Below are 57,671 nucleotides of genomic sequence, written 5' to 3' on the forward strand. Positions count from 1 at the left end.
AAAAGTTTCAAAAAACACTTGAAATATTCTTCTAATTTAGTATAATAATTTTTGTCACAAATGTCTGGTGATGAAGGCGAAGAGGTCACACCCGTTCCCATGCCGAACACGGAAGTTAAGCTCTTCAGCGCCGATGGTAGTTGGGGGTTTCCCCCTGTGAGAGTAGGACGTTGCCAGGCTTTGATTATTCCGCAGTAGCTCAGTGGTAGAGCTATCGGCTGTTAACCGATCGGTCGCAGGTTCGAGTCCTGCCTGCGGAGCCATTGCTTCCATAGCTCAGTTGGTAGAGCACTTCCATGGTAAGGAAGAGGTCACCGGTTCGAGCCCGGTTGGAAGCTTAAGGAAACAATTGCACGGCCCATTGGTCAAGCGGTTAAGACACCGCCCTTTCACGGCGGTAACACGGGTTCGAATCCCGTATGGGTCACCATTTAAATTGGAGGATTAGCTCAGCTGGGAGAGCACCTGCCTTACAAGCAGGGGGTCGGCGGTTCGATCCCGTCATCCTCCACCATGACATTTTAATACTTAATAATAAATACTCTTTTTACGCCGGTGTAGCTCAATTGGTAGAGCAACTGACTTGTAATCAGTAGGTTGGGGGTTCAAGTCCTCTCGCCGGCACTCTTTCTTCTTAATTTGGAGGGGTAGCGAAGTGGCTAAACGCGGCGGACTGTAAATCCGCTCCTTAGGGTTCGGCAGTTCGAATCTGCCCCCCTCCACCATTTAAAATAAATTATTAAATTCATCTAATGAATTGTGAATACTTTCACTATTAAAGGGAAAAGTATTAATATCATAATTAATGGGCTATAGCCAAGCGGTAAGGCATCGCACTTTGACTGCGACATGCGTTGGTTCGAATCCAGCTAGCCCAGCCATTAGAGCCATTAGCTCAGTTGGTAGAGCATCTGACTTTTAATCAGAGGGTCGAAGGTTCGAGTCCTTCATGGCTCATATTGCGGAAGTAGTTCAGTGGTAGAACACCACCTTGCCAAGGTGGGGGTCGCGGGTTCGAATCCCGTCTTCCGCTCCAACGGCACCATGGGGCCTTAGCTCAGCTGGGAGAGCGCCTGCTTTGCACGCAGGAGGTCAGCGGTTCGATCCCGCTAGGCTCCACCAAAATTTTATATAATGATTTTACATATAAAAGCGATAAACAATGTTTATCGCTTTTTTGATGCACTATAATTTAACACAATTAAAATTCAGTAAAAAGAAATAAAAGTTTTCTCCATACATCAACCAAAATTTGTTAAAATAATTTATGTGAAAAAAAATGAAACTTAGCAGCATCCTATTACGTATAAAAGATAGCCGCAGAGTGCGGGGGTATGATAAATATGGAGACACTGATAAAAAAGAGAATTAAACAAGTGAAAAAGGGCGATCAAAATGCATTTGCTGAAATTGTTGATATTTATAAGGACAAAATTTATCAACTATGCTATCGGATGCTTGGGAATGCTCATGAAGCAGAAGACATTGCACAAGAAGCGTTTATAAGAGCATATGTTAATATTCATACGTATGATATGAATAAAAAGTTTTCGACCTGGTTATACCGTATTGCAACGAATCTTTCTATCGACAGAATTAGAAAAAAGAAACCGGATTTCTATTTAGATGCAGAGGTTTCCGGTACGGACGGTTTAAACATGTATTCCCAAGTAGCAGCGGATGTTTCTTTACCAGAAGATGAACTTGAGACGTTAGAGTTACAGCAAACGATTCAAGGTGAGATTTTAAAATTACCGGATAAGTATAGAACTGTTATTGTTCTAAAGTATATTGATGAATTATCACTAAATGAGATTAGTGAGATTTTAACAATACCTGTTGGGACTGTTAAAACTCGTATACATCGGGGCAGGGAAGCATTGAGAAAGCAATTAAGGCATTTATAAAGAGGTGAAAAAAGATGAGCTGTTCTTCAGAATATGTACAACTTTTGCATAAATATTTAGATCATGAACTAACATCTGATGAAGAAAAAATTATAAAAGAACATCTTCACAGCTGTGAAGCTTGCTATCAGCATTTTCATGAACTTGAGAAAGCAGTAGCGTTTGTTCAGAGTACGTCACATATAGAAGCTCCAATAAACTTTACTGAAGGAGTTATGAACAGCCTTCCTAAAGAAAAAAGAACTGTATCATGGAATCGCTGGTTTAAAGGGCATCCGCTTTTAACAGCTGCATCCCTATTTATCCTTCTGATGGTGGGTAGCTTATTCTCTGCATGGAATGAGGATCAACACTTCAGTGTTTCAACACAGAAAAATCTCGTTGTTGAAAATAGTAAAGTCATCGTCCCAAAAGATGAAGTTGTTAAAGGTGATGTTATTGTCAAAAATGGAACCTTGGAAATAGAAGGTACAATTGAAGGTAATGTAACTGTTATTAATGGTGAGGTAACTGCCGTTAATGGAGAGCAATATATGGCATCTGCAGGAAATGTAACCGGAGATATTGAAGAAGTTGATGAATTATTTGAATGGTTATGGTATCACGTTAAAAGGATATCCAAGGACGTAGTAAGTTAACGGAAGGGTCATCGTTATGGTGGCCTTTTTACATACATCTATATAAAATGATATAATGGGATAGTTGTCAAAAAGTAATAAAGAATAAAGCTAACTCATGGAGGACAAGTGAATGGGGTATGAGGTTTTACCAATATTGAATGACATACCAATATTGCATTACCTCGGTATAGCTATTGATATTCTCCTTGTATGGTACGTTATATATAAATTAATTATGGTTGTAAGGGGAACAAAAGCTGTTCAGTTGTTAAAAGGAATAACGGTTATTATTGTCGTCCGTATGTTAAGTCAGTATCTTGGTTTAAGTACTTTACAATGGTTAATGGACCAAGCTTTAACATGGGGATTCTTAGCAATTATTATCATATTCCAACCAGAGCTACGAAGAGCTTTGGAGCAGCTGGGAAGAGGTCGATTGTTTTCAAGAAGCGGCTTGCCGGGAGAAGAAGATCCTGAAGTCACTGTAGAAGCAATTGTAAAAGCAACAGATTATATGGCGAAAAGGCGTATTGGTGCACTAATGTCAATTGAAAAAGAAACAGGTATGAGCGACTATATCGAAACAGGAATTTCATTAAATTCAAGAATATCCTCTGAGCTCTTAATAAACCTGTTTATTCCTAATACACCACTACATGATGGTGCGGTTATCATACAGAAAAACCAAGTAGCGGCTGCTGCATGTTATCTACCCTTATCAGAGAGTCCTTTTATTTCAAAAGAACTCGGAACAAGACATAGAGCAGCATTAGGAATAAGTGAAGTAACAGATAGTTTAACAATTATTGTCTCGGAAGAAACAGGCAATGTGTCTGTTGCCAGAAATGGTGAATTACATCGTAACTTATCTCAAGATGAGCTGAGGGATATTCTCCAAAAAGAACTTTATACGCAAACGAAGGCTGTTTCCTCAAACCGTTGGCACTGGAGGGGGAAAAAAGATGGATAAGCTGATGAATAATCACTGGGTTATGAGAGTGATCGCCCTGTTTTTAGCTTTAATGCTTTATGCATCTGTAAATATTGAATCAGGTACTCAGGCAAATAAATCAACATCACCATTAAATACTTCAACTTCTTCTTCACTAGAGACAGCAGTAGTTACAGATATACCGGTTGTTACATACTTTGATGAAGAAGATCTAGTGGTAACCGGGGTACCGGAAACCGTAAATGTTACTTTAGAAGGTCCAACAGGTTCGTTGCTAAAGGCGAGACAACAAAAAGACTTTGAAGTTTATGCAGAGTTAACTAATTTATCAATTGGATCACATCGGGTGAATTTAAAAATTAAAAATTTATCCAGTGATTTAAAAGCAACGATAAGTCCTTCAGTCATTACAGTTTCAATTGAAGAAAAGATATCAAAGGATTTTCCGGTTGAAGTGGAATATATAAATGAAGATAAATTAGAAGAGGGTTATTCACCTGATCAACCAATTGTTAGTCCAAATAGTGTCCGTGTTACTGCATCAAAAGAAATTATTGACCGCATATCAAAGGTCCAAGCGACCATTAATTTAGAAGGTGCAAAAGAGACAATAAATAAAGAATCCAGAATTACCATCTATGATAGTGACGGCAATATATTGCCTGTCGAGGTAGAACCGTCTGTAGTCGACGTTACAGTTCCTATAAAGAGTCCAAGTAAAGTTTTACCTTTTAAAGTGGTACGGGAAGGAGAACTTAAAAAGGGATTCAGTATTTTAAGTATGGAAACTGATCCGAAGGAAATTACAGCATATGGACCACTAGATGTGCTGGAAAATTATGATTTTATAGACGGGGTAAAGGTGGATTTATCCGAAATTGAAAAAGATACTGTGCTAGAAGTTGATGTTCCTCTACCAGAAGGAATAGAAAAGATTAGTCCAGAAACGGTGAAAATTGAAATAGATGTAGATGAACAACAAGAGAAATCATTCTCTGATAAGAAAATTGAAGAAGTCGGAATGGCAGAAGGAAAGGTGTTTGACTTTCTAGATCCTGATATTGGAGAATTGGATATTAAAATCTATGGTGCTCCAAGTGTAATAAACGAAATTAATTCTGCGGATATCGAGTTATATATAAACCTTTCCAACTTAAGTGATGGAGAACATGAAGTACAAGTTCAAGTTAATAGTCCACAAAATATTACTTGGTCATTAGAGCAAGAAAAAGTAAAAGTGAGAATTTCATCTGCCTCCTAGGCAGATAAAATAAAGGAGCGAAACCAATGGGAAAGTATTTTGGTACAGATGGAGTACGAGGAGTTGCAAATAGTGAATTAACACCGGAGTTGGCCTTTAAAATCGGGCGATTCGGCGGGTATGTTTTAACTAAGGATAAAGAAAGACCAAAAGTCCTAATAGGTCGTGATACTCGTATTTCTGGTCATATGCTTGAAGGTGCTTTAGTGGCGGGGTTATTATCAATTGGGGCAGAAGTCATGCGTTTGGGTGTAATTTCAACGCCGGGTGTTGCCTTTCTAACGAAAGCACTGGGAGCTGAGGCCGGTGTGATGATCTCTGCGTCTCATAATCCGGTCGAAGACAATGGAATTAAATATTTCGGTCCAGATGGATTCAAATTATCTGATGAGCAGGAGCTTGAAATTGAGCGTCTAATGGACGAAGAAGAAGATACATTACCAAGACCGGTAGGAAAAGATTTAGGACAAGTTAATGACTACTTTGAAGGTGGTCAAAAGTACTTGCAATTCCTAAAACAAACAGTGGATGAAGACTTTACTGGTATCCATGTTGCATTAGACTGTGCCCATGGTGCAACGTCATCACTTGCTACACATCTATTTGCTGACTTAGACGCAGATGTTTCAACAATGGGAACTTCTCCTAATGGTTTAAATATAAATGAAGGCGTGGGATCGACACATCCGGAAGCGTTAGCTGCCTTCTTAAAAGAGAAAAATGCAGATATTGGACTAGCATTTGATGGAGATGGTGACCGTCTTATCGCAGTTGATGAAAATGGAGATATCGTTGACGGAGATCAAATCATGTACATATGTGCAAAGCATTTGAATAGCGAAGGACGATTAAAGAAAAGCACAGTTGTTTCAACTGTAATGAGTAATTTGGGTTTCTATAAAGCACTTGAAGAGCAGGATATTAAAAGTATTCCAACAGCAGTCGGTGACCGTTATGTAGTGGAAGAAATGAAAAAAAATGACTATAATTTAGGTGGAGAGCAATCAGGTCATATTATCTTTTTAGATTATAATACTACAGGTGATGGTCTATTAAGCGGTTTACAATTGGTTAATATTATGAAGTTAACTGGTAAGAAATTGTCAGAACTTGCAAATGAAATGAAAAAATATCCACAATTACTTATTAATGTAAAAGTAACAGATAAGTACAAAGTAACAGAAAATGAAAAAGTAAGTAAAATAATCTCTGCGGTTGAACAAGAGATGGATGGAAACGGACGTATTTTAGTCCGCCCTTCCGGTACAGAGCCGCTGGTACGTGTTATGGCTGAAGCACCGACAGAGGAGCAATGCCGTGATTATGTGGAACGAATTGTAGCCGTTGTTAAGGAAGAAATGGGATTAGAATAAGAGGCGGGTTAACCCCGTCTTTTTTCATTTTATTAAGGATGGTCGTTGTTAACATAATAGCTTAAAATACATATAAATAAGGTATATCGATCAATTTTAATCATTAAGGATGGTAAAAATTGATTGACGACTTATTTTCTTCTGTTGTATCATTAATTTTGTTGTTTTACTTATACTAACAGGAAGGAGTAATAGGAGATTTATTTGTATTCACCTAAAGCGCCTGAACTAAGCGTGAACGTATAACAGCTTAGTTGACGAGGATGGAGGTTATCGAAATTTCGGCGGATGCCTCCCGGCTGGTATGGTTACAGCCGTAAGCTTTTCTTTAAAACAAAGAGGTAACTTTTTGAACAAAGGGAAAAGTATAGCCTTCCAAAAAATAAAAACATGTGTGAGGGGACAGTGATGTCTCCATTTAAAGAATATTGGCTCCTGTCCCTGGTTTCACACTATGGGAGGAAAAAAACATGTGCGGAATCGTAGGTTATATTGGAAACAATGACTCAAAGGAAATTTTATTAAAGGGTCTTGAAAAATTAGAGTATCGTGGATATGACTCTGCAGGAATCGCTGCAATGAATCAAGAAGGGGTTCACATTTTTAAAGAAAAAGGACGTATTGCAAAGCTTCGTGAAATCGTAGACGAAAAGGTTGAAGCTTCGACTGGGATTGGGCACACAAGATGGGCAACTCATGGTGTACCTAGCCAAATAAATGCACACCCACATCAAAGTACTACTTCAAGATTTACACTTGTACACAATGGTGTAATTGAGAACTATTCAATTTTAAAACGTGAGCATTTGCAAGATGTTCAATTAAAAAGTGATACAGATACTGAAATTATTGTTCAAGTAATCGAAAAGTTCGTAAAAGAAGGATTAGAGGTTGAGGAAGCGTTCCGTCAAACGTTATTAATCTTAAAAGGCTCGTATGCAATAGCATTATTGGATGAGCAAAATCCTGACATGATTTATGTTGCGAAAAATAAAAGTCCACTTCTAGTTGGTTTAGGCGATGGAAGCTTTAATGTAATTGCATCAGATGCAATGGCAATGCTCCAAGTGACAGACCAGTACGTGGAAATTATGGATAAAGAAATGGTATTCGTTGAACGCGAAACTGTTACAATAAAAGATTTAAAAGGTAATGTAATTGAACGTGCTCCTTACAAAGCTGAGCTTGATGCAAGTGACATTGAAAAGGGCACATATCCTCACTACATGTTAAAAGAGATTGATGAACAACCATTAGTAACAAGAAAAATCATAGCAAAATACCGCAATGAGGATGGTGGCATTACAGTTGATGCCGATATCGTTGAGGCAGTTAACGGCGCCGACAGAATTTATATCATTGCAGCAGGTACCAGCTACCATGCAGGATTAATCGGTAAACAATTTATTGAAAATTGGGCGAAGATCCCTGTAGAAGTGCATATTGCAAGTGAGTTCTCATATAATATGCCACTCTTATCGCCAAATCCACTCTTTATCTTCATCTCACAAAGTGGAGAAACAGCGGATAGCCGTTCAGTATTAGTTCAAATAAAAGAACTTGGTCATAAAGCATTAACAATTACGAATGTTCCGGGATCTACGCTATCTCGTGAAGCGGATTATACACTATTATTACATGCCGGTCCTGAAATTGCTGTTGCATCTACAAAAGCATATACAGCACAATTAGCTGTCTTATCGATCCTGGCAGCTGTTGCAGCAGAAGCAAAAGGTCAATCTTTAGAATTCGATTTAACAAAAGAACTTGGTATTGTAGCAAATGCAATGGAAGTTTTATGTGACCAAAAAGAAGAAATGGAAGCAATCGCGAAAGAATTCTTTGCAACAACACGTAATGCATTCTTTATCGGTCGCTCTGTTGACTACTATGTTGGTCTTGAAGGTGCATTAAAACTAAAAGAAATTTCCTACATCCAAGCGGAAGGATTTGCAGGTGGAGAGTTGAAGCACGGTACAATCGCTCTTATCGAGAACGGTACACCAATTATTGCTTTAGCAACACAAGAACATGTAAACCTAAGCATTCGTGGTAATGTGAAGGAAGTAGTGGCTCGTGGAGCTAACCCATGTATTATCTCAATGAAGGGTCTTGAAGAAGAAGACGATCGTTTTGTACTTCCAAGCATTCATGAGGAATTAGCGCCTTTAGCTGCAGTTGTACCACTACAACTGATCTCTTACTATGCAGCACTACACCGTGGTTGTGACGTAGATAAACCTCGTAACTTAGCTAAGAGTGTGACAGTTGAATAATTATTTTAAAGCATAAGTTTTATAATTAACAAAAAACGTTAAAAGCCAAACCTAGTATAAAGGTTTGGCTTTTTTGTTTTGTCATATTTTTAGAATAAGGTATTTGCAACTGGAATATTATGTTAATATTTTGGAGGGGACAGTTAGAAATGGCTTTGATGATAAATTAAGAAAGTGGCTATCATTTGAATGAACTTAAAAGTTTTATTTATAAATCATAATTGGTGTAGCTTTATATATAGTAGAGAAAGAGATGTTTTTCATACTGATCTTGCTGATGAGGTGATCTGATGAATGGAAATAAAATAGTTTCTCAACTGATAAAGAAACGTAAATTTTGGGGGTATAGTACTGTTATAGCAATAACTCCTTATCTATTAATAAAAATCGGGCTGGACTTTCGGGGTCTTCATGCCGACAGAACAAATGGGCGATCCAAGTTGGCGTACCGCGAATGTCATAACAATAATTCTTGCCGCGGTAGGCATTTTAGTAGCATTTGCGTTCAGTATGCCGTGGGGAGAGAAGTTGCCTGCCTGGTTGGTTACCTTTCCAGTTTGGGTAGGCACTGGTTTGCTTATTCCTATGTTATTGTTGGCTCCGGTGCTTGGGCCTGCTGCTATGATACGCGATCAGCAGGCTGGGGTTGCAGATATTTGGGTATATGAGCAAATTTTCGTAATAGTCTCTTTGGTTGGAGCTGGCATCTGTCTACCTTTTGCTTTAATAGGATACACCAAAACGCGTTGGCCGGAGGTATTTACTGGTCCAATTGATATCGAATTACTTCCAGGCAACAGTGAAAAATTGTATATAACCTTAGCTAGACTTATCTCTGCCGGCTGTATACTTCTTGGATTAGTTAAGGTTTTCTGGGCTGTAGGAGGAACAGTTGGCATCAATCCGGCTATGTTGGAGAACCGGGATATATGGTGGCACCTCTTGTCTTTGAGTACCGGTTTATGGGCATTTGTAGGAACATGGGGTTTGTTGGTATTGACAACCCGTCGCGGGTCGAAGAACTTCTTTATTCCTATGGCCGCAGCATGGATATCGTCGGGAATGCTGTTCTCTTATAACCTCTTCAATCGTTTGTCTGCTACTCGTCCAGATACACGGCCTGCACTGGAGTACCCGCTTGTATATGAGCTGACCACGGAGTTAGGGAGTGTCTTGGGAGTTATGATGGGAATGGTCCTTCTGATGGTACTACATGATAGACGGAGAGCAATGAGAATGGCGTTTTGAAATAAAGAAGTTGCAATATGAATAAATTACTATGCAAATATAAAATAGAAGACCAAACATTTAGTATGGTACCTATAGATAGAACTCTTTATAAGAGAGTTACATCTATAGGTATTTTTCATAAAATGAATTTCACACTAAATAGTTAAAAAACTGTATACAATTGTTTGACTCCATTCGTTGTATAAGTATAGGGAGGAAAAAAGATGAAAAAGGAAGATGTATTAGCCTCCTATCTTATCAATGTAGGGGAGGAAGTGTTCAAGCTATTATCAGCGAGGGGAGCAAAAAAAGAGGACGCGGAAGATATCATACAAAATACATTCTACAAAGTTTACACACTGTTGGATGACCTGACAGAGAGTAGTATACGTCCTTGGTTTTTAGGGTGGCATTGAATCAGTATATTGATTTAAAAAGAAAAAAGGAGCAGCAGAACATTTATTTATCTGAAGAAATTTATTCAAAGCTAATGCAGGTAGAAGATGAATTTGATGCCGTTTTAAACAAAGATGAGATTGTGTATTTATTAAAGGATGTTAAAAAAGAATACAAAGAAATTTTCCTCCTAAAGTATTATTATGACTTTTCATATGAAGAAATTGCTTCTATTTTGGGCATTCAAGTTGATAGTGTAAAGCAAAAACTATATCGGGCACGAAAACTAATACATTCGAAAATAGGAGGGAAATGTTAATGGACTCATCGTTGAATAATGCGTTAAAAATGGCGAAACGAAAACAAATGATTAAAATGATTATGACTACAATCATTGTCGTACTCATTCTATTACCAATACTCTACAAAACAGGAAACTACTTTGCAGCGAAAAGTTCTACAAGACTTCATGAACGACTCTTTTTACATAACGAAATTGCTGAACCAAATATCCAAATTGATTCCCAAGTTACAAGTAATTCGTCCATGTTTGGTGGTAATATCATTACGAATCGTTCCAAGAATATTAATGGCTATTTAGTTCAATGGAGCACACTAACCAGTTCGTATGATTGGATTCGCATCAACATTGATCATAATGAATTAACACCGGGATTTTATTGGACTGACAAAGAATTCTATGAATATGATAAACAAACTAAGAATAAAGTTGCGACATTCTATCATCCGTCTATTCAAGAATACTATGATGGAGTTAAAAATGAACTTGGTGAAATCTCACAAATGGATAATTATGTTGCTGAGGTAGCTATATCGCTTGATAAGCCATATTCTTTACAGGAAATACAGGCAAAAATCCCAGATAACTTAAACATCGTATGGTTGTACATGACATCACCAATCTCAGATGAAAGTAATGGACCTGCCGGCATGCCTGTATATGGTTTTGATCCATCGGGTTCACCGAAAGAGGCATACGATCGTTTTATTGATGCGCTTGAAGAGTATGATGATGGTAGTAACGAAACAATTAGGGAGTACTTGAAGGTAAATAAAAACAAAGAAATGACTGAAGTGAAAATATTGGGAGTAATGCTTACTGGCCAAACTGAAAACTTCAAAGCTCTGGAAAATCAAGACTTTATTCGAGGCGCCTCAGTAGGTACTACTGCTGAAATAGTTCCTTACATTAAACCGGACAAATGAGACCAAAATTTGGTCTCTATTTTTGTACTAGCGGAAAGGGTTTTTCCTAACAACAAAGAAGTATGTATATGCATACCCATAGTGATGAATGGAGGACTTAGTTGTGACAAAGAAATATATTCTTGCTTTAGATCAAGGAACAACAAGCTCAAGGGCTATTCTGTTTAATAAAAAAGGAGAAATTATTGAAGTCGCTCAACGGGAATTTCCTCAATATTTCCCTCACCCGGGTTGGGTAGAACATAATGCACTGGAAATTTGGAGTTCTGTACTAGCGGTGATAGCTGAATTATTAGCAAAAACAGCTATCTCACCTAAAGAAATTGCCGGCATTGGTATTACCAACCAACGTGAGACTGCCGTTGTTTGGGAGAAAGATTCAGGAAAGCCTGTTTACAATGCGATTGTGTGGCAATCAAGACAAACAGCTGAAATTTGTGAAAGGTTAAAAGAAAGCGGTTATCAAGATGTATTTCGAAAGAAAACAGGATTATTAATAGACCCTTATTTTTCAGGAACAAAAGTAAAATGGATTCTTGACCATGTCGAGGGAGCTAGACAAAAAGCAAATGAAGGTAAACTGCTTTTTGGGACGATTGATTCTTGGTTGATCTGGAAGCTTTCTGGTGGAGCAAAGCATGTCACCGATTATACAAATGCATCTAGAACTCTTATGTATAATATTTATGATTTGCAATGGGATGATGAGTTACTAACTATTTTAGATGTTCCAAAATCCATGCTACCGGAAGTTTGCTCTTCTTCAGAGGTGTATGCAGAAACAGTTGATTATCATTTCTTTGGAGAAGCCGTCCCGATTGCAGGTGTTGCTGGTGATCAACAGGCCGCATTGTTTGGACAGGCATGTTATGAGAAAGGAATGGCAAAAAACACCTACGGAACAGGCTGCTTTATGTTAATGAACACAGGTGAGAAGGCAGTACCTTCAGATCATGGATTATTAACAACCATTGCTTGGGGTATTGATGGCAAAGTTGAATATGGACTGGAGGGTAGTATTTTTGTGGCAGGTTCAGCAATTCAATGGCTGCGTGATGGATTAAGAATGATCGATAATGCCCCTATATCGGAAAAATATGCTGAACGGGTTGAATCAACAGATGGGGTCTATGTCGTACCTGCATTCGTAGGATTAGGGACCCCATATTGGGACAGTGATGCAAGAGGTGCCATTTTTGGTTTAACACGAGGAACGACGAAAGAGCACTTTATTAGAGCTACGCTTGAATCACTAGCTTATCAGACGAAGGATGTTTTAAAGGCAATGGAAGCAGACTCACGCATCGAGCTAAAGAAACTTCGTGTTGACGGTGGAGCTGTAAAAAATAATATGCTTATGCATTTTCAGAGTGATATTTTAAATGTTTCTGTGGAGCGCCCGATTGTCAATGAAACAACTGCTTTAGGAGCGGCTTATTTAGCAGGACTTGCCGTTGGATTTTGGCAGGATCGTGAAGAGATCGCTTCACTCTGGAAGGTGGATCAATCGTTCGAACCAGGTATGGATGAACAACGACGCAATGAACTTTATGATGGCTGGCAAAAAGCAGTGAAGGCTACAATGGGGTTTAAACCAGGTGAAAATAAAAGTAATGGAAGTTGAATCTGCGCTTAATAAAACTTCCGAGGGTAAACACCAAGTGGGTTTATCCTCGGGAATTTCCATGTTTTTCTACCTTATTTAACGGATTCTGATAAAAACTCAATCACTTGATCAGGAGTTTTAGCGTAAGCACTATGTAAATGGGCTAGTTTTTCACCATTTTTAAACACCAATAAGCTTGGAATTCCCATAACACTATGTTTCTCTGCAATTTCTGGTAGTTCGTCTTTGTTAATTTCATACATCGTCACATTACCAACCTCTTCAAAAACAGTTGGCAAAAACATATCCATACGTTTGCAATCAGGACACCAGTCTGTAACGAATTTAACTACTACAGGCTCCTCACTTGTAATCAGATCTTGAAATTGTTTGTCTGTTTTTATATGTTCCATCATGATCACCTCTACTATTTATTTTACCCTTTTCTCGATGAAAAAAAAGTATTTTGTCTATAACTTAAATATGGAAGAAAAAATCAGAAAAGTTGACGTTATTTATCTCCAAAACGTATACTTACTTACAATAAGTAAGTTAATGTTAAGGGGAGAAAAATGTATGATTGAAGCAATAAAGGAGATGCCTCTAAAAACCTTAGAAGATAAAATAACGGTAGTACCCTATGAAGAGGGAATGACATATATAGTTGGCCCAATTAATCTGCCAATTCAATTAGATGATGAAACATTATTTTTCAAATGGTATTGCTGGCTGAATTTAGAGGGGGAACAAGATTCTTCGTTGGAAGGGTTAATAGATAGATTACCTACTCTTGAATTAGCTGGTCAGCAGCAATCAAGTGTATTGGTGTACGGTGATTTTGAAACAGAAGAATCTGCACTTATCCGGATGCACAGCATATGCCATACAGGTGATATATTTGGAAGTAAAAGATGTGATTGTGGTTATCAATTAAAACAATCGTTAAGAATGATAAAAGAACATGGTGTCGGAGCATTATTCTACCTAGCAAATCATGAGGGCAGAGGAATAGGTTTATTTAGCAAGGCTTTTGCGTACCTTCTTCAGGAGGATGGGTTAGACACTGTTGAGGCAAATGAGCAATTAGGGTTTGCCGATGATATGAGAAGCTATGAAGAAGCTATACGAGTGTTAGCATCCCTTAGACAATTACCTGTTACATTAATTACAAATAACCCTCTTAAGCTTGAGGCACTTCAAAAATCCGGTGCAAATGTAGATGGACGAATACCATTATGGGGAGATGTATCACACTATAATCAGCGATATTTAGAAACAAAAATGGAGAAGGCTGGCCATTTTAGAGGAGGCTTTACGATTGAGTGAACATGAGGTTTATATGAAATTAGCCATAAATAATGCTGCTGCGATGCAAGGACAGACTGTACCAAACCCATTAGTAGGAGCTGTAATTGTCAATCAAAACCGTATTGTAGGCGTAGGAGCACATTTAAAAGCAGGTGGTCCGCATGCAGAAATACATGCACTCAATATGGCGGGTGATCTAGCAAAGGGAGGTACAATGTATGTTACCCTTGAACCTTGTTCACATCACGGTCGAACAGGTCCATGTGCAGTTGCAATTGTAGAAGCCGGTATCAAAAAGGTAGTTGTTGCAACTCTTGATCCAAATCCACTTGTTGCAGGGAATGGAATAAAGATCTTAAAAGATGCCAATATAGATGTGACTGTTGGTGTTTGTGAAGAAGAATCCATAATGATGAACGAAGTATTTAATAAATATATTACAACAAAGATCCCGTTTATCACGATGAAATCTGCTACAACCCTAGATGGGAAAATTTCCTCTTATACATCTGATAGTAAGTGGATCACATCAGAAGAAGCAAGAAAAGATGTTCATCAATTAAGACATGAGCACGCCGGAATATTAGTAGGAGTTCAGACTGTCATGAAGGATGACCCTGAATTAACAACCAGAATTGAACATGGGCGAAATCCTGTACGCATCATTCTTGATAGTCGTTTAACTACACCTCTTCATTCTAAAATAGTGACTGACCAACAGGCTGAAACATGGATCTTCACATCCCAAAACTTTTCACAATCTGCTAAGGACCAATTAGAAGCTTTAGGAGTAAATGTATTTATTACTTCTGGTGTTGAGCAGGTTGATTTACATGATACAGTCAGGATACTTGGTGAAAGAGGTATCTCTTCTGTCTTGATTGAAGGTGGAGGAGAAGTGAATGCATCTTTTCTAGCTAAGCAATTAGTTGATAAAATCGTATTATATATAGCTCCTAAGATGATAGGAGGAAAAGGTGCCCCCGGCTTCATCGGCGGTCTCGGAATTGAAAAGATGGCAGATGCTATTACTATTAATCATCTAGATATAATGAAAATAGGAAATGACTTTAAGTTTACAGGTTATCCAGATTATAAATAAACCTGTTTTCGCAAAGATTGTTGCTTATGAATATTACTTTAACTTTATAGTGAAATGGAGCGGAAGACACTCGACCCCTGCGGGAGGTAGAGGAAAGCGAGTGTCTGGAGCGCAATGGAACGAACTAATTTTAACCTAAAAACAAAGTATGTAAAAACAGCCTAAATAAAAAAGGGGTGTTGTCAAATATTGGCATCATTCCTTTTTAACATCAATCTCTTGTTGTATAAAACCAAGGAATAGGATAAAATATAAATATAAAACCAAGTAAACTTATAAGAATAATTTAAATTAATGTATTTAAGTGAAAGTAGTAAACCTGAGGATCTTGTAAATATATAGGCGCATATTAGAAGAAATAAGGAGGCGGTCTATTATGAATAACGAATTGCATCCCGTTCTTTCAGGAGCAGAAAGTTTATTTTTCAAAGGAAGTGAAACAGGAATTGTTTTATGCCATGGTTTCAATGGTACACCACAGAGCATGGCATATATAGGAGAAAACCTTGCTAAATACGGCTATACAGTCTCTATTCCCAGATTAAAGGGACATGGTACTCATGTGAAAGATATGGAATCGAGCACGTATGAGGAATGGATTGAAAATCTTCAGAACGCTCATGAAACATTAAAGCAAACCTGTGAAAGGGTGTATATAGTAGGGCAATCAATGGGAGGAGCTTTAACACTTCAAGTAGCTTTCAGACAGTATGTAGATGGCATCTTCCTCATAAATGCCGCTGTTACAGATGTTGCATACAATGAGTATCGATATGAAAATACATTGAGCATGATTGAAGAAGGTAATCCTGATATAAAAAAACATCCTGTACATGAAATTACGTATGATCAAGTCCCGTTAAAAGCTATTCATCAATTGCTTGATTTAATGGATTATACAAAAAATAAATTGAAACATATATCAATTCCAACTATCATTTTTAAGTCGAAAATTGATCATGTTGTTTCACCAACAAATTCTGATTATATATATAACAACATCTCATCTTCTGAAAAGTGGCTAATTGAATTGAAAAATTCATACCATGTTGCTTCAATGGATTATGATGCACCATTTATTGTGGATAACATTCATGAATCTATTACAAACCTTAACAAAAACCGCCCATTTCAAATGATGGGTAGTAGTTCCGTTTAATAATAGTATGTGGATAACATAGGTACTTACCAACAAGTTATCCACATACCAACTGAATTATCAACAATTTTGTAAACACTTTCAGTAATTTAGGGATTTTATTATTGAGGTTTCCAACCTAATAGGACAATCTCTATTGGAATCGCTTGCATTTTAATTCGTTTTATGAGAAATAAATGTTATAATCTGTAATTATCTACTAAACTTATCATTAAAGAGGGATTTTATGACATTACAAATTCGTAGAATGAATGAAGGGGATATAGAGCAAGTACAACTTGTTGCGAAGTCAAGCTGGCATAGTACATATAAGGGAATTATACCTGACCATATACAGGAGAGTTTTGTTAATACCGCATATTCATATGAGATGTTAATGAAGAGATTAACGGAAACACTTTTTCTTGTTGCTGAGCAAGAAGGTAATATTATTGGTTTTGCAAATTTCACCCCTCTTAAGGATGAAAAAAAGGTTGAGCTTGGAGCCATTTATTTATATGAGGAATACCAGGGGAATGGAATTGGCACTGAACTTTTAAAGATGGGTCTAGAAGAGTTGCAGTATTTAAAAAAAATGTACGTAAACGTGGAGAAGGATAATCAAAGTGCTGTAAGCTTTTATAAATCAAAAGGATTTATGATAGAAACAGAATATGATGATGTGTTTGACGGGCATACATTAAAAACAGTCAGGATGATGCTGGAGAAATAAACGCTGAGCCTGGTGTGTGAAAGAACAAGAGAAAAGGATAAGCGTGCAATCGCTGCTTATCCTTTGAGGACCTAAACAAATGTGATTATGAAAATTGTTTGGTAGCATCATTCTTTACTGTTTGTGTTACTTTATCACTTCTGGAAATATAACTATGTAATACCATACCGATCATAACTAATACCATCCCGAAGAGGGAAAGAGAGGTTGGCAAAGCTGCTCCTAAGAATAGGATTTCACCTAATAAAACGAAAAGTACTTGAATCGACTGAGTTGCCTCGACTGCTGCAAGCTGTGCCATATTATGCTGTACCATATTCGTAGCTTGAAAGAATAGTAAAGTTGCGATTAAGCCTGAACATATGGCTACCCAAAAGGATTGGATCGTTTGTGTTCTTGTTGGCAGACCTGTTGTGGATAAAGCAAAGATGGTGAAAATAATCCATAAAGGCAAGCTGCCTAATGTCATTCCTAAAACACGCTGAAATACATCTAACCTTCCATCACAAAGTGCCATCATTTTGCGGTTTCCAAGCGGATAGGCAAATGATGCAATGAGAACTGGGATGATAGTTAGTAATACAGGTTTTAGTGATAAATGACTGGCATGTTCATATTGCATAACAGCAACACCTAGAAGAATGATCATTGACATGCTCAGACCTTTAAGAGGGATTTGTCCCCGAACTTTTAAAGGACCATTCGCAGTTTGAATTTCCTTAAAAAAGAGCGGAGCAAGAAGTGAGCCTGAAAGGATTGTCATCTGCCAAGTTGCCGCAATTAGCCAACCGGGGCCGAATGCACCTGCAAAACAGATCGGAGCATAAAATAAACCAAATCCCACTGTACCCCATAATAGCCATTGAGCCGGATGTTTTTTCATTTCCTTCATAAGTGGTGACCATTTTTTAGTCCCTATGACAAAAAGAATAAGAAAAGGGAGCATGAAAAAATACCTCAAGGATGAACTCCATAACCAACTTCCTCCAGCTAGCTCCATAGAACGATTTAAGACAAATGTAAAGGCAAAAAAGAAGGAAGAACAAACTCCCAGTAGGATAGCTCTCAAAGTAAACACCCCCAACGATATCATTTACAATTTATTGGAAAGAGATTGATCATACTATAACATAATAATAATATAAAGTGTGATTTTTCTGTATTGTTCAAAAGTTCCTGCGGAAATATAATGAAACTAACGATAATCTTGTAATGGAGAGTGAAAAGGATAATGAAAAAAAATCTGCAGTACCCCATCGGTGAATTTGTACCACCGGAAAATGTTACTGAAAAGGATTTAGAAGGATGGATCGATACAATAGAAGGGGCTCCTGAACAACTAAGGAAGGTCCTTGATTCACTGCCGGTATCGTTAGTAGATACTTCTTATCGACCTGGAGGCTGGACCGTAAGACAAATTGTCCATCATCTTGCTGATAGTCATATGAACAGCTATATCCGTTTTAAGTTGGCTCTTACAGAAAACTGCCCTACTATAAAAGCATATGATGAAAAGGCTTGGGCTAATTTACCAGATTGCCAGACTTCAATAGATGTATCCCTTCAGTTGTTGGAATCTCTTCATAAACGCTGGTGTCAGCTCTTAAAGTCTATGTCATTATCAGACTTTGAAAAGACTTTTTATCACCCTGAAACAAAGCAAGATGTTAAGCTGTCAACAAATGTTGCATTATATGCATGGCATAGTAAACATCATATCGAACATATTAAATTAGTTTCGGTGCATTAAATAGCCGCAACATTCTCTTTTTTAGGGAATGTTTTTTTATGAAAAAATTTCATAATAAATATTGAAAGAGAAACTTGAAAAACTTAGTCTACATAAACTGGGATTTTCCTGAATATGATGTACAAGCATACATAATTAAATGGTTACATCAGATACTGGAGGTTTGGATGTTGAGTAGTTTATTTAGCTATGTTTTTCTAGGTGTATCTTTGGCAGCACCAATCGGCCCTGTCAATGCAGGTCAAATTGATCGGGGCATAAAAGGCGGATTTTTCCATGCCTGGCTGTTTGGACTTGGAGCTACAACAGCTGATGTCGTGTACATGTTTTTAGTATACCTTGGCTTTGTTAATATTCTTCAAATCTCTATTGTGCAAACTTTTCTATGGTTATTTGGTTTTTTTGTCCTGGTGTATACAGGAATTGAAAGTCTACTATCTGCTAAAAAACATACGATGATCAATGGAAGAGGAAGTGTAAGCTACACTAAATCATATTTTTCTGGTTTTTTTATGTCTCTACTTAATCCGTTGAGTATCTTATTTTGGATTGGGATATATGGATCTATCTTAGCAAACACCGTGGTAACTGAAGGTGCTGCACATTTTATTTTTTATTCTGCAGCTATTCTCTGTGGTGTATTATTATGGGATTTCATGATGGCGATTCTTTCAAGTTTTTTGAGAAAGTATTTAACACATACATTACTTGCGGCTATTTCAGTTATTTCAGGAATTTCGTTAATTTTGTTCGGTTTGTATTTTGGCTATCAAGGAATAAAAGCATTATTTTGATTTCAAGTGAATTGTGTTTATGAAGGAATGAATAGGGTTATTGATAAGGGACCGAAGCTTGGAGAAAGAGGTGCCGAAATTGATAAAATCCTTCAAAAAACAATTTAGTGTTCCAAAAGGATACTTAGGAAAAATTGCTGGAAACATCATGGCATTAGAAAATAAACGCTTAAACAATTGGACTCTATCGTTATTGAATATTAGCAATAATGATTATGTCCTTGAAGTAGGGTATGGACCCGGCGTGTGTATGAAGAAGATCCTCCAAGATTATTCCCAAGTGACTATACACGGAATTGACGTTTCTGAAACAATGAAAAAGCAGGCTGAAAATAGATTAAAAGAGTTTATCGAAAATGAAAGAGCAAAGGTTTTTGTTGGTGATATAGAAATAGCGGAGCTGCCAAATGATCGTTACAACAAGGTCCTCTCCGTTAATAACTATACCATTTGGAAGCATCCCAAAAAGGGACTGGAGCGGTTGTGTAAATCGATGAAGGAAAATGGACAGATTGCTATTACCATGCAGCCCAGAGAAGAAAATGCAAGTACAATAAAAACAAGAATGTTTGCAAATCAAATTTATCAGGACTTATGTGATTGTGGTTTTAAAGATGTGAATATCTCTTATAAGCGGCTTTATCCAATCCTTGCCGTTTGTGTGACGGCAACCAAGGTATAAAAAACAGGTAAAAAAGTATAAAATTTTGTACTTAGTGTGGTGTCTAGCTCCAGCGCCTAGCCCCGAAGCACAGGACGTGCAAGTGCAGTCGTGGAGATTGACGCCGCGATTTTAGACTGCCTCGAGGTCATAAGGCAATTTGGAATTGAAGGCAAAGAACGCCTTCTATTCCAAATCGCCTTATGCTTGTCGGGACTGATCAAGGCGCTTACGCTTTTCTTAATAAAGAGCTGACCAATCCTATTAGGATACCTAAACACGCACCACCTGCGACTTCAGCCGGCTGGTGACCAAGAAGTTCATTTAATTCTTTTTCTTGTTTTACATGAAAAAGCCCAGGCATATGTCCGGATAAAAGCTCTATATCTGCATCAAGATCGTTAACGATCTTTGCAATCTCACCTGTATGTCTTCTTATCCCTTGTGCATCATACATGACAATGATTCCAAAAATAACCGCTAATGCTGTTTCAACAGAGTGCATACCTTTTTTAGTTGCAACATATGTTGCGAGAGCTGATACTCCTGCTGAATGTGAACTGGGCATTCCGCCTGTTTGGAAGATTGGCCGCCAATCCCAAACATCATTCTCTTTTTTGTGTGTAAATATTTTAAGGCCCTGTGCAATTCCAATCGCTGAAAGAGCGGTCCAAATTCCTCGATTCATATTCCTCACCTCTATATAAGTAGTGTTTATCAAAATGAAAACTATATGCAAAGGGAAAAAAGAAAACTTTTAAAGAGGTAGGGATATTGAGGTGAAACAAACATAGGTAGTTACCTATGTTTGTTCAGAAGTAATCCATTTTGTTAATAAAGGCGGTTTATACGTACGGAATTTATTAATAAGTTCTTGTGGATCCTGTTCGACGATCACCATGGAATGATATTCAGGCTTTAAAAATTCTTCTTGAATCATGTGATCAAAGAAAGCCAAGAGTTTATCATAGTATTGATTGGCATTAATCATTCCGATTGGTTTTTGATGTTCCCCTAGTTGAGCCCATGTGTATACTTCAAAAAATTCTTCCATCGTACCTGGCCCCCCAGGTAGCACAATGAATCCATCTGAGAGCTGTTCCATTTTTGCTTTGCGTTCGTGCATGGTATTGACTACAATTAACTCTGTTAAGTTTGTATGTGCAAGTTCCCTTTCCATTAACATTTTTGGAATGACTCCAATAACCTCTCCACCGGCTTGGAGTGCTGCGTTAGCTATTGAGCCCATAACCCCGAGTTTAGAACCGCCGTAGACAAGAGTAATTCCTTCTTTGGCTAAATGGCTTCCGAGTTTTTCTCCTGCTTCTAAATATAAAGAAGAAGCACCCGGACTTGATCCACAAAAAACACTAATTCGCTTCATTTTTCTTCCCTCCATTTCTAAAAAGCTAAGACACCTTTTAGTTCAATTCCTTTGTTTAAGAACTACTTACTCTCTAGTTTAGATTGTTTTTAACAAGATGAACATAATGTTTACACCTTTTTTAAAATAAATATGACCAACCTTTCATTCTTATCTCCATTTGATGATGTTTACATAATTTTCAAGTATAAGTGGGAAGTTAGAAGCGTACTTATGTATTTTAGGAGAGATGCAAAAATGACGTTAGGATTGAAATGGTTTGTTATGGATTCGCTTCAGTCGTATATACAAGAAAATGAATTAGTAAGTGCAGTTGATTTTTATTATGAAAAACTAAAGGAAACAAAAGGTAAAGTCCTTGAATTAGGTCAGAATCAATTGCATTTGCTTCCGCTATTTAACGCTCGTGGTTTGAAGATGGAAGGTGTCATTGAATCTGAAACTGGAAAAAAAGACTGCTATGAAAAATGTACAGAGGGTAGTCAGTCTCCAAAATTACTGCAAGCTATGCTTCCTAATTTCAAAACAGCCTCGTTATATGAAGCGGTCATCCTTCCTTTTGGAGTTGTGTCATCAAAGTCAAGAAGAGTTGATGCAATAAAAATAGTGAAAAATAGTTATGATCATTTAAAAGAGAGCGGTATCTTCATTGTTGATCTTTTTTTACAAAGTGAATTTTCAGTTATGCAAGCGGAAAACTTAGTTCTTGAAAAAAATGATAACCTGTTTGTTGGAGAATCCAAACTTGTGAAGCTGGACTTAATCGAACAAAAAGCCACATATACCTTATCGATTGAACATTGGAAAGAAGGACAAAATCCATATAAGGAAAGTAAGGTTCAAACATATACATGGTTTGGAATCAAGGAATTTAAGTTAATTCTTGAAAGAATAGGCTTTTCATCTGTAACAGTTTATGCAGACTACTCCAGTAGTAATAATGATATATCAGAAGGAAAGGTGTTTACATTTTTAGCAAAAAAATAAAGCAACACCTCCTCGGAAATTTCCTATTCTAAACAGTATCACCCTATAAAATGATAGTTATAAACGGATTATATATTGGCAATGACAAATTTCCTGAAAACTTATTACATAAAAAAGGAATCATTAATAACAATTTTGCCTTTAAGTGATAAAATAAGAATGATGAAAGAACTGAGGAGGATAATCCAGATGAAAATGAAGTTAGGTCTTATCTATGGTGGGAAGTCTGCAGAGCATAATGTTTCACTGCAAACGGCCTTAGCTGTTATAAATGCGTTGGATATGAGTAAATTCGATATACATCCTATATATATTAAAGAAGATGGAGAATGGGTAAGAGGTAAGGCATTAAATGCGCCAGTCAAAGAAGTAAGTTCATTAAGACTTCAGGGAAATGGGGATGTTATTTCACCTGTTTCTCTTAATTCTGATTTATTTCCTGCAACTGTAGCAGAACAAGATAAAATTGATGTCATTTTCCCGCTTTTGCATGGACCAAATGGTGAAGATGGTACAGTTCAAGGGCTTCTTGAGTTATTAAATATTCCATACGTAGGGAACGGTGTATTAGCTTCTGCGGCAGGAATGGATAAGGTTGTCATGAAGAACCTCTTTGCTCAGGCAGGCTTAGCACAGGCAGACTATGTATCTTTTATAAAAAGTGATTATGATCAGTCACCGGAAACTGCTTGTGAAGAGATTGAAAAAAGACTTGGATATCCATGCTTTGTAAAGCCTGCTAATCTTGGCTCAAGTGTCGGGATTAATAAATGTCAGGACCGTCCTTCACTAGAGGCGGCAATTAAAGAAGCATTTGAATATGATCGCAAGGTTATTATTGAAGAAGCAATTACAGGTAGAGAAATAGAAATTGCTGTAATCGGAAACGATCAACCTCAATGTTCTGTTGTAGGTGAAATTGCTCCGAAAAAAGAGTTCTATGATTATAAAGCGAAGTATGAAGATGGCGATACAGATTTAATCATCCCGGGAAATGTTACAGCTACAGAGTATGAAATGATTAAAGAAATGGCGATCGCATCCTTTAAAGCAATAGATGGTTCAGGTCTGGTTCGTGCAGACTTTTTCCTAACAGAGGATGGCAGAGCATTAATAAATGAAGTGAACACAATGCCAGGGTTTACTCCATATAGTATGTTCCCGCTAATGTGGAAACACACGGGATTAGAATATGCACAACTTATTGAAAAGTTAGTAGATCTTGCATTAGAACGTTATGAGCAAAAACAACAAATTAAACATTCTTTCTAAAGTTAAAAAAGCGTTTATATAAGACGAATGAGGGGAACTGAATAAAGCACCAGTCAGTTCCTTTTTCCATTTAATAAAATAGGAGTGGGGATATGATTAAAAGGTCGTTGCTTGATATTGAAAAGATGGTCGATGGATATGGTTTGGAGGAAGAATATAAAAACCTTTACATCTCAGGTGTTACAACAGATTCCCGTCAGGTTGGAAAAGACAGCTTGTTTATTCCTCTTGTGGGGGATATTTATAATGGTCATGAGTTCGGAGAAAAAGCATTAAAAGATGGAGCTGCAGCAGTGCTTTGGCAAAAGTCGGAGAAGAATCCCCCAAAAGATGCCCCGGTGATTTTTGTTGAGGATACACTTACAGCGTTGCAGGCGCTGGCGAAATCGTACATTAGCCAACTGCAAGTAAAAGTTGTTGGAATTACAGGCAGTAATGGAAAAACAACAACAAAGGATATGGTGGCATCTCTATTAGAAACCACATATAACGTACATAAAACAAAGGGTAATTTCAATAATCATATTGGATTACCATTAACTGTATTAAGCATGAGTGAAGAAACTGAAGTGGCTGTACTGGAAATGGGCATGAGCGGCAAAGGTGAAATAGAGCTTTTATCAAAAATTGCTCATCCTGATGTAGCGGTTATTACAAATATTGGTGAATCACATTTAATGGATCTGGGCTCAAGAGAAGGAATTGCAGAAGCAAAACTGGAAATTACAAAAGGATTAAAAAGAGATGGCTTGTTCATTTATCATGGAGATGAACCTTTGCTACAGGAAAGAGTTTCAGACTTATCGTTAAAAACAGCTACATTTGGTGAAAAGTCAACAAATGATTATTACCCGGCAGAGATCACCCAGAAGCTAACTGGTACATCATTTAAAGTGGGAAATGAGGAATACTTTATTCCGGTCCTAGGAAAACATAATGTATGGAATGCATTAGCTGCATATGCTGTTGCTGAACATTTAGGTGTAAAAAAAGAGAATATTAAGGAAGGCTTTTTATCGATTAAGGTTACGGGTATGCGCTTGGAATTAATTGAGGCAAAAAGCGGCGCGTCTATCATTAATGATGCGTATAATGCCAGTCCCACTTCAATGAAGGCAGCAATTGACTTAATAGAAAACCTAAATGGATTTGGGCAAAAGTTTGTTGTTCTTGGCGATATGCTCGAACTGGGTGAGGAAGAAAAAGAATATCATCGTGAGGTAGGGCGAGTAATCAAGCAAAATAACATCTCACATATCTTTACTTTTGGACGTTTAGGTGCAGAAATAGCTGCAGGGGCAAAAGAAAATTTTGCTCAAGAATTTGTTCATCATTTTGAAGAGAAAAGTCCATTGATTACATTGTTAAAGTCACTAGTTCGAAAGAATGATGTTGTGCTTGTGAAAGCATCAAGAGGGATGAAACTTGAAGAGGTAGTGAACGCTCTTATTACATGATATTTTCCTATTGGGAACTAATGAATATGGATTTTCTGATACCGTTCAAAGGAGGCTTTTAATTCTATGAAAGGCTGTCTATTTATTCATGGTTTTACTGGCGCCCCTTATGAGGTTGAGCCGTTAGCGAGCTATATTAAAGAAAAAACAGGCTGGGTTGTTAAGGTGCCAACCCTGCCTGGACATGGTGTAACTCTTTCCTTAAAGGGGCATACATATATGGAATGGATTACATATGCTGAACAAGAGCTTTTAACCTTAATGGATGAGGTGGATGAGGTATATGTAATTGGTTTTTCAATGGGGGGGATCATTGCCTCTTATTTAGCAGCTAATTATAATATCCAAAAGTTGGTTTTGCTTAGTGCCGCAGCATATTATGTAAATCCAAAACAAATCTTCCTTGATTCAAAAGAAATGATAAAAGATTTAATGAATGGGAATATTAAAGATAATGAGCTGTTTAACCGTTATAAAATGAAAATCATGCATACACCAATTAAAGCTACTTTTGAATTTCAAAAACTTGTGAAGAAAGTAAAGCCTTATTTTCAGTATCTCAACATACCGGTTTTGATTATTCAGGGTGAGTGTGACGGAATTGTACCGGTGAAAAGTGCTTATTATTTATATAACAGCATTCCTTCAAAACAAAAAAAGCTACACTTATTACCGTGTTCAAAGCATCACGTTTGTCACGGAGATGATTATGAAGACCTAAAAAACTATGTAGAAGAATTTCTATATAAAGAAGATAAAGTACTAACACAATGATCTTTTAGGTCTTTTGTAAGGTGTATATCAAACAGATTTTGTTTTACTGGTTTTGACATTAAGTTGAAAAACATTGATGGTAGTGGTATGATTACATTTAAAGTGTTTGCGGGCTTTAAATAAGGTAAACTGCTGCCCTTCGTTACTAAAGGGCATTTTTTTGTCGCAAATAATCAGAACGGTTTAACATGTATAAGGAAAACTTTGTTCATAAGATATAACATGTTTTCTAACACACCTGACTGTTTTTTCATGATGACACAACAGTTAATAATCTTTTTTTATACTATTAATAAGCAGATAACTTATGGAAATAGTATAAGAAGAACGAAGGCTTTCGCCATTATAACTTGTCGATAGGCCAAGTTTTTCTAATGTTTCTGGTAGTGACCAGAGATTAGGATTGAATATAAACATCGTTTCATTATGAAGACGATTTTGGATTACCTATAAGGTCTGTAAATATTTACAGCAAACGATATAGAAGGAGTATGAATACATTGACAATAACGTTTCAAGATTTAGGTTTAAGTTCGTCATTGATGGAATCTATTAGCAAAATGGGGTTTGAAGAACCTTCACCAATTCAAGCCCAAACCATTCCATTAGCCTTGCAGAAGAAGGATGTTATCGGGCAAGCGCAAACGGGAACTGGAAAAACAGCCGCATTTGGTATCCCTCTTATTGAGAAAATTGATGTGAAAAGTAACAATATACAAGCTGTTGTTGTTGCTCCTACACGTGAATTAGCGATTCAAGTTTCAGAAGAACTATATAAAATTGGTTATCATAAACGCTCTCGAGTTCTTTCAATTTATGGTGGTCAGGATATTAACAGACAAATTCGTTCTCTTAAGAAAAATCCTCACATCATTGTTGGAACGCCTGGTCGTTTACTTGACCATATTAATCGTAAAACCATTCGCTTAAACAACGTTCATACGATGGTATTAGATGAAGCAGATGAAATGCTAAACATGGGATTCATTGAAGATATTGAATCAATCCTTTCAAATGTACCGGATGAGCGTCAAACATTACTTTTCTCAGCTACAATGCCTGACCCGATTCGTCGTATTGCAGAAAAGTTTATGACAGAGCCTGAGCTTGTAAAAGTAAAAGCGAAGGAAATGACAGTTCCGAATATTACTCAATATTATTTAGAGGCACAGGAAAGAAAGAAATTTGATATCTTAACAAGACTACTTGATATCCAATCACCTGAGCTTGCAATTGTGTTTGGTCGTACAAAACGACGTGTTGATGAATTATCTGAAGCGTTAACTTTAAGAGGTTACACAGCAGAAGGAATTCACGGTGACTTAACACAAGCTAAACGTATGTCAACATTACGTAAGTTCAAAGAAGGTACGATAGAAGTTCTAGTTGCAACAGACGTTGCTGCGCGTGGATTAGATATCTCTGGTGTAACACATGTTTACAACTTTGATGTACCACAAGATCCGGAAAGTTATGTTCACCGTATTGGACGTACTGGTCGTGCAGGTAAAACAGGTATGGCGATGACGTTTGTGACACCAAGAGAATTGGATATTGTGAAAAATATCGAGCGCACAACAAAACGTAAAATGGAACGTATGAAGCCGCCGACTCTTGATGAAGCAATTGAAAGTCAACAACAGATGACAGTTGAAAAAATGCGCTCAATTATTGAAAACGATAATTTATCTTTCTACAAGCGTACTGCTGAAGAGCTTTTAGAAGAGTTTGATGCACAAGTAGTTGTAGCTGCTGCCATCAAATACATGACAAAAGAGCCTAACTCTGTTGAAGTAAAATTAACGGAAGAAGCACCACTATACTCAAAATCCAAAAACAAAGGTCGTTCTTCTAGCAACAACAGAAGAAAAGGTGATTTCAACCGCAGAGATGGACAAAAAAACCGTTCATCATACGGAAGCCGTGACCGTAATAAAAGTGGCCAAGGTAACAAACAACGCCGCTATTCTAACTCAAAATAATAAGTTTAGGAAGACTGAATCGTGATTAAGATTCGGTCTTCTTTTTTTTGGGCTTTATATGAAACTAATAGTTGGGGAAGCTAAGGAAAAATGGATTAAAGAGGTGTAATGTCCATGACCATTATCCAATTAGGCTATGTAGCGATGAGTATGAATTTACAAAATTGCTCTCCCTCTCAGACGATGACATATGCTCAATTTCAAAAAATTCAAGACAGAGAAGCAGCTATTAAGAAACTTGAAAAAATTGCAAGGTCAAATCTCACAAATTGTCTGCGATTATTAAAGCATAATGTTGCTCATGATATTCACTTTTTTCGGTTTAGCTCAAAACTAATTCCTCTGGCTAATCATGAGGAGCTGAGTGACTGGAAGTACATGAAAAACCTAATCGAACCCCTAAAAGAAATAGCAGAGTTTATTGGTCAACACCCTATGCGAGTTGGGTTTCATCCAGATCATTTTGTTGTCTTGAATTCAACGAAACCGGAAATTATGAAAATGTCTGTCAAGACATTACATATGCATGAAATGCTTTTAAAGGGCATAGGGGTGAACCCTGAACATCGGTGTGTTATTCATATTGGTGGAGCTTATGACGATAAAATAAAGGCGTTAGAACAGTTTATTCATAATTGGGGGCTAATTCCTGCTTCCATACAAAGAATGCTTCTTTTTGAAAATGATGATACAACGTTTCATTTACAAGATGCCCTTTATTTATGTGAAAAGCTTGGAGTGCCTCAAGTGTTTGACTATCATCACCATTTAGCCTTCCATGAAGAACCGGAATGGGAGCAGCAGTGGGAGAGAATTATTGGTACTTGGCATGCATCATCACTACCAGTTAAAATGCATATTTCAAGTCCAAAAAATGAAAAAGATTTTAGAGCTCATGCGGATTATATAGATCCAAACGTGTTTTTGAACTTCTTACATGTTGTAAAGGGAAGTGTTCAGCAAATTGACTGTATGATCGAAGCGAAACAAAAAGATAATGCTTTATTTCAATTGGTAACAGAGTTACAATCGGAAAAAAGCATTGAATGGATAGATCAGTCATCTTTTAAAATACATTAAATCCCCTCTGAAGAATACAAGCTTACTGTGCTATAATAAAATGGGATAATTTTCTTTTTTTATTATCAAAAAGCATGAGAAAAATAGTTAAAATATAAGTTTTGAAGGTGAAGGGGAGAGTAGGTTGAGGAAACAACCGCAAAATCAGATTAGTCTAAGGGCACTAACTGTGTGGAGATTTAGTGCTCTGATAAGTGCTGGACTGTCATTATTAATCTTGATTGGTCTGGGGATTGGTGCCTATTTTCTTGAGCTGTCGTACTGGTATACTGTTGGTGCTGCAGGGATATGGGTGATTTACTCAATCATTAGTATTTTTATAGTCCCAAAGGTCAGACATCGAGTATGGAGATATGAAGTTCATGAGCATGAAATTGATTTGCAATTTGGCCTCTTTGTTATTAAGAGGGTGTTAATACCAATGGTAAGGGTTCAGCATGTAGATACCCACCAAGGGCCGCTTCTTAGAAAGTATAAATTAGCGTCAATTGAAATCTCAACAGCTGCTACAAAGCATGAAATACCTGCACTTGATCTTGCAGAGGCAGATCAGCTAAGAGATCATATCTCAAGGTTAGCAAGGGTGACAGATGATGATGTTTGAGCCGAAGAGAATTCATCCTGTAGGAATGATTTTAAGCTTTGTCAACATGATAAAATCATACATTATACCTGCAATTATCTTCTTTTTCGTTAGTAGTAATGAATCCTTCAATTTATATATCATTATTGGGGGAAGTCTTCTGATTTTATTTGTTGTGGTGACCAGTATTTTAGAATGGTGGAAATTCACCTATATTATTGAAGATGGACAATTAAGGATTGAACATGGAATATTCGTTAAGAAAAAAAGATATATTCCCATTGAGAGAATTCAAACCATTAATATAAGCGCAGGAGTTATTCAGCAAATTTTTCGCTTGGTGAAGTTGCAAATTGAAACGGCTGGAAGCGGAATGGAAGCTGAAGTGAGTTTAACGGCGATTAAAAAACTAGAAGCGGATCGAATTCAGGAGGAAATATCCAAGTATAAGCAGCTATCGAAGTTATCAATTGGTGAGGATGAACAAGAAGAAGTCCTACTTCATCAGCCAACCTATAAAATGACTACAAAAGATTTATTAGTTGCAGCTAGTACTTCCAGTGGAATCGGCGTCATAATCTCAGCAGTAGCTGCCTTCGTTTCTCAATTTGATGAATTTATTCCGTATGATCAAATTATCAATCGTTTCGACTTTCTGACAAATGCCAGCATTACCCTCTATGCAATTTTAATTTTTATTGCTTTTTTTATCGCATGGATACTTAGTATTATTGGTGTAGTCTTAAAGTATGCTTATTTTACTGTCATTAAAGGTGAGGAAGAATTAAAGATCTCCAGAGGGATTTTTGAGAAACGACAAATTAACATTCCAACAAAGCGTATTCAAGCGATCCAAATTGTTCAAAATCCTCTAAGACAGCTCTTAGGATACACCACAATTTATATTGAAAGTGCAGGAGGAAATTCAGGTGATGAAGGTCTTTCTACCATTTTATTTCCTGTTGTACAAAAGAAAAACGTTGAACAGCTTTTAGTAGAGTTTCTACCGGATTTTAAACAACAAAGCGACTTGCATCGATTACCAAAGAGATCAATGATCCGCTATTGTTTCCGAAAGACAATACCTGCTATTATCGTCATGATACCGGTAGCATATTTTCTTCAACCTTGGGGCTATGTATCCATCATTCTTTTACCTGTTGCTGCTTGGTGGGGATATGCTTCCTATAAGGATGCAGGATGGAATTATCACAGAGATCAATTAAACATTGTATTCCGTATCATATCCAAAACACATGTGCTTGTTAATCGTAATCGACTACAGTCTGTTAAGAGCAAAACAACGTATTTTCAAAAAAGGGTCTCTTTGGAAACCTTTGAGTGCACAATAAAGTCAGGACTGTTGGGCCGCAATTTTACAGTTAAAGATCTTGATCAACAGGATGTGGAAAAGATCATTAACTGGTATTCTTATGAAGAAAGTAAAAAAGCTAATTAAAGAAACAGACACAGCGATTGGCTGTGTCTGTTTCTACGAAAGCCTAAAGATTAAGCCTAATAAAATAAGGATAATAAACAAAACCCAAATGATATGCTTAGGGCTGAAGTTAAGGCTGAATTTAGTTCGTCTATAGTTTGGGCTGTAAAAGGATTGGTGTGAAAATTGAGCTCTTTTCCTGATAACAAAGGGAGCAAATATAAATCCTCCAATCATTCCGAATATATGTGCAACAACATTAATATTTGAATTGAAAAATGTCATAACAAGACCGATGACTAAGATGCTTATGATAATTTGAGAATTTGCTTGATCAATGAGCCCTTTTCTAAAAACAACAATAAATAGATATACACCTAAAATGCCGAAAATAGCACCAGAGGCCCCTATATGAGAATATTGAAGCGGTTCAATTATATACGTTGCTATATTGGCAACAATTCCAGAGACGATATAGATCAAAATAAATTTTGCTTTTCCCAGCATTCTCTCTAAAGCTGGTGCAAATAAGATAAGAGATATGGAATTAAAAAACAGATGACCAAATCCAATATGCAGAAAGATAGGTGTAATAAGTCTCCAATACTCTCCGTTTGCTATCCCGGCATTATATCCATCTAATAAACCTAATAAGATCTTGAGTTGAGGTATAGGTATCTGAAGTAGTAACCAAAATAAGATGTGAATACAAACAAGAACCGATACAACAGGGTATAATTGAAGAAACGTACGAAAGTTTTCAGATCTAGTAAACATCGTGTCCTCCTTGCAGTTATTTATTTTTAAGCAGGCAGGCGAATAGCTTTTTTTAAAAAGGTAAGAAAGTATAAATTTTTGTACTGAGTGATGGTGTCCAGCTCCAGCACCTAGCCCCTCTAGGGTCTAGCCACAAATGAATTGAAGACAAAGAACGTTTTCTATTCATTTGCGTCTTATTTGCCCGAGGCTGATCAAGGCGCTTGCGCTCTTCTTATTTTTAATATTAGTTTTATACTAACACGAATATGTACAAGATATGGCAATTAGTACTATTAATAGGTTTGGAAGGTGTTGTTATACATATGATAACAGGAATTGGCTTGGATATAATTGAACTTGATCGCATAAGGAGAATTGTTGAGCGCCAACCGGGCTTTATAAAGCGGATACTAACGATAAACGAAATTGAGAAGTTCGCAACTCTTTCGAAAGAAAGAAAGGTTGAATTTTTAGCAGGGCGATTTGCTGTCAAAGAGGCTTATTCAAAAGCATTGGGAACAGGAATAGGTGAGGGAATAGGATTTCAAGATATTGAGGTTAATAATGATGAAAAAGGAAAACCGTACATCAATATATTAAAAGAAACACCGGAAAACCCAAGTATTTTTGTTTCAATTACACATACGCGCCAATATGCAGCTGCTCAAGTTATTTTACAAGAGAGGTAAGGGAAAGTAGTCCTTACTTCTTTTTTCTTTTTCCTAGCTAGTCTGCATATTCGATAGTGTTGTCTCATATATTGGGTAATGCGATAGGGAAGACAAGTTGTTTTCTTAGATATCATCTGTAAATAAACATGAGAGTTTTGGGATGAGGTCTAGTGAAACATTCTTCCTGTATAACGTTATATGAGGCAAAGGGGTTGAAAAAGTTGAAAAAAAGCTTGGTGTTATTTTTAGTAGGGCTTTTAACAGTACTAGTTCTAGCGGGATGTGGGGAGAAATCACAGGCTGATGTCGTCCAAGCATTGGAAAAGAAGATTGAAGAAATGTCTGGTTACAAAGCAAAAGGGAAAATGACACTTCAAACAGGAAGTGAACCACAGGAGTATGAAATTGAAATTTGGCATAAAGGACCGACATACTACCGAGTAAATCTGAAAAATTCTCAAAAAGATCAAAGTCAGATGATTTTGCGTAATGATGAAGGTGTATTCGTGTTAACTCCAGCACTTAATAAGAGTTTCCGGTTCCAAAGTGATTGGCCTCAAAACAGCAGTCAAGCATATCTCTTTGAATCATTAGTTAGTGATATTTTAAAGGACACAGAAGCGAAATTTAGTGCTGCTGAGGACAAATATGTATTTGAAACAAAAACAAATTATCAAAATAATAAAATGCTTCCAGCACAGGAAATTACGTTCAATAAAAAAGATTTAGCTCCAACTATGGTGAAAGTTATGGATACTGACAGAAACCCATTAGTTGTTGTTGAATTTTCAAGCTTTGAATTTAATGCATCATTTGATGACAACTCATTTGATGTAGAAAAAAATATGTCGAGTGCTCAAATTGAAGTTCCGACAATGGCAACAGGTGACCGTGAGCCATTTGCTGTAAAGTATCCTTTAGAGCAACCAAACGGTGTTAAGCTTCTGGAGGAAACGGAAGTTGAAACTGATAATGGTAAACGAGTGATCTTAAGCTTTGGGGGAGAAAAATCATTCACGTTAATTCAAGAGACTGCAGAGATTGCGACACCGGCATCAGCTTCAGCATCAACATATGTTGATGGTTACCCTGCTGATTTAGGCTTTACAATCGGGGCGATGTCAGAGAATTCTTTAACATGGTCACATGATGGAGTAGATTATATGCTAGCCTCAGAAGATTTAACGGAAGAAGAAATGTTAATGGTTGCCCAATCTGTCCAAGGTCAAACAGCTAAATAAAAAATCGGGTGGTCATCCACCCGATTTTTCTCTTCAATCTATATCCCTCACATTTTACCACATGGACATTTTTACCCAATTTCCTCAAATTTTTCTCATCATTATTTGACATTACTGTCGCTTAATCGGGATAATCATTCTTAGAAGATAAGATGAGGAAGTGGAGTTATGCAAGTGGGTTTTTATCGTGATACATGGGTGGAAGTAAATCTGGATGCAATTGAACATAATGTTAGAAAGATGAAAAAACATATAGGTGAAAAAGTAAAATTAATTGCCGTTGTCAAAGCAAACGGTTATGGACATGGGGCAAAGCAAGTAGCTGAATCAGCACTTCATGCTGGTGCATCCATGCTGGCTGTTGCGTTTATAGATGAAGCAATATCGTTAAGGCAACAAGGGATTAAAGCTCCGATATTGGTGTTAGGGGCAATTCGTGCTGCTGATATTGAAATTGCCGGTAAGTTTAATCTTATTCTTACGTGCTTTTCAATTGAATGGCTTAAAGAAGCTAGTGAGAATTGTGAGTCTCAGGGAATCCATCTTCATATTAAGGTTGATACGGGTATGGGACGCTTGGGGGTAAGGGAAGAGCATGAGTTGAAGGAAATTGTTGAGTTCGTTGATTCTTCACCATACTTTCAAATTACAGGGATCTTCACGCATTTTGCAACAGCTGATGAAGATGAACCATCATATTTTTTAACTCAATACGAAAGATTTCAGCAATTTCTATCAGTTATTGATCATGAACAATTACTTGTTCATTGTGCAAATAGTGCAACAGGACTAAAATTTCCTTCAAAATTATATAATGCAGTGAGGCTAGGGATTTCGATGTATGGATTATCCCCTTCAGTAGAAATGAAAAATAAACTTCCCTTTACATTGGAAGAAGCTTTTAGTCTGCAAACGAAATTAGTTCATGTGAAAAAGGTACCAAAAGGAACAAAGATCAGCTATGGTGCAACTTATGAAACGCAGCAAGATGAATGGATTGGAACGTTGCCAATTGGATATGCTGATGGATGGATAAGAAAATTAAAAGACTCAGAAGTATTAATTGATGGTAAACGCTTGTCACTAGTAGGAAGAATTTGTATGGATCAGTGTATGGTAAGGTTACCTTACGAATTGCCTGTAGATACTAAAGTAACGCTGATTGGTGAGCAAAAGGGACAAAAAATTTCAATAGATGAGGTTGCGAAGCGACTTGATACAATTAACTATGAGATTCCTTGTATGATCTCAACACGTGTTCCTCGTACGTATCTGAAAGACAAACAAATTTCAGAACAAAGCAATCCTCTTTTAACTAATATGCCCAAGGAATCCTAACTTTTGAAATGTCACCAAGATAATGAATAAATTAAATATACATGACGATAATAGAGAAGGGTAAACATTTAAGGGTAGTCATGATCTTTTCCTTTGTATAAATATCAAGGATGCAGACCTAAGCACTTGCGCTTTTCCTTTTGTCTAGCTACAGCGTCTAGCTCTGAAGGCACAGGACGTGCAAGTGCAGTTATACCGACAGGAAGCGCGTTTATAGCCGCCTCAAGTCATAAGTCAATTTGAAATTGAAGGCGAACGCCTTCTATTTCAAATTGACTTATGCTTGCCGGAGCTGACCAAGGTGCTTCCGCTTTTCTTTATTAAAATGCTTTGCATCTCGTAAAGTAAATGTTATTATTAAATGTGGAATGAATATAATAGGATGGTAAGTTTGGTGGAGGTGTATGTTTGTGTCTGAATCCAGCGCAACAACAGAAATTTTAATTCAGTTACCTCAAGCATTAGTATCGGAATTGGATGGACTGGTGAAACAGGAGAACGGAAACAGAAACGAGCTTATTTATCAAGCGACAAAAATGTATATTAGAGAGCGTAAAAAACGTCAGATTCGTGAATCTATGCGACGTGGATACATGGAAATGGCAAAGATTAATTTAAACATTGCATCTGAAGCATTTTTGGCAGAATCTGAGGCTGACCATACCGTAGAACGCTTAGTAAGCGGGGGTTAATCATTTGATTGTTAAACGTGGCGACGTTTATTTTGCCGATCTTTCCCCTGTTGTAGGTTCTGAGCAAGGCGGAGTACGTCCAGTATTAATTATTCAAAATGATATTGGAAACCGCTTTAGTCCTACAGTCATTATAGCGGCAATTACGGCGCAAATTCAAAAAGCAAAATTGCCAACTCATGTTGAGATTGATGCGAAGCGTTACGGGTTTGAAAGGGATTCGGTTATCCTTCTTGAACAGATTCGAACGATTGATAAACAAAGACTGACTGACAAAATTACCCATCTTGATGATGAAATGATGGATAAAGTTGATGAAGCTTTACAAATAAGCTTAGGACTTATCGATTTTTAATGTATGTTAATAGATAATAGAGCTGTGAAACGAAAACAAAAGGGTGCCGATTAAAGCATCCTTTTTTGTTTTATTAGAAAAGTTCTATGTATATAGATGGACAATATGTATGCACTTGCGTTTTATTTGCCCGAGGCTGATCGAGGCGCTTGCGCTTTTGTTCAAAGTAAGAAAGTATAAAATTTTGTACTTAGTGTAGGTGTCCAGCTCCAGCGCCTAGCCCCTCGAGGTCATAAGCCACAAATGAATTGAAGACAAAGAACGTCTTCTATTCATTTGCGTCTTATGCTTGTCGGGGCTGATCAAGGCGCTTGCGCTTTTGTTCTTAGCGTATATCTTTTTTTTAACTTCTAATAACTGTATAATTGACAATGATGACATGACCGTTAATTTTTAAGGAGGAGTATCAGAAACATGAATCAAGCTTCTAATCCATTTTTGGCGTTTATTCAAGGTAATAGAGAAGAACTTATAGAAAAATGGGAACTAAAGATGAAAAAGGAAGATGATCAAAAGCTATCATCTGTTATCTCAGATCATACTTATACTAATATTTGCAATGAATATATTAATATATTAATACATTCTTTCATGTATCCAGATGACGAGCCTTCAAGCAAGATTGGCGATTTTTCACAAAAGATTGTTCAGCTAGGGTGGTCATTACGTTTTCTTACAACCAGCTTATCTGACATGAATAAAATATTATTTGAAATGATGACACTTAATAGTACTGAAGAAGAAAAAATGAGCTTAGTTTGGGCGTTTGATCATTGGATAGCTCCGGTTAATAGTGAAGTTCTGCACCAATATGCCTCTTCATGGGAGAGAACGGTGTCTCTTCAAAAGATAGCCTTACAAGAACTGTCGGCACCTCTAATCCCAGTGTTTGATAACATTACAGTAATGCCCTTAGTAGGGACAATTGATACAGAAAGAGCAAAGCGTATAATGGAAAACCTTCTACAAGGGGTTGTTAAACATCGAGCTGAAGTAGTATTAATTGATATTACTGGTGTACCTGTTGTTGATACAATGGTAGCGCATCATATAATTCAAGCTTCTGAAGCTGTAAGATTAGTTGGAGCAAAGTGTTTATTAGTTGGTATCAGACCTGAGATAGCCCAAACAATTGTGAATTTGGGAATAGACCTAAGTCAAGTAATCACAAAGAACAGTTTGCAAAAGGGAATAGAATCTGCATTAGAAATGACAAATCGTCAAATTGTATCCTTGGGGGAATAGCAAATGAATCCTAGAATACCGATTTTAAAATTGTATAATTGTTTGCTCATATCAATCCAATGGGAGCTAGATGATCAAACAGCCCTTCAATTTCAAGAAGATTTACTTCACAAAATTCATGAAACGGGTGCTAATGGGGTAGTCATTGATCTTACTTCTGTAGATGTTATAGACTCCTTTATTGCTAAGGTTTTAGGTGATGTGATAAGCATGTCGAAATTAATGGGAGCAAAGGTTGTTTTAACAGGAATACAACCAGCGGTAGCCATTACATTGATCGAGTTAGGCATCCAGCTTGAGGATGTGCAAACAGCCTTGGATTTAGAAAAAGGTCTTGAAACATTACAGCGGGAGTTGGGGGAGTGAAGCATGGAAAACCAATCCTGTGTTAAAATTGTCACCGAATGGGACATTGTAGCAGCTCGACAACTTGGTCGGAATGTTGCTAAAGAGCTTGGATTTGGTACGGTTGATCAAGCGCGAATTACAACTGCTATTTCCGAGTTAGCTCGTAATATATATCTATATGCAGGACAAGGGGAAATGCGCATTGAACGCATTCAGGACCTTGGTAAAAAAGGTTTGAAAATAATAGCCATTGATAGTGGACCGGGTATTCCTGATATACGTAAAGTTATGGAAGACGGCTTCTCAACCTCCGGAGGATTAGGAGCGGGATTACCAGGTGTAAAACGTTTAATGGATGATTTTGATATTTCTTCCTCTGTAGGTGAAGGAACTAATATTCAGGCGGTGAAATGGCTTCGGTAGGAGGGTGTAAATGGATTATCGCGATGTGCTTGAACCGAAATATCGGGAACTACTTAGAAACTATTTAAATGAACAAACTGAAACTGCTTTATATCAAGGTCAAAAATTCAGTAGGAAAACGATTGAACATCAAATTCCACCTGAAGAGATTATTAGTACTCATCGGAAAGTATTACAAGAGCTTTTCCCGGGTATACAAAAGGATGTTTTAGCTTCGTTAGACTTTTTGCTTGAGGTTATGATGGGATATGGCCTTGCTTATCAGGAGCATCAAAGTTTACGGGATCAGCAACTTGAGATCCGATCTGAAATACAAATTGCTGCAAATGTTCAGCAAACTCTTTTGGAGACAACTGTACCTTGTATTCATTCGTTAGATATCGGGGCAATTAGTGTCCCTGCTAAGCAAATGAACGGAGATTATCATCACTTTGTCCAAGATGATCAAGGAATTAGTATTGCAGTAGCAGATGTGATAGGAAAAGGTATTCCTGCCGCTTTGTGCATGTCGATGATTAAATATGCGATGGATAGCTTTCCTGAATCACGTAAAAATCCGAATCAAATCTTGGAAAATCTAAATCGGGTGGTTGAACGCAACGTTGATCCGAGCATGTTTATTACAATGTTTTATGGGATGTATAATATTGAAGATCATACTTTTACATATGCCTCAGCAGGTCATGAGCCCGGCTTCTATTTTAAAGCTGATACACAAACGTTTGAAGATTTAGATGCGAAGGGGCTTGTTTTAGGAATAGACCAAAATTATAGATACCTGCAATATCAGTCCAAGGTAGAACCTGGAGATATGATTGTTCTATTATCAGATGGAGTAACAGAATCACGAACAGATGAAGGTTTTGTTGAAAGATCTGCCATTACAGAATTGATTAACCGATACAAAGATTTATCAGCTCAGGAAATGGTGGATAAAATTTACAGGCATTTTGAAAAGATGCAGGATTTCCAATTGAGAGATGATTTCACATTAATAATAATGAAAAGAATGGTTTAATGAAACTTTTTACGGGGTATGTAATAGCATAAAAGTTCTTTTCGAGGTGATAACGGATGAATATAAAAGTTGATATAAATAATCTTGATGATCAGACGGTGGTTTCTGTAGCTGGAGAAATTGACGCTTATACGGCACCTAAGTTACGGGAGGCAATTTTACCTTTAGCTGAAGAAGTGAATCCAAACATTACGATTAATTTGAAAGATGTATCTTATATGGATAGCACGGGTTTAGGAGTTTTTGTCGGGTTGTTAAAGAGTGTGAGAAAAAACAACGGTCAATTGAATTTGGTTGAGTTGTCAGATCGTTTGGAACGCTTATTTACTATAACTGGGCTAAATGACATCATTGATATATCTTCAAAATCAGAGGGTGGGGTACAATGAAGCAACTAGTAGATTATATAGAGATGAAGGTTCCGGCTAAACCAGAGTACGTAGGGATTATCCGTTTAACACTCTCTGGGATTGCTAGTAGAATGGGATATTCATATGATGAAATAGAAGATTTAAAGATTGCGACAAGTGAAGCTTGTACAAATGCTGTGCAACATGCTTATAAAAACAGTGAAGAAGGCGAAGTAGTAGTAGGCTTTGGTCTTTACGATGATCGTCTTGAAGTCATGATTGCTGATAATGGAAAAAGCTTTGACTTTGAAAAAACGAAAAACGAACTAGGTCCTTATTCTTCTACAAGCCCTGTTGATCAACTTCCAGAAGGAGGTTTAGGTCTCTATTTGATGGAAACGCTCATGGATGAAGTCCGTGTACTTGTTAATTCTGGAGTAACGGTCTTCATGGTCAAGTATTTAAGCGGGGAGCGAATTGATCATGGCACAACCATCTCAAAGTATGAAACTAACTAAAGAGCAGGTAATCGAGCTTATTCTTGAATTTCAACGAAATGAATGTGAAAAGGCTCAATTAGCACTCGTTGAACACTATACAGGATTAGTTGAAACCTTAGCGAAAAAATATTCTAAGGGGAAAAGTTTCCATGAAGATCTAAGACAAGTCGGAATGATTGGTCTATTAGGCGCGATTAGAAGATATGATCCATCTGTTGGTAAGCCGTTTGAGGCATTTGCTATCCCAACAATTATTGGAGAGATTAAGAGATTTTTAAGGGATAAAACATGGAGTGTACATGTCCCTAGAAGAATTAAAGAGTTAGGACCGAAAATTAAAGCGGCAGTAGAACAGCTAACAAATGATAACCAACGTTCACCTAAGGTGCAGGAAATAGCGGAATACTTAGATGTGACAGAAGAAGAAGTTTTAGAAACAATGGAGATGGGTAAAAGCTATCAAGCCTTGTCTGTTGATCATTCAATTGAAGCGGATTCTGATGGAAGTACGGTTACAATCCTTGACATTGTAGGCTCTCAAGATCAGGGTTATGAGAAGGTAAATCAAAAGCTTATGTTACAAAGTGTATTGCATGTTTTATCGGAAAGAGAAAAAGAAATCATCGAATGTACGTTTATCTTAAATAAAAGTCAAAAAGAAACTGGTGAGCAACTTGGCATATCACAAATGCATGTGTCGAGGCTGCAAAGGAGAGCTATTCAAAAGCTGAGAGAAGCGCTTTCGAAAGACATGCCGCCGGAGCTAAATAGATGATTGTAAAAGAGTTTAATGAACATGTTCATACATTGGCTTTTCAATTACCTAAGGAAGGTAAATCCTGTTGTGGTGATAGCTTTTATATCAAAACAACAGATAGTTTTATGATTTGTGCTTTAGCCGATGGTCTTGGAAGTGGTGAGGGAGCTAATGAATCTTCTGCTGCAATTAGCTCATTAGTTGAACAAAACTATGATGAAGATGTCGATGTTTTGATGCGATTATGTAACGAAGAACTCAAGGATAAGCGGGGAGCAACTGTTTCGATCTTAAAGGTCGATTTTCACTCTAAAAGTTTTACGTATAGTTCTGTTGGTAATATTCGATTTATGCTCTATGGACCTTCAGGAGCATTTATTTATCCATTGCCTATTCTAGGCTATTTATCAGGTAAACCACAAAAATATCGAACACAAACGTATTCCTATGAGATAGGTTCGAAATTTATCATTTATACTGATGGCTTAGTATTGCCGGGGATAAAGGCATTATTGAATAAAGGAAATTCTGTTGAAGATCTATCACGACAACTTGACATATATACGAAAAAAAGAACTGATGATTTAACATACATAGTCGGCCAGCTGTTTTAATTATTGAATTAGCTGGTCGGCTTTTTTTGTACTATCAGAAAGTATATAAATTTTATGGATGATAGTATATAAGAAAGACTAAGGCTTTCGCCATTAGGACTTGGCGACAAGCCAAGTTTTTCTAATTTGCTATTATAGTATAAGGTGAAAATCGGTTCCTTCCATTCTTCTCCAGACACAAGGCCCGCAGGCGAGAAAGCCAAGCCTCGTGGGTGACATATTTTATTAGCAGCAAAATATTTGGTAAAATGGTTATAAGTGTTTTCAAGTGTTTACATAGAAAAGCGGATGTTTCGTTTGGAGGATTAAAAATGATAGAAAGACAAGAACGTATTATGAATCATATTAGCAAAGAGCTGGGAATCAATTTAAAACAGGTGTCTAATGTGATTTCACTTCTCGAAGAAGGAAATACAGTACCATTTATCGCAAGGTACCGTAAAGAACAAACAGGTGCATTAGATGAAGTACAAATTCGAGATATATCAGAAAAATGGACATATACTCAAAACCTAGAGAGCCGCAAAGAAGAAGTATTACGTCTAATTGATGAACAGGGAAAATTAACAGAACAACTTGCAGCTGAAATCAACTCATCAATGAAGCTCCAACAAGTTGAAGATCTATACAGACCTTATAAGCAAAAGAGAAGAACAAAGGCAACAGTTGCAAAGGAAAAAGGCTTAGAACCTTTAGCAGAATGGATACTTACACTGCCTAATCAAGGGAGCATAGAGCATAAAGCAGAGGATTTTCTTAATGAAGAAAAAGGAGTAACTTCTGTTGAAGAGGCCATTCAAGGAGCACAAGATATTATCGCAGAACAAATTTCTGATCAACCTAAGTACCGTCAATGGATACGGGATACAACATTTCGTAAAGGGCAAATCTCTTCTTCTGCAAAAGATGAAGAGAAAGATGAAAAAAATGTATATGAAATGTATTACGAGTATGAAGAACCTATCCATAAAATTGTCCCGCATCGAATATTGGCATTGAATCGTGGAGAAAAGGAAGAAGTGATTAGGGTTTCTATTCAGCCTCCTGCCGAACAAATTATTGAGTACCTTAAGAGAGAAGAACTTAAGCGAAAAACATCCATAGTTAATGAAGTGATGATAAGTGCGATTGAAGATGCATATAAGAGGTTAATTCAACCTTCTATTGAGAGAGAAATTAGAAAAGAATTGTCTGAGAAGGCAGAAGACCGTGCCATTCATATATTCTCCGAAAACCTCAGAAACCTGCTCTTGCAACCTCCATTAAAAGGAAGAATGGTCCTTGGAGTCGACCCTGCTTATCGAACCGGTTGTAAGTTAGCGGTTGTAGATGAGACAGGTAAAATGCTTCATATCGGTGTTGTTTACCCACACCCGCCTGTTAATAAGAAAGAGCATGCAAAAGAGAAAGTTATGAATGTGTTAAAGACATATAACATTGAAGTGGTAGCAATAGGGAATGGGACAGCTTCAAGAGAAACAGAGCAATTTATTGCTGATATATTAATGGAATTGAACGGTGATACTTCTTATTTAATCGTAAATGAAGCGGGAGCAAGTGTTTACTCTGCGTCTGATCTTGCCAGAGAAGAGTTCCCGGATTTACAAGTTGAAGAACGAAGTGCTGTTTCCATTGCTAGAAGGTTACAAGATCCATTAGCTGAACTTGTTAAAATTGATCCTAAATCAGTCGGTGTTGGTCAGTATCAGCATGATGTTTCACAAAAGAAATTAAATGACTCTCTAACCTTTGTTGTTGAAACGGTTGTTAACCAGGTAGGTGTAAATGTAAATACGGCCTCACCTTCTCTTCTTCAATACGTGGCAGGACTGAGTAAAGCAGTTGCAAGCAATGTTGTTAAGAAAAGAGAGGAATTGGGTAGGTTTTCCAACCGAAAACAACTAAAGGATATTCCTAGATTAGGTGCAAAAACATTTGAACAGTGTATAGGTTTCTTGCGAGTAATCGATGGAGATCATCCTCTAGATCGAACAAGTATACATCCTGAACGATATGGTGAAGTAGAAAATCTTCTTAAACAACTGGATGCATCACTATCAGACTTAGGAACTGAGGAACTTAGGGGGAAAATTAAAAACTTGAATATGAAGGAAGCGGCTGAAGCTCTCGATGTGGGAGAGTTAACGTTAAAGGATATTTGTGATGCTCTTATTCGACCGGAAAGAGATCCCCGTGACGAAATTTCTAAGCCGTTATTAAAAAAGGATGTCCTTAAGTTAGAAGATTTACAACAGGGGATGGAGTTACAAGGAACAGTAAGAAACGTTGTCGATTTTGGAGCGTTTGTTGATGTTGGTGTCAAACAGGATGGCCTTGTTCATATTTCAAAGTTAAGCAATTCTTTTGTAAAACATCCATTAGATATTGTTTCCGTAGGAGATGTTGTAACGGTATGGGTTGATGATGTAGATTTCAAGAAAGGCCGTGTAGCACTCACGATGATAAATAAATAAGAATATAGAAGAAACACTGCCTTATGAGCAGTGTTTTTCTCTATAAAAGAACCAGCATTGATTGAGTAATTTTATTTGGTAACGATTTTTTTCTAAAAAGGCACGTTGCATTTGATTTTGTAACCATGATGGCATTGCTCATACCTCCTCAGCTATTATAATGGAGAATGGGTGTTTATAATGTATGCAGGTACAAGTTTGAGTGTTACTCGAAATGGGGGATTTTTTTGAATGATCTAATGCTGCAACGTTTAGTTGAAGAAATATCATTAACTTATTTTGATAAAAAATTTAAACATAGAGCATATTTTAATAGTCGTCTAAGAACAACTGGCGGAAGATACATGTTACATAGTCATAACATTGATGTAAATCCTAAGTATTTTCAGGAGTACGGACTAGATGAGGTAATTGGGATTATCAAACATGAACTATGCCATTATCATCTTCATTTAGAGGGTAAGGGGTATAAGCATGGTGATCAGGATTTTAAATTATTGTTAAAGAAAGTAGGAGCTCCGAGATTTTGCCGCTCATTAGGTAATGAAACAAAAGTTCAGAAAGCATTTTTGATATATCGATGTAGAGATTGTCATCAAGAATATAAAAGAAAGAGAAGAGTTGATACAACAAGGCTTGTTTGTGGGAAATGCTCTGGAAAAATCTATCTTTACAGAAAGGGTTGACTCTAAAGTTGATACTGTGTTAAATTATAAAAGCCGTCGCTGGTGACGGTTAAGAATTAAATTTTTCAATAATCTAAGTCTTGACAGGACAAACCCTAATTAATATAATTAAGGAAGTCTGTAAGGAAATATTCCGCAGTAGCTCAGTGGTAGAGCTATCGGCTGTTAACCGATCGGTCGCAGGTTCGAATCCTGCCTGCGGAGCCATATGGGGAAGTACTCAAGTGGCTGAAGAGGCGCCCCTGCTAAGGGTGTAGGTCGCGTAAGCGGCGCGAGGGTTCAAATCCCTCCTTCTCCGCCATATTTATTGTGGCCCGTTGGTCAAGCGGTTAAGACACCGCCCTTTCACGGCGGTAACACGGGTTCGAATCCCGTACGGGTCATATCATATCGCAGGTATACTAGGAAGTGGGTGCACTCTACGAAAGCTAAAAGCCCACCTCCTATTTATTTCTCGAAACTTATGAAAATTCTGGTCCGGTAGTTCAGTTGGTTAGAATGCCTGCCTGTCACGCAGGAGGTCGCGGGTTCGAGTCCCGTCCGGACCGCCATTTTTTCGAAAAAACATCTTGAAGTTCCAAGGTAGATATGATAGAATATAATTCTTGTGACTTTAATTTTATTGGGCTATAGCCAAGCGGTAAGGCATCGCACTTTGACTGCGACATGCGTTGGTTCGAATCCAGCTAGCCCAGCCATTTTTTAGTTGAGAGTCATTAAAACAAATTCATTTTACATCTCATTATAAAATGAGCCATTAGCTCAGTTGGTAGAGCATCTGACTTTTAATCAGAGGGTCGAAGGTTCGAGTCCTTCATGGCTCACCATTTACACACCTTGCGGGTGTGGCGGAATTGGCAGACGCGCTAGACTTAGGATCTAGTGTCCTTGTGACGTGGGGGTTCAAGTCCCTTCACCCGCACCATTATTCAGTTTCGCGGTCGTGGCGGAATGGCAGACGCGCTAGGTTGAGGGCCTAGTGGGGGCGACCCCGTGGAGGTTCAAGTCCTCTCGGCCGCACCAATAAGCATTTAAGTTTTTCTGAAAAAGAACTTGACTTTAATGTTTGAGGGTGTTATTATAGTAAAGTCGCTTGTTGATAATAAAATATTGCGCCCGTAGCTCAATTGGATAGAGCGTTTGACTACGGATCAAAAGGTTAGGGGTTCGACTCCTCTCGGGCGCGCCATAATACATTTACGGGAAGTAGCTCAGCTTGGTAGAGCACTTGGTTTGGGACCAAGGGGTCGCAGGTTCGAATCCTGTCTTCCCGACCAGACGTATCTCTTGCGGGTGTAGTTTAGTGGTAAAACCTCAGCCTTCCAAGCTGATGATGAGGGTTCGATTCCCTTCACCCGCTCCAATTTAAATGATCTTTGAAAACTAAACAAAACCAAGCGTGCCAACGTTAATTTCGATTAACAAAAAACGTACTATATAGTACAAAACTTTTATGAGCTATATCAAACACTTTATTGGAGAGTTTGATCCTGGCTCAGGACGAACGCTGGCGGCGTGCCTAATACATGCAAGTCGAGCGAATCTGAGGGAGCTTGCTCCCGAAGATTAGCGGCGGACGGGTGAGTAACACGTGGGTAACCTGCCTGTAAGATTGGGATAACTCCGGGAAACCGGAGCTAATACCGGATAACATTTTGAACCGCATGGTTCAAAATTGAAAGATGGTTTCGGCTATCACTTACAGATGGACCCGCGGCGCATTAGCTAGTTGGTGAGGTAACGGCTCACCAAGGCAACGATGCGTAGCCGACCTGAGAGGGTGATCGGCCACACTGGGACTGAGACACGGCCCAGACTCCTACGGGAGGCAGCAGTAGGGAATCTTCCGCAATGGACGAAAGTCTGACGGAGCAACGCCGCGTGAACGATGAAGGCCTTCGGGTCGTAAAGTTCTGTTGTTAGGGAAGAACAAGTACCAGAGTAACTGCTGGTACCTTGACGGTACCTAACCAGAAAGCCACGGCTAACTACGTGCCAGCAGCCGCGGTAATACGTAGGTGGCAAGCGTTGTCCGGAATTATTGGGCGTAAAGCGCGCGCAGGCGGTTTCTTAAGTCTGATGTGAAAGCCCACGGCTCAACCGTGGAGGGTCATTGGAAACTGGGGAACTTGAGTGCAGAAGAGGAGAGTGGAATTCCACGTGTAGCGGTGAAATGCGTAGAGATGTGGAGGAACACCAGTGGCGAAGGCGACTCTCTGGTCTGTAACTGACGCTGAGGCGCGAAAGCGTGGGGAGCGAACAGGATTAGATACCCTGGTAGTCCACGCCGTAAACGATGAGTGCTAAGTGTTAGAGGGTTTCCGCCCTTTAGTGCTGCAGCAAACGCATTAAGCACTCCGCCTGGGGAGTACGGTCGCAAGACTGAAACTCAAAGGAATTGACGGGGGCCCGCACAAGCGGTGGAGCATGTGGTTTAATTCGAAGCAACGCGAAGAACCTTACCAGGTCTTGACATCCTTCGCTACTTCTAGAGATAGAAGGTTCCCCTTCGGGGGACGAAGTGACAGGTGGTGCATGGTTGTCGTCAGCTCGTGTCGTGAGATGTTGGGTTAAGTCCCGCAACGAGCGCAACCCTTGATCTTAGTTGCCAGCATTCAGTTGGGCACTCTAAGGTGACTGCCGGTGACAAACCGGAGGAAGGTGGGGATGACGTCAAATCATCATGCCCCTTATGACCTGGGCTACACACGTGCTACAATGGATGGTACAAAGGGCTGCAAGACTGCGAAGTCAAGCCAATCCCATAAAACCATTCTCAGTTCGGATTGCAGGCTGCAACTCGCCTGCATGAAGCCGGAATCGCTAGTAATCGCGGATCAGCATGCCGCGGTGAATACGTTCCCGGGCCTTGTACACACCGCCCGTCACACCACGAGAGTTTGTAACACCCGAAGTCGGTGGGGTAACCGTAAGGAGCCAGCCGCCTAAGGTGGGACAGATGATTGGGGTGAAGTCGTAACAAGGTAGCCGTATCGGAAGGTGCGGCTGGATCACCTCCTTTCTAAGGATATGAGGCATGCTTGGTATTTTGTTTAGTTTTGAGAGATCATACGATCTTTCAATAAGTAAGAAAACACATAGGAGTGAAAATGCATTCAGCATTTGATGATCCTGTGCTTCATGTTCCTTGAAAACTAGATAACGAAAACAATTCAAGTAATTCACTGAGTTTGAACGCTTAGTTTAGTGATTCTCTTAATAATGTAAGTGACATCTTTGATGTCAAAGGTTAAGTTGTTAAGGGCGCACGGTGGATGCCTTGGCACTAGGAGCCGATGAAGGACGGTACTAACACCGATATGCTTCGGGGAGCTGTAAGTAAGCTTTGATCCGGAGATTTCCGAATGGGGAAACCCACTGCTCGTAATGGAGTAGTATTTTTACCTGAATACATAGGGTAATAAAGGCAGACCCGGGGAACTGAAACATCTAAGTACCCGGAGGAAGAGAAAGCAAACGCGATTTCCTGAGTAGCGGCGAGCGAAACGGAATTAGCCCAAACCAAGAGGCTTGCCTCTTGGGGTTGTAGGACACTCTATACGGAGTTACAAAGGAACGGAGTAAATGAAGAGGTCTGGAAAGGCCCGTCAAAGAAGGTAACAACCCTGTAGTTGAAACTTCGTTCCCTCCAGAGTGGATCCTGAGTACGGCGGGACACGTGAAATCCCGTCGGAAGCAGGGAGGACCATCTCCCAAGGCTAAATACTCCCTAGTGACCGATAGTGAACCAGTACCGTGAGGGAAAGGTGAAAAGCACCCCGGAAGGGGAGTGAAAGAGATCCTGAAACCGTGTGCCTACAAGTAGTCAAAGCCCGTTAATGGGTAATGGCGTGCCTTTTGTAGAATGAACCGGCGAGTTACGATCCCGTGCAAGGTTAAGTTGATAAGACGGAGCCGCAGCGAAAGCGAGTCTGAATAGGGCGAATGAGTACGTGGTCGTAGACCCGAAACCAGGTGATCTACCCATGTCCAGGGTGAAGTTCAGGTAACACTGAATGGAGGCCCGAACCCACGCACGTTGAAAAGTGCGGGGATGAGGTGTGGGTAGCGGAGAAATTCCAATCGAACTTGGAGATAGCTGGTTCTCTCCGAAATAGCTTTAGGGCTAGCCTTGAAATGAGAGTCTTGGAGGTAGAGCACTGATTGGACTAGGGGCCCCCATCGGGTTACCGAATTCAGTCAAACTCCGAATGCCAAAGACTTATGTTCAGGAGTCAGACTGCGAGTGATAAGATCCGTAGTCAAGAGGGAAACAGCCCAGACCACCAGCTAAGGTCCCAAAGTATACGTTAAGTGGAAAAGGATGTGGAGTTGCTTAGACAACCAGGATGTTGGCTTAGAAGCAGCCACCATTTAAAGAGTGCGTAATAGCTCACTGGTCGAGTGACTCTGCGCCGAAAATGTACCGGGGCTAAACGTATCACCGAAGCTGTGGATTGTTCTTTTAGAACAATGGTAGGAGAGCGTTCTAAGGGCTGAGAAGCGAGACCGGAAGGACTCGTGGAGCGCTTAGAAGTGAGAATGCCGGTATGAGTAGCGAAAGAGGGGTGAGAATCCCCTCCACCGAATGCCTAAGGTTTCCTGAGGAAGGCTCGTCCGCTCAGGGTTAGTCGGGACCTAAGCCGAGGCCGAAAGGCGTAGGCGATGGCCAACAGGTTGAAATTCCTGTACCACCTCCTCACCATTTGAGCAATGGGGGGACGCAGAAGGATAGGGTAAGCGCGCTGTTGGATATGCGCGTCCAAGCAGTTAGGCTGACAATGAGGCAAATCCCATTGTCACATAAGCTGAGCTGTGATGGCGAGGGAACTATAGTACCGAAGTTCCTGATTCCACACTGCCAAGAAAAGCCTCTAGCGAGGTGAGAGGTGCCCGTACCGCAAACCGACACAGGTAGGCGAGGAGAGAATCCTAAGGTGAGCGAGAGAACTCTCGTTAAGGAACTCGGCAAAATGACCCCGTAACTTCGGGAGAAGGGGTGCTTTTTAGGGTGAATAGCCCGGAAAAGCCGCAGTGAATAGGCCCAGGCGACTGTTTAGCAAAAACACAGGTCTCTGCGAAGCCGCAAGGCGAAGTATAGGGGCTGACGCCTGCCCGGTGCTGGAAGGTTAAGGGGAGAGGTTAGCGCAAGCGAAGCTTTGAACCGAAGCCCCAGTAAACGGCGGCCGTAACTATAACGGTCCTAAGGTAGCGAAATTCCTTGTCGGGTAAGTTCCGACCCGCACGAAAGGCGTAACGATCTGGGCACTGTCTCAACGAGAGACTCGGTGAAATTATAGTACCTGTGAAGATGCAGGTTACCCGCGACAGGACGGAAAGACCCCGTGGAGCTTTACTGTAGCCTGATATTGAATTTTGGTACAGCTTGTACAGGATAGGTAGGAGCCTGAGAAGCCGGAGCGCTAGCTTCGGTGGAGGCGTCGGTGGGATACTACCCTGGCTGTATTGAAATTCTAACCCACAGCCCTGATCGGGCTGGGAGACAGTGTCAGGTGGGCAGTTTGACTGGGGCGGTCGCCTCCTAAAATGTAACGGAGGCGCCCAAAGGTTCCCTCAGAATGGTTGGAAATCATTCGTAGAGTGTAAAGGCACAAGGGAGCTTGACTGCGAGACCTACAAGTCGAGCAGGGACGAAAGTCGGGCTTAGTGATCCGGTGGTTCCGCATGGAAGGGCCATCGCTCAACGGATAAAAGCTACCCCGGGGATAACAGGCTTATCTCCCCCAAGAGTCCACATCGACGGGGAGGTTTGGCACCTCGATGTCGGCTCATCGCATCCTGGGGCTGTAGTCGGTCCCAAGGGTTGGGCTGTTCGCCCATTAAAGCGGTACGCGAGCTGGGTTCAGAACGTCGTGAGACAGTTCGGTCCCTATCCGTCGTGGGCGTAGGAAATTTGAGAGGAGCTGTCCTTAGTACGAGAGGACCGGGATGGACGCACCGCTGGTGTACCAGTTGTCTTGCCAAAGGCATAGCTGGGTAGCTATGTGCGGAAGGGATAAGTGCTGAAAGCATCTAAGCATGAAGCCCCCCTCAAGATGAGATTTCCCATCACATTAGTGAGTAAGATCCCTGAAAGATGATCAGGTTGATAGGTCAGAGGTGGAAGCGCGGTGACGTGTGGAGCTGACTGATACTAATCGATCGAGGACTTAACCTAAATAGAAAAGCGGAAGAAGCCCGCTTAAATCCGTAGGGAATTGGAGCGATCGAGATGAAGTCGTTCTTTGACTTCTTTGAGAGAGTGAAATTACCGTAGGATTTGGCTTCTGGAGCTGGACAAAGTAAGAGCATTAACTCAGTAGAGTGAATTGAATTGTGAATCGTTATCTAGTTTTGAAGGAATATGCCTTCAAACTTTATAATATCTGGTTATGATGGCGAAGAGGCCACACCCGTTCCCATGCCGAACACGGAAGTTAAGCTCTTCAGCGCCGATGGTAGTTGGGGGTTTCCCCCTGTGAGAGTAGGACGTTGCCAGGTATTATTATTATCGCGGGGTGGAGCAGTCTGGTAGCTCGTCGGGCTCATAACCCGAAGGTCGCAGGTTCAAATCCTGTCCCCGCAACCAATATGGTCCGGTAGTTCAGTTGGTTAGAATGCCTGCCTGTCACGCAGGAGGTCGCGGGTTCGAGTCCCGTCCGGACCGCCATATAATTGATTGCTTGCGAAACATAGATGTTTCGTTTTTTTTATGCACTTTTTTAGATTAAAACACAAACTAAAAATTATAATAATTCCACCTTTAGATTTAATATGGTACGATAGAATGTGTCAAACTTGGTTAAACTAATTATTAGTTTTCTACGACAAAATCACTTCCTTAGGAAATAATCCTAAGGTTTTTTCATAGGTAAAATATTAGGAATGTGGAGAGCGAAATGGATGAATTTGATTTTATTAATAAGGTAAAACCGGATCGTATATTTCAACAAAATGTAAAAGTAGCTATAGGTGATGATGCAGCTATTTATGAATCTTCTCATGGTTTTCATCAAGTTGTTTGTGTAGATACAATGGTTGAGGGTGTTCATTTCCTTAGAAACCTATCTTCTCCTTTTGAAATAGGGTACAAGGCGCTGGCTGTTAACGTGAGTGATCTCGCTGCTATGTCAGCAATACCACTTTATTATTTCATTTCTCTAGCTGTACCTTCAAATTGGAATGAAGATGATCTTATTGAAATTTATGAGGGAATGAAGAAGCTATCAGAAGAATACAAAATGGATTTACTAGGTGGAGATACAGTTTCTACGTCGGATAAACTAGTAATTACCGTAACAGTCATCGGAGAGGTGGAAGAAGGTAGAAAAACTCTAAGGAGTAATGCTAAGAATGAGGATATCGTCTTTGTAACAGGAACAATTGGTGATTCTGCTGCAGGGCTAGCCATTTTATTAGGCAAAACTTCTATACATAATGAATCTTTAAAAAGGTATTTTACAGAAAAGCATAAGATGCCAATTCCTCAAGTGAAGGCAGGAAGATTAATAGGAGATTTAAAAAGAGCATCATTAAATGATATAAGCGATGGACTGGCAAGTGAATTAAATGAAATTTCTGAAGCTAGTCATGTCGGAATCACAATAGATGAAGATGCTCTTCCACTAAGTGATGAGCTTTTAACATTACAGTCAACTTCTCTTCTTCAAGATTGGGCCTTATATGGCGGAGAGGATTATGAATTAGTTGGGACAACTTCACCAGATTCATGGATAAAATTGAAGAAAGACTGTAATGAACTAGGTATAAAAATCACTAAGATAGGGTTCGTTGATTCCAGCCATAAAGAGGTAATGCTAAAATCAAAGAATCAAGAGTATATAAAACTTAAAAAATCAGGGTATAACCACTTCAAAAAAAGTTAAGGTGAGCAGAGTGGATCAAATTAAATTTATGACAAAAAGTACTGAAGATACTACAACTATTGCGCAATCTTTATCGAAGATGTTAAACAAAAATGATGTGATTACTCTTGAGGGAGATTTGGGTGCAGGGAAAACAACTTTTACTAAAGCATTAGCAAAGGGGCTAGGGATAAGTCGAAATGTAAATAGTCCTACGTTTACGATTATTAAAGAGTATAGAGATGGTAGATTGCCCTTGTATCATATGGATGTATATCGTGTTGAAGATGCGGATGAAGATCTGGGTTTCGATGAGTATTTTCATGGTAATGGTATTACAGTCGTAGAATGGGCACATTTAATTGAAGATCAGCTACCGAATGAACGGTTAGATATAAGAATTCTTTATGTGGATGATACAACAAGGACAATTATAATGACACCTAGAGGGTCTCATTATGAGGAACTATGTAAGGAGTTAAGTGATGAATGCATTAGCTATAGACACGACGAATAATGTGCTTGGAGTTGCCATTGTCAATGGAGAAACGGTTATAGGTGAATATATAACAAATTTAAAGAAAAATCATTCTGTTCGAGCCATGCCTGCTATTGAGAGACTACTACATGACTGTGACTTTACACCGAAGGATTTAGAAAAAATAATTGTAGCGACAGGACCAGGTTCATACACGGGTGTTCGTATAGGTGTATCGATTGCAAAGACAATGGCTTGGGCTCTAAAGATTCCTATTGTAGGTGTATCTAGTTTAGAAACCTTGGCTGCAAATGGCCGCTATTTTGACGGACTTATTTCCCCGGTTTTTGATGCAAGAAGAGGACAAGTCTATACAGGATTATACCAATATCATAATAGTGAATTAGTGACGGTTCATAAAGATCAAAATTTACTATTAACTGATTGGATAGAGCACTTATATAAGAGTGATAAGAATGTTTTATTTTTAGGGAACGATGTTCATATCCACAAAGATACCATTATAGAATTGCTTGGTGATCGAGCTGTAATAGGCAATGTTTCTTTACATAATCCAAGACCTGCTGAACTAGGTCTTATAGGGATAAAAAGAGAAGCAACAGATGTTCATAATCTTGTACCAAATTATATCAGATTAGCTGAAGCAGAGGCCAAGTGGCTTGAGCAACAGAAATAAGATGGTGTCTACTGTGGAAAATCAATATACAATTAGAAAAATGCGAAAAGAAGACATTGACGAAGTTTATCAAATAGAATGTCAATCTTTTTCGGCACCATGGACAAAAGAGTCATTACATTATGAGCTTGATCAAAATTTATTTGCGAAATATATAGTTGTTGAACATGAGAAACAAGTGATAGGATACTGTGGATTGTGGGTGATAATGGATGATGCTCAAATTACCAATATTGCGGTCCATCCTAATTTTAGAGGAAAAAGAATAGGTGAAGCTCTATTGAGATTTGCTATGCAATTAAGTAGGGAAATGAAGGCACAAAGATTGTCTTTAGAGGTAAGGGTATCTAATCATATTGCTCAATCTTTATATAAAAAAGTAGGGTTTGAACCTGGTGGTATAAGAAAAAATTATTATACAGATAACCAGGAAGATGCTTTAGTAATGTGGGTGAATTTAGTATGAGTCAAACTGATCAATATATATTAGGAATTGAAACAAGCTGTGATGAAACTGCCGCAGCCATTGTTAAAAATGGACGAGAGATTGTAGCGAATGTTGTAGCATCTCAAATTGAGAGTCATAAGCGATTTGGTGGTGTCGTCCCGGAAATCGCATCTAGACATCATGTTGAGCAATTAACCATTGTGTTTGAAGAAGCAATGAAACAGGCGGAGCTTTCGTTTGAAGATATTTCAGCTATTGCTGTGACAGAAGGACCCGGTTTAGTAGGAGCTTTATTAACAGGTATCAATGCAGCTAAAGCTTTAGCTTTCTCACATTCTATTCCGTTAGTAGGTGTTCATCATATTGCCGGGCATATTTATGCAAATCGTTTGATCAAAGAATTAGAATTTCCTTTACTTGCCTTAGTTGTATCCGGAGGACATACTGAATTAGTTTATATGAAGGAACATGGACACTTTAAGGTAATAGGTGAAACCTTGGATGATGCTGCAGGTGAGGCATATGACAAGGTAGCTAGAACAATTGGTCTTCCATATCCGGGAGGTCCTCATATTGATCGCTTAGCCCATGAGGGACAGGCAACTATCGATTTACCGAGAGCATGGCTAAGTGAAGGCTCGTTTGACTTTAGCTTCAGTGGATTGAAGTCAGCTGTAATTAATACATTACACAATGCTAAGCAGAAAGGCATTGAACTTGATCCAAAGGACGTCGCTGCTAGTTTTCAGGCAAGTGTTGTGGATGTATTAGTAACCAAAACAGCACAAGCTGTGGAAAAGTATAAAGTGAAGCAATTATTATTAGCAGGTGGAGTTGCAGCAAATAAAGGCTTGCGAACAGCATTGGAAAAGGAATTTTCTCAAAAAGAAGAGATTGAGTTAATTATTCCTCCTTTATCCTTATGTACTGATAATGCAGCAATGATTGCTGCGGCAGGCAGTATATTATTTGATAAGGGAATTAGGAGTGATTTAGCACTTAATGCTAATCCTGGCTTAGAGCTTAACTCATCATATTAATTGATACAAAATTGGGCAGACCTTATTCGGGTTCTGTCCTTTTTTTCGGTATTTTTCGACAAAAAGTTGAATCTCCATAGCAAATAAGTCAATGTTCACCGAGATTTGGTTAGGAACAGAGTTATCCACAGGATGTGCACGTTTTTTTGTAGAAATGTGTAAAAGAACTAAAAAAGCTGTCAAATCAACGAAAAATCCTATGTGAATAACTTGGACAAAAAAATCAAAAACTGTGGATAATGTGTATAAGTCTGTTGATATGTTGGAAATAGAGGATTTATTATGTGGATAAACAAGTGGATTGTGTATAATATGATTTTAATTTATTTGGAATGATAAGAAGTTTGTCGAAAATAATTACTATACCAAATGCCGTAACAAAAAAACAGCGAAAATGGTTCGCTGTTTTTAATGTAACTGTTCCCACTCAGTCATTAGTTGTTCTAATTGAGAGTTCAGTTGTTCATTTTCTATATTAATTTTTTGAACTTTCTCATGATCCTGATAAATAGAAGGATCGCAAAGTAGAGCTTCGTTTGTTTCAATTATTTCTTCAATTTCACTAATGCTTTGTTCTATTTCTTCAATTCTTCGTTGCTTTTGACGTTCGAGTTTTTTTAGTTCTTTTTCCTGCTGGTAGTTTAGCTTTCCTTCTGATGCAGATGAACTGATTTTTTGAGAAACATTCTTTGTCTCTTCCGCAAGTCGCTCTAGCTCTAATATTTCTTCTTTCTTTGTTAAAAAATAATCATAGTCACCTAAGTACTCTGTTAGATTATGGCTTGATAACTCAAAGACCTTTGTAGCTATGCGGTTTATAAAATAACGGTCATGTGAGACAAAAAGTATCGTTCCTGGAAAGTCGATTAAAGCATTTTCCAGTATTTCTTTACTATCTAAATCTAAATGATTTGTTGGTTCATCAAGAATGAGGAAATTAGCTTTTTGGAGCATAAGCTTAGAAAGTGCCAGCCTTGCTTTTTCTCCACCACTTAGTGTTGAAACAGGCTTTAACACATCATCACCTGAAAATAGAAAGTTACCTAGAACGGTTCGAATTTCTTTTTCTGTTTGCTGTGGATACTCATCCCATAGCTCGTCCAACACACGTTTATTTGATGTTAAATCAGCTTGCTGTTGATCATAATATCCAATTTGTACATGTGACCCTAATGAAAAGTTACCAGTTAATGCATCAAGTTTTTGGACAATAGACTTTAACAGGGTTGATTTTCCAATACCATTTGGTCCAACAAGAGCGATTGAGTCACCTCTGGATATAGAAAAAGAGATATTTGAGATAATAGGGTGGTGTCTATTGTAAGAAACAGAAATATCTGTTGCTTTTAACACATCATTTCCACTTTGTCTTTCAATATCAAATTGAAAGTTTGCTGATTTTTCATCTCCAAGGGGTTTACTCATTAACTCCATTTTTTCCAGCTTTTTTCTACGGCTTTGTGCAAGCTTTGTTGTGGATGCTCTTGCTATATTGCGCTGGATAAAATCTTTGAGTTTTGCTACTTCTTCTTGCTGTCTTTCAAAGCTTTTTACTTCTTTTTCATAGTTTTCAGCCTTTTGTTTTAAATAGTTGCTATAATTTCCAATGAACCTTGTGCTCGTATTTCTGCTAATTTCATAAACTTGATTGACAATTTTGTCGAGGAAATATCGGTCATGTGAAACAATTAAGATAGCTCCTGGGTAATTTTGTAAATATTGTTCCAGCCAAGTTAAGGTTTCGATATCAAGGTGGTTTGTTGGCTCATCCAAAATCAAAAGATCCGGTTTTGTTAACAATAATTTACCTAAGGCTAACCGTGTTTTTTGGCCGCCACTTAAAGAAGAGATTTTCGTTTCCGGATCAAAACTGCTAAAACCTAAACCATGTAGGACGGAACGAATATCTGCTTCATACTGATAACCACCTTCCTCTTTAAATTTCACTTGCAGTTTGTCATACTCTTTTAATAGTTGTTCAAACTTTTGAGTTTCGCTGTTAGGATCTACAGTTGCCATCCGTTGTTCAAGACTACGCATGTCTTCTTCCATTGATTTTAGATGCCTAAAAACTAAATTCATCTCATTCCAAATAGATAATTGTGATTCTAAACCAGTATCCTGTGCCAAGTAACCAATTGAAACATCTTTCGGTTTAATAATTTCACCAGAGTCGTAAGACATTGCACCGGAGATTATTTTTAAAAGAGTTGATTTACCCGCACCATTGCGGCCGACAAGAGCAATTTTATCTCTAGTTTGTACTTCTAGCTTAATATTCGATAAAATAGGATCAGCACCAAAGTATTTACTAAGTTGATTTATTTGTAACAATATCATTGTTTTTCACCTCTACTAATGCTTTTAGTGTAGCCTAATAA

At 38.4% G+C, this 57,671-nt stretch carries 50 protein-coding genes, 23 tRNA genes, 4 rRNA genes and 2 pseudogenes; 72 read left to right on the forward strand and 7 right to left on the reverse strand.

Annotated features, from left to right (window positions below; genetic code table 11):
• The first annotated feature begins 63 nt into the window (after positions 1 to 63).
• The 21 genes and pseudogenes from rrf (BK577_RS12500) (at position 64) to glpK (ending at position 12,866) form a co-directional block, all read left to right on the forward strand.
• A 5S ribosomal RNA gene (gene rrf, locus BK577_RS12500) occupies positions 64 to 179 on the forward strand.
• A gap of 9 nt (positions 180 to 188) precedes the next feature.
• Positions 189 to 263: transfer RNA gene (locus BK577_RS12505), tRNA-Asn, on the forward strand.
• A 2-nt stretch (positions 264 to 265) separates the two neighbouring features.
• A tRNA-Thr gene (locus BK577_RS12510) sits at positions 266 to 338 on the forward strand.
• Between the two features lie 17 nt (positions 339 to 355).
• Positions 356 to 430, forward strand: a tRNA-Glu gene (locus BK577_RS12515).
• An 8-nt stretch (positions 431 to 438) separates the two neighbouring features.
• A tRNA-Val gene (locus BK577_RS12520) sits at positions 439 to 514 on the forward strand.
• A 37-nt stretch (positions 515 to 551) separates the two neighbouring features.
• Positions 552 to 624, forward strand: a tRNA-Thr gene (locus BK577_RS12525).
• Between the two features lie 17 nt (positions 625 to 641).
• Positions 642 to 725 (forward strand) — tRNA-Tyr (locus BK577_RS12530).
• Between the two features lie 81 nt (positions 726 to 806).
• Positions 807 to 881 (forward strand) — tRNA-Gln (locus BK577_RS12535).
• A 3-nt stretch (positions 882 to 884) separates the two neighbouring features.
• Positions 885 to 957: transfer RNA gene (locus BK577_RS12540), tRNA-Lys, on the forward strand.
• Positions 958 to 961: 4 nt separating this feature from the next.
• Positions 962 to 1,036: transfer RNA gene (locus tag BK577_RS12545), tRNA-Gly, on the forward strand.
• Positions 1,037 to 1,046: 10 nt separating this feature from the next.
• A tRNA-Ala gene (locus BK577_RS12550) sits at positions 1,047 to 1,122 on the forward strand.
• A gap of 221 nt (positions 1,123 to 1,343) precedes the next feature.
• Complete coding sequence (sigW, locus tag BK577_RS12555; RefSeq protein ID WP_026562109.1) at positions 1,344 to 1,907, forward strand: RNA polymerase sigma factor SigW; 564 nt, start codon at positions 1,344 to 1,346, stop codon at positions 1,905 to 1,907.
• A 14-nt stretch (positions 1,908 to 1,921) separates the two neighbouring features.
• Positions 1,922 to 2,545, forward strand: coding sequence for an anti-sigma factor family protein (locus BK577_RS12560; RefSeq protein ID WP_078433131.1), 624 nt, complete (start codon positions 1,922 to 1,924; stop codon positions 2,543 to 2,545).
• A 112-nt stretch (positions 2,546 to 2,657) separates the two neighbouring features.
• Positions 2,658 to 3,497, forward strand: a complete 840-nt coding sequence (gene cdaA, locus BK577_RS12565; RefSeq protein ID WP_078433132.1) for a diadenylate cyclase CdaA — start codon at positions 2,658 to 2,660, stop codon at positions 3,495 to 3,497.
• Complete coding sequence (locus BK577_RS12570) at positions 3,490 to 4,740, forward strand: CdaR family protein (RefSeq protein WP_078433133.1); 1,251 nt, start codon at positions 3,490 to 3,492, stop codon at positions 4,738 to 4,740. The genes cdaA and BK577_RS12570 overlap by 8 nt, the downstream gene beginning before the upstream one ends.
• Positions 4,741 to 4,766: 26 nt before the next feature.
• Positions 4,767 to 6,113 (forward strand): phosphoglucosamine mutase, encoded by a 1,347-nt coding sequence (gene glmM / locus BK577_RS12575; RefSeq protein WP_078433134.1) that lies wholly within the window; start codon positions 4,767 to 4,769, stop codon positions 6,111 to 6,113.
• A gap of 470 nt (positions 6,114 to 6,583) precedes the next feature.
• The gene (gene glmS / locus BK577_RS12580; RefSeq protein ID WP_078433135.1) at positions 6,584 to 8,389 is read left to right on the forward strand and encodes a glutamine--fructose-6-phosphate transaminase (isomerizing); all 1,806 of its coding nucleotides are present in this window, start codon (positions 6,584 to 6,586) and stop codon (positions 8,387 to 8,389) included.
• Positions 8,390 to 8,679: 290 nt separating this feature from the next.
• A pseudogene (locus BK577_RS12585) lies at positions 8,680 to 9,637 on the forward strand (hypothetical protein).
• Between the two features lie 206 nt (positions 9,638 to 9,843).
• Positions 9,844 to 10,334, forward strand: a pseudogene (locus BK577_RS12590) (RNA polymerase sigma factor).
• On the forward strand, positions 10,334 to 11,242 hold the full coding sequence (locus BK577_RS12595) for a sigma factor regulator N-terminal domain-containing protein (protein ID WP_078433136.1): 909 nt from the start codon (positions 10,334 to 10,336) through the stop codon (positions 11,240 to 11,242). Before BK577_RS12590 ends, BK577_RS12595 begins: the two are co-directional and overlap by 1 nt.
• Positions 11,243 to 11,330: 88 nt before the next feature.
• Positions 11,331 to 12,866: a glycerol kinase GlpK gene (glpK, locus tag BK577_RS12600; RefSeq protein ID WP_078433137.1), complete on the forward strand. Its 1,536-nt coding sequence runs from the start codon at positions 11,331 to 11,333 to the stop codon at positions 12,864 to 12,866.
• A gap of 74 nt (positions 12,867 to 12,940) precedes the next feature.
• Here glpK and BK577_RS12605 read toward each other — a convergent pair whose 3' ends face one another.
• A complete protein-coding gene (locus BK577_RS12605) occupies positions 12,941 to 13,261 on the reverse strand; it encodes a thioredoxin family protein (RefSeq protein WP_078433138.1) in 321 nt (106 codons plus the stop codon).
• 163 nt (positions 13,262 to 13,424) lie between these two features.
• On the opposite strand from BK577_RS12605, the gene BK577_RS12610 reads away from it, so the two are divergent.
• The 4 genes from BK577_RS12610 (at position 13,425) to BK577_RS12625 (ending at position 17,129) form a co-directional block, all read left to right on the forward strand.
• A complete protein-coding gene (locus BK577_RS12610; protein ID WP_425435930.1) occupies positions 13,425 to 14,174 on the forward strand; it encodes a GTP cyclohydrolase II in 750 nt (249 codons plus the stop codon).
• Positions 14,167 to 15,258: a bifunctional diaminohydroxyphosphoribosylaminopyrimidine deaminase/5-amino-6-(5-phosphoribosylamino)uracil reductase RibD gene (ribD, locus tag BK577_RS12615; protein ID WP_078433139.1), complete on the forward strand. Its 1,092-nt coding sequence runs from the start codon at positions 14,167 to 14,169 to the stop codon at positions 15,256 to 15,258. The genes BK577_RS12610 and ribD overlap by 8 nt, the downstream gene beginning before the upstream one ends.
• 376 nt (positions 15,259 to 15,634) lie before the next feature.
• Positions 15,635 to 16,417: an alpha/beta hydrolase gene (locus BK577_RS12620; protein WP_078433140.1), complete on the forward strand. Its 783-nt coding sequence runs from the start codon at positions 15,635 to 15,637 to the stop codon at positions 16,415 to 16,417.
• Between the two features lie 226 nt (positions 16,418 to 16,643).
• On the forward strand, positions 16,644 to 17,129 hold the full coding sequence (locus tag BK577_RS12625) for a GNAT family N-acetyltransferase (RefSeq protein WP_078433141.1): 486 nt from the start codon (positions 16,644 to 16,646) through the stop codon (positions 17,127 to 17,129).
• An 85-nt stretch (positions 17,130 to 17,214) separates the two neighbouring features.
• On the opposite strand, the gene BK577_RS12630 is transcribed toward BK577_RS12625, so the two are convergent.
• Entirely contained in the window at positions 17,215 to 18,198 is a 984-nt protein-coding gene (locus BK577_RS12630) for a DMT family transporter (RefSeq protein ID WP_078433142.1), read from the reverse strand.
• Between the two features lie 162 nt (positions 18,199 to 18,360).
• Between BK577_RS12630 and BK577_RS12635 the strand changes: the two genes are divergently transcribed.
• The 3 genes from BK577_RS12635 (at position 18,361) to BK577_RS12645 (ending at position 20,355) form a co-directional block, all read left to right on the forward strand.
• On the forward strand, positions 18,361 to 18,879 hold the full coding sequence (locus BK577_RS12635; protein ID WP_078433143.1) for a YfiT family bacillithiol transferase: 519 nt from the start codon (positions 18,361 to 18,363) through the stop codon (positions 18,877 to 18,879).
• Between the two features lie 170 nt (positions 18,880 to 19,049).
• Positions 19,050 to 19,673 (forward strand): LysE family transporter, encoded by a 624-nt coding sequence (locus tag BK577_RS12640; protein WP_078433562.1) that lies wholly within the window; start codon positions 19,050 to 19,052, stop codon positions 19,671 to 19,673.
• A 70-nt stretch (positions 19,674 to 19,743) separates the two neighbouring features.
• Positions 19,744 to 20,355 carry a class I SAM-dependent methyltransferase gene (locus BK577_RS12645; RefSeq protein WP_245823467.1) on the forward strand — a complete coding sequence of 204 codons (612 nt, stop codon included), beginning with the start codon at positions 19,744 to 19,746 and terminating at the stop codon, positions 20,353 to 20,355.
• A 208-nt stretch (positions 20,356 to 20,563) separates the two neighbouring features.
• Here BK577_RS12645 and BK577_RS12650 read toward each other — a convergent pair whose 3' ends face one another.
• Both BK577_RS12650 and BK577_RS12655 read right to left on the reverse strand, forming a co-directional pair.
• On the reverse strand, positions 20,564 to 21,031 hold the full coding sequence (locus tag BK577_RS12650; protein ID WP_078433564.1) for a divergent PAP2 family protein: 468 nt from the start codon (positions 21,029 to 21,031) through the stop codon (positions 20,564 to 20,566).
• 105 nt (positions 21,032 to 21,136) lie between these two features.
• Positions 21,137 to 21,718 (reverse strand): LOG family protein, encoded by a 582-nt coding sequence (locus BK577_RS12655; RefSeq protein WP_078433144.1) that lies wholly within the window; start codon positions 21,716 to 21,718, stop codon positions 21,137 to 21,139.
• A 237-nt stretch (positions 21,719 to 21,955) separates the two neighbouring features.
• Here BK577_RS12655 and BK577_RS12660 point away from each other — a divergent pair, with 237 nt between their 5' ends.
• The 8 genes from BK577_RS12660 to BK577_RS12695 all read left to right on the forward strand — a co-directional run bounded on the left by BK577_RS12660 (position 21,956) and on the right by BK577_RS12695 (position 31,312).
• A complete protein-coding gene (locus tag BK577_RS12660) occupies positions 21,956 to 22,705 on the forward strand; it encodes a hypothetical protein (protein WP_078433145.1) in 750 nt (249 codons plus the stop codon).
• A gap of 189 nt (positions 22,706 to 22,894) precedes the next feature.
• A complete protein-coding gene (locus tag BK577_RS12665; RefSeq protein ID WP_078433146.1) occupies positions 22,895 to 23,977 on the forward strand; it encodes a D-alanine--D-alanine ligase in 1,083 nt (360 codons plus the stop codon).
• 92 nt (positions 23,978 to 24,069) lie between these two features.
• Positions 24,070 to 25,434, forward strand: coding sequence for a UDP-N-acetylmuramoyl-tripeptide--D-alanyl-D-alanine ligase (locus tag BK577_RS12670; RefSeq protein WP_078433147.1), 1,365 nt, complete (start codon positions 24,070 to 24,072; stop codon positions 25,432 to 25,434).
• A gap of 66 nt (positions 25,435 to 25,500) precedes the next feature.
• Positions 25,501 to 26,208, forward strand: a complete 708-nt coding sequence (locus tag BK577_RS12675; protein WP_078433148.1) for an alpha/beta hydrolase — start codon at positions 25,501 to 25,503, stop codon at positions 26,206 to 26,208.
• A 500-nt stretch (positions 26,209 to 26,708) separates the two neighbouring features.
• Positions 26,709 to 28,190: a degradosome RNA helicase CshA gene (cshA, locus tag BK577_RS12680; protein WP_078433149.1), complete on the forward strand. Its 1,482-nt coding sequence runs from the start codon at positions 26,709 to 26,711 to the stop codon at positions 28,188 to 28,190.
• 114 nt (positions 28,191 to 28,304) lie between these two features.
• Positions 28,305 to 29,270 (forward strand): UV DNA damage repair endonuclease UvsE, encoded by a 966-nt coding sequence (uvsE, locus tag BK577_RS12685; RefSeq protein ID WP_078433150.1) that lies wholly within the window; start codon positions 28,305 to 28,307, stop codon positions 29,268 to 29,270.
• A gap of 124 nt (positions 29,271 to 29,394) precedes the next feature.
• Positions 29,395 to 29,874, forward strand: a complete 480-nt coding sequence (locus BK577_RS12690; protein ID WP_078433151.1) for a PH domain-containing protein — start codon at positions 29,395 to 29,397, stop codon at positions 29,872 to 29,874.
• On the forward strand, positions 29,864 to 31,312 hold the full coding sequence (locus BK577_RS12695) for a PH domain-containing protein (RefSeq protein ID WP_078433152.1): 1,449 nt from the start codon (positions 29,864 to 29,866) through the stop codon (positions 31,310 to 31,312). Before BK577_RS12690 ends, BK577_RS12695 begins: the two co-directional genes overlap by 11 nt.
• Before the next feature lie 33 nt (positions 31,313 to 31,345).
• On the opposite strand, the gene BK577_RS12700 is transcribed toward BK577_RS12695, so the two are convergent.
• Complete coding sequence (locus BK577_RS12700) at positions 31,346 to 32,068, reverse strand: rhomboid family intramembrane serine protease (RefSeq protein ID WP_078433153.1); 723 nt, start codon at positions 32,066 to 32,068, stop codon at positions 31,346 to 31,348.
• A gap of 305 nt (positions 32,069 to 32,373) precedes the next feature.
• Here BK577_RS12700 and acpS point away from each other — a divergent pair, with 305 nt between their 5' ends.
• The 14 genes from acpS to BK577_RS12770 all read left to right on the forward strand — a co-directional run bounded on the left by acpS (position 32,374) and on the right by BK577_RS12770 (position 44,076).
• Entirely contained in the window at positions 32,374 to 32,739 is a 366-nt protein-coding gene (gene acpS, locus BK577_RS12705) for a holo-ACP synthase (RefSeq protein WP_078433154.1), read from the forward strand.
• A 203-nt stretch (positions 32,740 to 32,942) separates the two neighbouring features.
• A complete protein-coding gene (locus BK577_RS12710) occupies positions 32,943 to 33,962 on the forward strand; it encodes a LolA family protein (protein WP_078433155.1) in 1,020 nt (339 codons plus the stop codon).
• Positions 33,963 to 34,130: 168 nt separating this feature from the next.
• Positions 34,131 to 35,300: an alanine racemase gene (gene alr, locus BK577_RS12715; protein ID WP_078433156.1), complete on the forward strand. Its 1,170-nt coding sequence runs from the start codon at positions 34,131 to 34,133 to the stop codon at positions 35,298 to 35,300.
• A gap of 410 nt (positions 35,301 to 35,710) precedes the next feature.
• Positions 35,711 to 35,992: a CopG family ribbon-helix-helix protein gene (locus BK577_RS12720; protein ID WP_026562079.1), complete on the forward strand. Its 282-nt coding sequence runs from the start codon at positions 35,711 to 35,713 to the stop codon at positions 35,990 to 35,992.
• Positions 35,993 to 35,996: 4 nt separating this feature from the next.
• A complete protein-coding gene (ndoA, locus tag BK577_RS12725) occupies positions 35,997 to 36,347 on the forward strand; it encodes a type II toxin-antitoxin system endoribonuclease NdoA (protein ID WP_026562078.1) in 351 nt (116 codons plus the stop codon).
• 414 nt (positions 36,348 to 36,761) lie between these two features.
• Positions 36,762 to 37,592, forward strand: coding sequence for an STAS domain-containing protein (locus BK577_RS12730; RefSeq protein ID WP_078433157.1), 831 nt, complete (start codon positions 36,762 to 36,764; stop codon positions 37,590 to 37,592).
• Between the two features lie 3 nt (positions 37,593 to 37,595).
• A complete protein-coding gene (locus tag BK577_RS12735; RefSeq protein ID WP_026562076.1) occupies positions 37,596 to 37,958 on the forward strand; it encodes an STAS domain-containing protein in 363 nt (120 codons plus the stop codon).
• Positions 37,959 to 37,961: 3 nt separating this feature from the next.
• On the forward strand, positions 37,962 to 38,363 hold the full coding sequence (locus BK577_RS12740; protein WP_026562075.1) for an anti-sigma regulatory factor: 402 nt from the start codon (positions 37,962 to 37,964) through the stop codon (positions 38,361 to 38,363).
• Between the two features lie 10 nt (positions 38,364 to 38,373).
• Complete coding sequence (locus BK577_RS12745) at positions 38,374 to 39,381, forward strand: PP2C family protein-serine/threonine phosphatase (protein ID WP_078433158.1); 1,008 nt, start codon at positions 38,374 to 38,376, stop codon at positions 39,379 to 39,381.
• Between the two features lie 56 nt (positions 39,382 to 39,437).
• Positions 39,438 to 39,770, forward strand: a complete 333-nt coding sequence (locus BK577_RS12750) for an anti-sigma factor antagonist (protein WP_078433159.1) — start codon at positions 39,438 to 39,440, stop codon at positions 39,768 to 39,770.
• Complete coding sequence (gene rsbW / locus BK577_RS12755) at positions 39,767 to 40,249, forward strand: anti-sigma B factor RsbW (protein ID WP_078433160.1); 483 nt, start codon at positions 39,767 to 39,769, stop codon at positions 40,247 to 40,249. The genes BK577_RS12750 and rsbW overlap by 4 nt, the downstream gene beginning before the upstream one ends.
• Positions 40,215 to 41,006, forward strand: a complete 792-nt coding sequence (sigB, locus tag BK577_RS12760) for an RNA polymerase sigma factor SigB (RefSeq protein ID WP_078433161.1) — start codon at positions 40,215 to 40,217, stop codon at positions 41,004 to 41,006. The genes rsbW and sigB overlap by 35 nt, the downstream gene beginning before the upstream one ends.
• On the forward strand, positions 41,003 to 41,602 hold the full coding sequence (locus BK577_RS12765; RefSeq protein ID WP_078433162.1) for a PP2C family serine/threonine-protein phosphatase: 600 nt from the start codon (positions 41,003 to 41,005) through the stop codon (positions 41,600 to 41,602). The genes sigB and BK577_RS12765 overlap by 4 nt, the downstream gene beginning before the upstream one ends.
• A 311-nt stretch (positions 41,603 to 41,913) precedes the next feature.
• Positions 41,914 to 44,076, forward strand: coding sequence for a Tex family protein (locus BK577_RS12770; RefSeq protein ID WP_078433163.1), 2,163 nt, complete (start codon positions 41,914 to 41,916; stop codon positions 44,074 to 44,076).
• Between the two features lie 21 nt (positions 44,077 to 44,097).
• Here BK577_RS12770 and cmpA read toward each other — a convergent pair whose 3' ends face one another.
• Positions 44,098 to 44,211 carry a cortex morphogenetic protein CmpA gene (gene cmpA / locus BK577_RS25730; RefSeq protein WP_098799762.1) on the reverse strand — a complete coding sequence of 38 codons (114 nt, stop codon included), beginning with the start codon at positions 44,209 to 44,211 and terminating at the stop codon, positions 44,098 to 44,100.
• Positions 44,212 to 44,303: 92 nt separating this feature from the next.
• Between cmpA and BK577_RS12775 the strand changes: the two genes are divergently transcribed.
• The 22 genes from BK577_RS12775 (at position 44,304) to tsaD (ending at position 55,290) form a co-directional block, all read left to right on the forward strand.
• Positions 44,304 to 44,762, forward strand: coding sequence for a SprT family protein (locus BK577_RS12775; RefSeq protein ID WP_078433164.1), 459 nt, complete (start codon positions 44,304 to 44,306; stop codon positions 44,760 to 44,762).
• A gap of 132 nt (positions 44,763 to 44,894) precedes the next feature.
• A tRNA-Asn gene (locus BK577_RS12780) sits at positions 44,895 to 44,969 on the forward strand.
• A gap of 3 nt (positions 44,970 to 44,972) precedes the next feature.
• Positions 44,973 to 45,063, forward strand: a tRNA-Ser gene (locus tag BK577_RS12785).
• Positions 45,064 to 45,073: 10 nt separating this feature from the next.
• Positions 45,074 to 45,145, forward strand: a tRNA-Glu gene (locus BK577_RS12790).
• 91 nt (positions 45,146 to 45,236) lie between these two features.
• Positions 45,237 to 45,313, forward strand: a tRNA-Asp gene (locus tag BK577_RS12795).
• Positions 45,314 to 45,385: 72 nt separating this feature from the next.
• Positions 45,386 to 45,460 (forward strand) — tRNA-Gln (locus tag BK577_RS12800).
• A 53-nt stretch (positions 45,461 to 45,513) separates the two neighbouring features.
• Positions 45,514 to 45,589 (forward strand) — tRNA-Lys (locus tag BK577_RS12805).
• Between the two features lie 12 nt (positions 45,590 to 45,601).
• Positions 45,602 to 45,687, forward strand: a tRNA-Leu gene (locus BK577_RS12810).
• Between the two features lie 12 nt (positions 45,688 to 45,699).
• Positions 45,700 to 45,785 (forward strand) — tRNA-Leu (locus tag BK577_RS12815).
• 89 nt (positions 45,786 to 45,874) lie between these two features.
• Positions 45,875 to 45,951: transfer RNA gene (locus BK577_RS12820), tRNA-Arg, on the forward strand.
• Between the two features lie 11 nt (positions 45,952 to 45,962).
• Positions 45,963 to 46,039, forward strand: a tRNA-Pro gene (locus BK577_RS12825).
• 12 nt (positions 46,040 to 46,051) lie between these two features.
• Positions 46,052 to 46,125: transfer RNA gene (locus tag BK577_RS12830), tRNA-Gly, on the forward strand.
• A 109-nt stretch (positions 46,126 to 46,234) separates the two neighbouring features.
• Positions 46,235 to 47,784, forward strand: a 16S ribosomal RNA gene (locus BK577_RS12835).
• A gap of 226 nt (positions 47,785 to 48,010) precedes the next feature.
• Positions 48,011 to 50,940, forward strand: a 23S ribosomal RNA gene (locus tag BK577_RS12840).
• A 207-nt stretch (positions 50,941 to 51,147) separates the two neighbouring features.
• Positions 51,148 to 51,263, forward strand: a 5S ribosomal RNA gene (gene rrf / locus BK577_RS12845).
• The 16S, 23S and 5S rRNA genes sit together here with 13 tRNA genes alongside, the layout of an rRNA operon.
• An 11-nt stretch (positions 51,264 to 51,274) precedes the next feature.
• Positions 51,275 to 51,351: transfer RNA gene (locus BK577_RS12850), tRNA-Met, on the forward strand.
• Between the two features lie 4 nt (positions 51,352 to 51,355).
• Positions 51,356 to 51,432 (forward strand) — tRNA-Asp (locus tag BK577_RS12855).
• Between the two features lie 229 nt (positions 51,433 to 51,661).
• Positions 51,662 to 52,648 carry a thiamine-phosphate kinase gene (thiL, locus tag BK577_RS12860; protein ID WP_078433165.1) on the forward strand — a complete coding sequence of 329 codons (987 nt, stop codon included), beginning with the start codon at positions 51,662 to 51,664 and terminating at the stop codon, positions 52,646 to 52,648.
• 10 nt (positions 52,649 to 52,658) lie between these two features.
• Entirely contained in the window at positions 52,659 to 53,144 is a 486-nt protein-coding gene (gene tsaE, locus BK577_RS12865; RefSeq protein WP_078433166.1) for a tRNA (adenosine(37)-N6)-threonylcarbamoyltransferase complex ATPase subunit type 1 TsaE, read from the forward strand.
• Positions 53,113 to 53,802 carry a tRNA (adenosine(37)-N6)-threonylcarbamoyltransferase complex dimerization subunit type 1 TsaB gene (gene tsaB, locus BK577_RS12870; RefSeq protein WP_078433167.1) on the forward strand — a complete coding sequence of 230 codons (690 nt, stop codon included), beginning with the start codon at positions 53,113 to 53,115 and terminating at the stop codon, positions 53,800 to 53,802. Before tsaE ends, tsaB begins: the two co-directional genes overlap by 32 nt.
• Before the next feature lie 13 nt (positions 53,803 to 53,815).
• Positions 53,816 to 54,268, forward strand: coding sequence for a ribosomal protein S18-alanine N-acetyltransferase (gene rimI, locus BK577_RS12875; protein ID WP_139367345.1), 453 nt, complete (start codon positions 53,816 to 53,818; stop codon positions 54,266 to 54,268).
• Positions 54,265 to 55,290, forward strand: a complete 1,026-nt coding sequence (gene tsaD / locus BK577_RS12880) for a tRNA (adenosine(37)-N6)-threonylcarbamoyltransferase complex transferase subunit TsaD (protein ID WP_078433168.1) — start codon at positions 54,265 to 54,267, stop codon at positions 55,288 to 55,290. The genes rimI and tsaD overlap by 4 nt, the downstream gene beginning before the upstream one ends.
• 408 nt (positions 55,291 to 55,698) lie before the next feature.
• Here tsaD and BK577_RS12890 read toward each other — a convergent pair whose 3' ends face one another.
• Positions 55,699 to 57,630 (reverse strand): ABC-F family ATP-binding cassette domain-containing protein, encoded by a 1,932-nt coding sequence (locus BK577_RS12890; RefSeq protein WP_078433170.1) that lies wholly within the window; start codon positions 57,628 to 57,630, stop codon positions 55,699 to 55,701.
• Positions 57,631 to 57,671 lie beyond the last annotated feature (41 nt).

The sequence above is a fragment of the Metabacillus halosaccharovorans genome (genome assembly GCF_002019635.1).
In the GTDB taxonomy this organism is placed as follows: Bacteria; Bacillota; Bacilli; order Bacillales; family Bacillaceae; genus Metabacillus; species Metabacillus halosaccharovorans.

Coding starts and splice junctions, on each gene's coding strand:
- BK577_RS12730 (WP_078433157.1), top strand. CDS start 36,762: ATGAATCAAGCTTCTAATCCATTTTTGGCGTTTATTCAAGGTAATAGA.
- BK577_RS12595 (WP_078433136.1), top strand. CDS start 10,334: ATGGACTCATCGTTGAATAATGCGTTAAAAATGGCGAAACGAAAACAA.
- BK577_RS12560 (WP_078433131.1), top strand. CDS start 1,922: ATGAGCTGTTCTTCAGAATATGTACAACTTTTGCATAAATATTTAGAT.
- BK577_RS12695 (WP_078433152.1), top strand. CDS start 29,864: ATGATGTTTGAGCCGAAGAGAATTCATCCTGTAGGAATGATTTTAAGC.
- glmM (WP_078433134.1), top strand. CDS start 4,767: ATGGGAAAGTATTTTGGTACAGATGGAGTACGAGGAGTTGCAAATAGT.
- BK577_RS12700 (WP_078433153.1), bottom strand. CDS start 32,068: ATGTTTACTAGATCTGAAAACTTTCGTACGTTTCTTCAATTATACCCT.
- alr (WP_078433156.1), top strand. CDS start 34,131: ATGCAAGTGGGTTTTTATCGTGATACATGGGTGGAAGTAAATCTGGAT.
- BK577_RS12750 (WP_078433159.1), top strand. CDS start 39,438: ATGAATATAAAAGTTGATATAAATAATCTTGATGATCAGACGGTGGTT.
- rsbW (WP_078433160.1), top strand. CDS start 39,767: ATGAAGCAACTAGTAGATTATATAGAGATGAAGGTTCCGGCTAAACCA.
- BK577_RS12570 (WP_078433133.1), top strand. CDS start 3,490: ATGGATAAGCTGATGAATAATCACTGGGTTATGAGAGTGATCGCCCTG.
- BK577_RS12765 (WP_078433162.1), top strand. CDS start 41,003: ATGATTGTAAAAGAGTTTAATGAACATGTTCATACATTGGCTTTTCAA.
- BK577_RS12745 (WP_078433158.1), top strand. CDS start 38,374: ATGGATTATCGCGATGTGCTTGAACCGAAATATCGGGAACTACTTAGA.
- cmpA (WP_098799762.1), bottom strand. CDS start 44,211: ATGCCATCATGGTTACAAAATCAAATGCAACGTGCCTTTTTAGAAAAA.
- glmS (WP_078433135.1), top strand. CDS start 6,584: ATGTGCGGAATCGTAGGTTATATTGGAAACAATGACTCAAAGGAAATT.
- sigW (WP_026562109.1), top strand. CDS start 1,344: ATGGAGACACTGATAAAAAAGAGAATTAAACAAGTGAAAAAGGGCGAT.
- BK577_RS12665 (WP_078433146.1), top strand. CDS start 22,895: ATGAAAATGAAGTTAGGTCTTATCTATGGTGGGAAGTCTGCAGAGCAT.
- tsaB (WP_078433167.1), top strand. CDS start 53,113: ATGAATGCATTAGCTATAGACACGACGAATAATGTGCTTGGAGTTGCC.
- BK577_RS12890 (WP_078433170.1), bottom strand. CDS start 57,630: ATGATATTGTTACAAATAAATCAACTTAGTAAATACTTTGGTGCTGAT.
- uvsE (WP_078433150.1), top strand. CDS start 28,305: ATGACCATTATCCAATTAGGCTATGTAGCGATGAGTATGAATTTACAA.
- tsaD (WP_078433168.1), top strand. CDS start 54,265: ATGAGTCAAACTGATCAATATATATTAGGAATTGAAACAAGCTGTGAT.
- BK577_RS12660 (WP_078433145.1), top strand. CDS start 21,956: ATGACGTTAGGATTGAAATGGTTTGTTATGGATTCGCTTCAGTCGTAT.
- sigB (WP_078433161.1), top strand. CDS start 40,215: ATGGCACAACCATCTCAAAGTATGAAACTAACTAAAGAGCAGGTAATC.
- BK577_RS12675 (WP_078433148.1), top strand. CDS start 25,501: ATGAAAGGCTGTCTATTTATTCATGGTTTTACTGGCGCCCCTTATGAG.
- BK577_RS12605 (WP_078433138.1), bottom strand. CDS start 13,261: ATGGAACATATAAAAACAGACAAACAATTTCAAGATCTGATTACAAGT.
- glpK (WP_078433137.1), top strand. CDS start 11,331: ATGGAGGACTTAGTTGTGACAAAGAAATATATTCTTGCTTTAGATCAA.
- BK577_RS12620 (WP_078433140.1), top strand. CDS start 15,635: ATGAATAACGAATTGCATCCCGTTCTTTCAGGAGCAGAAAGTTTATTT.
- thiL (WP_078433165.1), top strand. CDS start 51,662: ATGGATGAATTTGATTTTATTAATAAGGTAAAACCGGATCGTATATTT.
- BK577_RS12670 (WP_078433147.1), top strand. CDS start 24,070: ATGATTAAAAGGTCGTTGCTTGATATTGAAAAGATGGTCGATGGATAT.
- cdaA (WP_078433132.1), top strand. CDS start 2,658: ATGGGGTATGAGGTTTTACCAATATTGAATGACATACCAATATTGCAT.
- BK577_RS12770 (WP_078433163.1), top strand. CDS start 41,914: ATGATAGAAAGACAAGAACGTATTATGAATCATATTAGCAAAGAGCTG.
- BK577_RS12625 (WP_078433141.1), top strand. CDS start 16,644: ATGACATTACAAATTCGTAGAATGAATGAAGGGGATATAGAGCAAGTA.
- BK577_RS12740 (WP_026562075.1), top strand. CDS start 37,962: ATGGAAAACCAATCCTGTGTTAAAATTGTCACCGAATGGGACATTGTA.
- acpS (WP_078433154.1), top strand. CDS start 32,374: ATGATAACAGGAATTGGCTTGGATATAATTGAACTTGATCGCATAAGG.
- BK577_RS12610 (WP_425435930.1), top strand. CDS start 13,425: ATGATTGAAGCAATAAAGGAGATGCCTCTAAAAACCTTAGAAGATAAA.
- BK577_RS12635 (WP_078433143.1), top strand. CDS start 18,361: ATGAAAAAAAATCTGCAGTACCCCATCGGTGAATTTGTACCACCGGAA.
- BK577_RS12655 (WP_078433144.1), bottom strand. CDS start 21,718: ATGAAGCGAATTAGTGTTTTTTGTGGATCAAGTCCGGGTGCTTCTTCT.
- BK577_RS12735 (WP_026562076.1), top strand. CDS start 37,596: ATGAATCCTAGAATACCGATTTTAAAATTGTATAATTGTTTGCTCATA.